A 57001-nucleotide genomic window follows, 5' to 3' on the forward strand; every position below is an offset into this window, starting at 1 on the left:
TGGCGCCGGTACCAGCGCGCCGCGCGGGGCTGGAAGCCGGCGTGGTCGCCGTCGAAATCGTCCTCGGCGGCGAAGGTCTCCAGGAACGCCACGCCGCCGCACAGCTCCACCAGGCCGGGCAGGCCCTGGCGCAACTCGCGGCTGGGCACGTAGTGCAGCACGTCCGAACACACCAGCAGGTCCACCGGTGCGCACGGCCGCAGCCAGGCGAAATCGCCGAAGCGCGCCGGGTGCAGGTTGCGGTGGCGGCCGTAGCGGGCGACCGCGTAGTCGCTGCTGTCGAAGCCGAGGTAGTGCAGTTTCGGCCGCAGCTTCAGCAGCGGCGCGCGCCAGGCGCCTTCCCCACAGCCGATGTCGAGCACGCTGCGGATCGGCCGTTCCAGGTAGTACTCGGCCTGGGCCACGGCGAGCGCGACCTTGCGCGCCAGGCGCGCGGCATCGCCGATGCCGTCGCGGCGATACCAGCGCTGGAAGTAGTCGGCGTCGTACTGTTTGTCCATGCGGGCGTGTGGTCCGTGCGGGCGCCGGACGAATCGGCGAAAATGGCCGCACATCCTACGCCAGCGACACGGAGCCAGCGCATGCAACTCTATCTGTGGATCAAGTCCCTGCATCTGCTGTTCGTGATCGCATGGATGGCGGCGGTGTTCTACCTGCCGCGGATCCTGGTCAACATTGCCGAGAGCGCGGGCCAGCCGCAGGTGCAGGAGCGCCTGGCGCTGATGGGGCGGCGCCTGTACCGCTTCGGCCACATGATGTTCGGTCTGGCGCTGCTGCTGGGGCTGGCGTTGTGGCAGGGCTACAAGGTGCTGCCGAACGCCATGCCGATGGTCGTTGCGCCCGGCCTCAGCGGCTGGCTGCACGCCAAGCTCGGCCTGGTCGCGTTGATGCTGGCCTACTACATCTTCACCGGCCGCTGGCTCAAGCGCGTGGGGCAGGCGCAGCCCCTGCCATCCTCGCGCGCGCTGCGCCTGTTCAACGAGGTGCCGGTGCTCGCGCTGCTGGTGGTGATCTGGCTGGTGCTGGCCAAGCCGTTTTGAGCGGGGATTGGGGATTTGGGATTGGGGATTCGAAAGTCCCCGTTTCCGACCCTTTCCGGGTTTGCGCCAGCAGCTAGGCGTTGCGGCTGTCGAGTTGCTTCAGTTCGCTGCGGGCCAGGTCGATCCACTGGCGTTGGTCGCGCTGGTAGTAGCGCGGGGCCAGGCTGGAGCGCTTCAGTACTTCGTTGAACACTTCACCGGCGCGCTGCGGCTGGCCCGCGCGCTGCAGCAGTTGCGCGTAGCGCACGCGCGCTTCTTCGCCGGGGTAGTCGTCGGCGAGCGCGGCGTATTCCTCCAGCGCCGCGTCGGTCTGGCCCAGCGCCTCGGTGGCGCGCGCGTAGAGCAGGTGGCCGTCTTGCGAGCGGAACTGCGGGTTGGCGGCGATCAGCCGGTCCAGCGTGGCTTTCACCGCGGCCGGCTGGTCCAGGCCGAACTGCGCCTTGGCCAGTCCGAGCAGTAGTCCGGGGTCGTCGCGGTGGATGCCGCGCAAGCCGCTCTCGAACACCTCGGCCGCCTGCGCGTACTCGCCGTTATCCAGGTGCACCTCGGCCAGTTGCCGGCGGTTGTCCACGGTGTCGGCCAGTTCCAGGCGATTGCCGGCGGTGCGCTTGTCGCGGTTCGGATCGAGCGTGGCGCCGACCTTGCGCAGGTGGCGGCGCGCGCGCGGATCGTTGCGCCACTCCGGCAGCAGTTCGGCGATCACGTAAATCAGGATCCCCAGATACGAAAAGATCAGCAGGATGAAGATCCAATACAGCGGGCGGCCGCTGCGCACCACGTGCACGCAGCAGGCCAACTGCAAGGCCAGCGACAGCAGGACGATGGGATTCATGGACAACGCTTCCTTGTGTCGCGATCAGGCCGCTTCGTACGCCCCGTAGCTGCGCAGACGCGCGTAGCGCTTCTCCAGCAACTGCTCGATCGGCAGCTGTTCCAGCGCGTCCAGTTCGTTAAGCAGGACCGCCTTCAGGCGCTTGGCCATCTGCGTGGGGTTGCGGTGGGCGCCGCCGATCGGTTCGCGGATCACCTTGTCGACCAAGCCCAGCGCGGACAGGCGCTTGGCGGTCAGGCCGAGCTGTTCGGCGGCGTCCTTGGCCTTGGAGGCGTCCTTCCACAGGATCGAGGCGCAGCCTTCCGGCGAGATCACCGAATAGGTGCCGTATTCCAGCATCAGGGTGCGGTCGCCCACGCCGATCGCCAGCGCGCCGCCGGAGCCGCCTTCGCCGATCACGGTGCAGATCACCGGCACCTTCAGCTCGGCCATCTCCAGCAGGTTGCGCGCGATCGCTTCGCTCTGGCCGCGCTCCTCGGCGCCGATGCCGGGGTAGGCGCCGGGGGTGTCGATGAAGGTCAGCAGCGGCAGCTTGAAGCGCTCGGCCAGCTTCATCAGGCGCAGCGCCTTGCGGTAGCCCTCCGGGCGCGGCATGCCGAAATTGCGCGCGATCTTGCTCTTGGTGTCGCGGCCCTTCTGGTGGCCGATGATCACCACCGCGCGGCCATCGATGCGGCCCAGGCCGCCGACGATGGCCTTGTCGTCGGCGAACGCGCGGTCGCCGGCCAGTTCCTGGAACTCGTCGCAGAACACGTTGATGTAGTCCAGCGTGTACGGGCGCTGCGGATGCCGCGCCAACTGCGAGATCTGCCACGAGGACAGGTCGCGGAAGATCTGCGCGGTGCGCACCCGCAGCTTGTCCTCCAGCGCACCCACCTCGGCGTCGACGTTGACCGCCGGGCCGGTGCTGGCGTTGCGCAGTTCCTGGATCTTGGCTTCCAGATCGGCGATGGGTTGCTCGAAGTCGAGGTAGTTCGGGTTCATTGGAAGCCGTCGGATGGATCAAAGGTGGGGAAGCTTAGCCGAATGTACGGCAACTGCCCGTACGCTCCGGTGTGGAAAGGTCGGCGGGGCGCGGCTGGCCGGGGGCGGCGGCGGTTCAGGGAACGACCAGCGCACTGCGCCCGGTCAGCTCGCCGAAGGCGTGCACGAAGGTGTTGCAGGCCTCGTTGGCCGAGGGCGGCAGCGAGGCGCCCAGCGTCGCGGTGGCGGTGGTGAACGCCATCTGCGCCTGGAAGGCTTCCTTGCGCAGGGCACGCTGCGCGTCGGCGCTGGTCGCGCGCAGGTGGCGCGCGTAGAGCGCGCGCAGCGGGCCGGCATGGGCCTCGTAGGCCGGGTCCAGCGGCGGCAACGTCGCCGGGGCCTTCTCCAGCGCGAAGCGCGGCGTCACGTAACGGCCCGGCCGCGCGCGCTCGAACGCGCCGGGCTGGCCCATGCCGGTCTCGACGTAGGCGATGAAGTCCGGCGCAGTGAAGATCTTGCGGTCGATCTTGCCGCCGCTGGCATCGACATGCGCGACGACCTGCTCGTCCGGGAACGGCTCGCGCACGCCGAAGGTCCAGTCCTTGTCGATGAACAGGTCGTGGGTCTGTTTGAACGGGCCTTCGAAGGTGACGCCGTTCAGTTCGATCCGCGCGTTGATCGAACCGAAGTTCTTTGCCTTGTCCGGGCCGGTGAGGTAGATCGCGTTCGCGGTCACGTACTCGCTCAGGGTCGGATTGATCAGCCCGCCCCTGGTATCGGCGTAGACGATGAAGCGCACATCGCCCAGGCGTTCGCTGCGCAGGTGGTGCTCGCCGGCCGCCAACGTCACCGGCTGCGCCTGCTGCGCCGGCACCTGCAGGGTCTTGCCGTCGAGCGTGATCGACAGCGGCGCGGTGGTGGGGTTGTCGATCTGGAAGTCGACCTTGGACGAGGAGCACGCCGCCAGCGCGAGCGCGGCAGCGAACGGGAACAGCACGGTCTTCATCGCGGCATCCTTCCTTCGGCCATGTGCAACGGGCGCGCCGCGCTGCGCGCCAGGCTCAGTTCGCCCATGGCGGGTTGTATTTGACCTTCACCGCGCGCACCGCCGGGTCGCCGCGCAGGGCGTCCAGCAGCTGCGGGTCCACGCGCACCGAATGGCTGCCGTTGAGGTCGAGCATGCCGGCGATGCCGCCCTGCGCCGACTGCAGCAGCAGGTCCAGGCGCAGGGGGGTCTTGCCCGGGCGGTGGCGGGCGAGCAGGCCGTCGATGCGCGGCCAGGCGCTGCGCTGGCGCAGGTCCAGGCGCAGCGACAGGCGCTGCGCGTGGTGCGTGCAGATCTGTTCGTAGTCCCAGCACTGGCGGATGCGCATCGCGTAGCCGCCGTTGAATTCGTCCTCGCGCACACCGCCCTTGACGATCAGGATGCGGTCGCGGGTCAGCAGGTGGCCGAACTCGGCGATGGCGTCGGAGAACGCGCTGCACTCGATGCGGCCGCGGCCGTCCTCCAGTTGCACGAACACCTGGCTGTCGCCCTTGCGGCGCACGCCGACCACCTGGCCGGCGAGGATCGCGCTGACCTCCGGGCGCCAGGCGCGCTTCTCGCCGTCGCCACCGCCGCGGCCGCCGCCGGATTGCGCGCAGATCTTCTCCAGCGCGCTCAGGTCGCAGCCGACCAGTTCGCGCACTTCGTCGCGGTACGGATCGAACGGATGGCCGCTGAGGTAGAAGCCCAGCGTCTCGCGCTCGCCGGCCAGCAACTGGCCCAGCGGCCATTCCTTGCTCTCCGGCAGGTCCAGGCGCAGCGCCGGGGTGCTGGTGTCGGCGCCGCCGAACAGCGAGTTCTGCCCGGAGGCGCGCTCGCGCGCCATCTGCTCGGTGGCCTTCATCACCTCCGGCAGCTGCAGCATCAGCGTGGCGCGGTTGGCGCCCAGCCCGTCCATCGCGCCGGCGTTGATCATCGCCTCGAGGGTGCGCTTGTTGAGCTTGGCCGATTCCACGCGGGTGCAGAAGTCCAGCAGCGAGGCGTACTCGCCGCCACGCTCGCGCTCGGCCACGATCGCCTCGCAGGCGCCGCGGCCCACGCCCTTGATCGCGCCCAGGCCGTACTGGATGGTGTCCGGCGTGGCCGCCTCGAACATGTAGGCCGAGGCGTTGATGCGCGGCGGCAGCACGGTCAGGCCGAGGTTGCGCACCTCGTCGAGGAAGCCGACCACCTTGTCGGTGTTGTCCATGTCCGAGGACAGCGTGGCCGCCATGAACTCGGCCGGGTAATGGCGTTTCAGCCACGCGGTCTGGTAGCTGACCAGCGCGTAGGCGGCGGCGTGCGACTTGTTGAAGCCGTAGCCGGCGAACTTCTCCATCAGGTCGAAGATTTCGTCGGCCTTGGCCTCGCCGACGCCGCCCTTGGCCGCGCCCTCGCGGAAGATCTCGCGGTGCTTGGCCATTTCCGCCGGCACCTTCTTGCCCATCGCGCGGCGCAGCAGGTCGGCGCCGCCCAGCGAGTAGCCGCCGACGATCTGCGCCATCTGCATCACCTGCTCCTGGTACACCATGATGCCGTAGGTGTCCTTCAGGATCGCTTCGGTGCGCGGATCGGGATAGACGATCTCCTCCTGCCCGTGCTTGCGCGCGTTGAACGAGGGGATCAGGTCCATCGGGCCGGGGCGGTACAGCGAGACCAGCGCGATCAGGTCCTCGAAGCGGTCGGGGCGGGCGTCCTTCAGCAGCCGGCGCATGCCCGAGGATTCGAACTGGAACACCGCACCGGTGTTGCCCGAGGCGAAGATGCCCTTGTAGGTCGGCGCATCGTCGAGCGGGATCGCGGCGATCTCCACCGGCGGGACGCCGGCGCGCGCGTGGCGCACGTTGATCGCCTTCACCGCCCAGTCGATGATGGTCAGGGTGCGCAGGCCGAGGAAGTCGAACTTGACCAGGCCGACCTGCTCGACATCGTCCTTGTCGAACTGGGTGACCGGGTTCTTGCCGAAATTGTCGACGTCGTGTTCGGCGAACAGCGGGCAGAAGTCGGACAGCGGCGTCGGCGCGATCACCACGCCGCCGGCGTGCTTGCCGGCGTTGCGGGTGAGGTCCTCGAGCTGCCGCGCCAGGTCCATCAGGTCGCGGACGTCGTCCTCGGCCTGGTAGCGCTGGATCAGCTCCGGCGAGGCCATCTCGCTGTCCTTGCCTTCGCCCATCGCATCCTTCAGCGTGATGCCGAGGATGTTGGGGATCAGCTTGGCGACGCCGTCGACCAGGCCGTACGGGAAGCCGAGCACGCGGCCGCAGTCGCGCACCACCGCCTTGGCCGCCATGGTGCCGTAGGTGATGATCTGGCTGACCCGATCGCGGCCGTACTTGCGCGCTACGTAGTCGATCACCTCGTCGCGGCGATCCATGCAGAAGTCGATGTCGAAGTCGGGCATCGACACGCGTTCCGGGTTGAGGAAGCGCTCGAACAGCAGGTTGTACGGCAGCGGATCCAGGTCGGTGATCTGCAGCGCCCACGCCACCAGCGAGCCGGCGCCGGAGCCGCGGCCCGGGCCGATCGGGATGCCCTGGTTCTTGCCCCACTGGATGAAGTCGGCCACGATCAGGAAGTAGCCGGGGAAACCCATCTTGATGATGGTGTCCAGCTCGAACTCGAGCCGGTCCACGTAGTCCTGGCGGGTCTTGCCGGGCGCCAGCGGGTTCTTCTCCAGGCGCGCGGCCAAGCCGTCGCGCGACTGGCTGCGGATCCAGCTGTCCAGCGTCTCGTCGTCGGGCACCGGATAGGCGGGCAGGAAGTAGGTGCCCAGCTGCATCTCGATGTTGCAGCGTTGCGCCAGCGCCAGGGTGTTGTCGATCGCGTCGGGGATGTCGGCGAACAGCGCGGCCATCTCCTCGGCCGACTTCAGGTACTGCTGGTCGCTGTAGTCGCGCGGTCGCTTGGGATCGTCGAGCACGCGGCCGGAGGAGATGCACACGCGCGCCTCGTGCGCGGCGAAGTCGCTGGCGTACAGGAAGCGCACGTCGTTGCTGGCGATCACCGGCAGGCCGCGGGTGCCGGCAGCGTGCAGGGCGAACTGGTTGAACGCCTCCTCGCCGTCGCGGCCGGTACGGGTCAGTTCCAGGTGCAGGCCGTCGCCGAAGATGCGCTGCCAGTCGGCCAGTTGCTGCTCGGCCAGGTCGTGGCGACCTTCGCTGGCCAGGCGCCCGGCCAGACTCTCGCGGCCGGCCAGCGCGAACAGGTTGTCGCTGCCGGTCTGCAGCCATTCCGGGCGCAGCGCCACGCCGCCTTCGTTGCGGTGGCCTTCCAGCCAGGCGCGGGTCAGCAGCCGCGACAGGCTGAGGTAGCCGTCGCGGTTGCGGCACAGCACGGTCAGCCGCCACGGCGCCTGGGTGCCGTCGGCGATCAGCAGGTCGGCGCCGGCGATCGGCTTGATGCCCACGCCCTCGGCGGCCTTGTAGAACTTGACCAGCGCGAACAGGTTGTTGAGGTCGGTGACCGCCAGCGCGGGCAGGTCCAGCTCCACCGCGCGGCTGAGCAGGTTGGCCTGCTTGGCTTTCTTCGGGTCAGCCTGATCCGGTTTCTCGGGCACACGGATGGTCGAATCCGCCAGCGAGAACTCGGTGTGGATGTGCAGATGGGCGAAGCGGGAAGTGGACATGCGGAACCAGAGCGATGCCCGGGCAGGGTAGCGGCGGGGGGCGAGCCGGGCAAGGCTTGACAGCGAGGGGCGGGGATTCGGGAGTGGGGATTGGGGATTCGTTTGCGGTCTCATTGCGCGTTGAGTGCGCGCGATGCCGGCCCGACCCAGTCGAACGTCCTACGCGAGTTGCAGCGACTCCAGCGAATCCCCAATCTCCACGGCCGGCTCCCGGCCCGCCAGGGCCATGCGCACCGGCGCGAAGCTGCGCCGGTGGTGGATGCAGGGGCCGTGCGCGGCCAGTGCGGCCAGGTGCGCCGGGGTGGCGTAGCCCTTGTGCAGGTCGAAGCCGTAGTGCGGGTGTTCGTCGTGCAGGCGCTGCATGATCCGGTCGCGGGTGACCTTGGCGACGATCGAGGCGGCCATGATCGCGCGGTCGCGGGCATCGCCGCCGACCAGCGCCTCGGCGGCGCAGGGCAGACCCTTGGGCACGCGGTTGCCGTCGATGCGGGCGAAGCCGGCCACGTGGGCCACGCCCTCGACCGCGCGGCGCATGCCCAGCATGGTCGCCTGGTAGATGTTCAGCCGGTCGATCTCCTCGGCCTCGATCAGCACCACCTGCCAGGCCAGCGCGCGCTCGACGATGCGCGCATACAGCGTCTCGCGGCGCGCCGCGGTCAGTTGCTTGGAATCGTCCAGCCCGTTGATGCGCGTGCGCGCCGGATCGAACACCACCGCCGCCACCGCCACCGGCCCGGCCAGGGGACCGCGGCCGGCTTCGTCGACGCCGGCATAGAGCCGGGAATCGGGAGTGGGGAATGGGGAATGGGACAAAAGCGACTGCTGCGGCGACGGCGGGGGAAGGGAGCGCTTCATGCCGTTGCTCCTGTCGATTCCCGATTCCCGATTCCCGATTCCCGGCCCTCCAGCAATTCGAGCACCGCATCGGCCGCGCGCGCCGAGGCGTCCTGGCGCAGCAGCAGGTGCAGGCGTTCGTACTCGGGCTGCAGCGCCGCCACCGCCTGCGGGTTGCGCAGCCAGTGCAGCAGCGCGGCGGCCAGGGCGTCGGGGGTGCAGGCGTCCTGCATCAGCTCCGGCGCCAGGTCGTGGCCGGCGAGGATGTTGGGCAGGGCGTAGCGGTCCACCTTCAGCAGGCCCAGCGCCTTGACGATGCGGTAGGTGAGCGGGGCGACCTTGTAGCCGACCACCATCGGCCGCTTCACCAGCATGGCTTCCAGGGTCGCGGTGCCGGAGGCCAGCAGCACCGCATCGGCGGCGAGCAGCGCGGTGCGCGCGTGGCCGTCCAGCACTTGGGTGGCGGCCGCCGGCAAGGCCGAGCGCGCGAGTTGTTCTTCGATCAGCGCCTTGCACGCGGCATTGGCGGCCGGCACCAGCACGCGCGCGTCCGGCAGCTGCTGCAGCACCTGCGCGGCGGCGGCGAAGAAGGTGTCGCCGAGCTTGCCGATCTCGCCCAGGCGGCTGCCCGGCAACACCGCTAGCACCGGCACGTCGGCGGCCACGCCCAGGGACGCACGCGCCGCGCCGCGGTCTTCGTGCAGCGCGATCGCATCGGCCATGGGGTGGCCGACGAAGCGCGCGTCCACGCCGTGCTTGGCGTAGATCGGCGGCTCCATCGGGAACAGGCACAGCACCCGGTCGGCGCTGGCGCCGATCTTGGCCGCGCGCTGCTCGCGCCAGGCCCATACCGATGGACTGACGTAATGCACGGTGCGCAGCCCGCGCTGCTTCAGCCAGCGCTCCACGCCCAGGTTGAAGTCGGGGGCATCGATGCCGACGAACACGTCCGGGCGCCAGGCCAGCAGCCGCTCGCGCAGCGCGCGGCGCAGCTTCAGCAGGCGCGGCAGGTGCCGCAGCACTTCCAGCAGACCCATCACCGCCAGCTCGCTGGCGTCGAACCAGGTCTGGCACCCGGCCTGGCGCATCGCCTCGCCCCCGACCCCGGCGAACTCGGCGTCGGGGTAGCGCGCGCGCAGCGCCTCGATCAGCCCCGCACCCAGCAGGTCGCCGGAGGCTTCGCCGGCGACCAGGGCGATGCGCAGCTTCGCTGCGCGGGGAATGGGGAATGGGGAATGGGGAATGGTTGAAGCAACAGCGGGGCCGGGGCCGGGCGGGCGACCGCTCTTCCCATTCCCCATTCCCGATTCCCCATTCCCGGCCGTCATCGCAACAACGGCCGCTCGCTGGATTCGATGAACTCCAGCATCGCGCGCACGTCCTCGCTGCCTTCGGCCAGCACCGCCAACTGGTGCTTGGCCTCGGCCAGCGGCAGGCCGGCCACGTACAGCGCGCGGTAGGCGCGCTTGATCGCGGCCACGCGCTCGGGATCGAAGCCGCGGCGCTTCAGGCCTTCGCTGTTGATGCCGCGCGGGCGGCCCAGGGAATTGCCGCCGACCATGGTGAACGGCGGCACGTCGCCGTTGATCAGCGCGCCCATGCCGAGGAAGGCGTGATCGCCGATGCGGCAGAACTGGTGCGCGCCGGCGAAGCCGCTGATGATCACGTGGTCGCCCACTTCCACGTGCCCGGCCAGGGTGGTGTTGTTGGAGAACACGCAATGGTTGCCGACGATGCAGTCGTGGGCGACGTGGGTATAGGCGAGGAACCAGTTGTCGCTGCCCACGCGGGTGATGCCGCCGCCGCTGCCGGTGCCGCGGCTGACGGTGACGAACTCGCGGATCACGTTGCGGTCGCCGATCACCAGTTCGGTGCGTTCGCCGGCGAACTTCTTGTCCTGCGGGTCGCCGCCGAGCGCGACGTGGCCGACCAGGCGGTTGTCGCGGCCGAGCCGGGTCGGGCCGACGATGCTGCAATGCGAGCCGATCTCGCAGCCTTCGCCGATCTCCACCTCGGCGCCGATCACGGTGAAGGCGCCGACGCGCACGTCGGCGGCGAGTTTCGCGCCGGGATCGATGATCGCGGAGGGGTGAATCAGGGGAGCGTTGGCGCTCATCGCAGGTCTCCTGCCAGAGTCATTCGCGGGTGCCGGCGCACAGCACTTCGGCGCAGGCCACGACCTTGCCGTTGACCTTGGCCTCGCCGTAGTACACCGCCATGTTGCGGATCACCCGCTTGATTTCCACGTGCAGCTCCAGCACGTCGCCGGGCACCACCTGGCTGTTGAAGCGGGCGTTGTCGACCTTGACCATGTAGAACAGCTTGGACTGCGCGTCGCGGCCCATCGCCAGCTGGGTCAGGATGCCGCCGGCCTGCGCCAGCGCCTCGATGATCAGCACGCCGGGCATGATCGGCTGGCCCGGGAAATGGCCCTGGAAGTACGGCTCGTTGATGCTGACGTTCTTGTGCGCGACGATCCGGCGGTTCTCGAAATCCAGCGAGACCACCTTGTCCACCAGCAGGAACGGGTAGCGGTGCGGGAGCAGTGCGCGGATCTGGTTGATGTCCGGCAGGGTGGCGTCCGGCAGGGGCTGATCGTGGCTCATTCCTTCTCCTTGCTGACAGACAGGATGCGACGGGCCAGGGCATCGAGCTGTTTGAAGCGCGCGGCGTTCTTGCGCCACGTGCGGTTGTCGGTCAATGGGGTGCCGGACGAGTACTCGCCTGGCTCGTGGATGGAGTTGCGCACGACCGACTTGCCGGTGACCACGACCTTGTCGCAGATCTCCAGGTGGCCGACCACGCCGACCGCGCCGCCGAGCATCACGTAGCGGCCGATCTTGGCGCTGCCGGCGATGCCGGTGCAGCCGGCGATGGCGCTGTGCGCGCCGATGTGCACGTTGTGCGCGACCTGCACCAGGTTGTCCAGGCGCACGTCTTCTTCGAGGGTGGTGTCTTCCAGCGCGCCGCGGTCCACGCAGGTGTTGGCGCCGATCTCGCAATCGTCGCCGATGCGGACGCCGCCGAGCTGCGGCACCTTGATCCAGCGGCCGGCGTCCATCGCCAGACCGAACCCATCGGCGCCGAGCACCGCACCGGGATGCACGCGCACGCGCTGGCCCAGACGCACCCGGGTGACCAGAGTGACGCGGGCGATCAGTTCGCTGCCGGCGCCGACCTGGCAGTCCTCGCCGATCACGCAGCCGGGGCCGATCACGCAGCCCTCGCCGATGACGCTGCGCGCGCCGATGCTGACGAACGCGCCGATGTGCGCGCTGGCCGCGACCTGCGCACTGGGATCGATGCTGGCGCTGGGATCGATGCCGGGCGGTCGCAGCGGGGCCACGTCGAACAGCGCGGCGATCTTGGCGAAGGCGACGTACGGATCGCGCGCGATCAGTGCGGTCCCCGGCGCCGCCTCGGCGTCGTCGGCACGCAGCACCACGATCGCCGCCGTGCTGTCGGCCAGTTGCGCACGATAGCGGGGATTGGCCAGGAAGCTGAGCTGTCCCGGGCCGGCCTGCGCCAGCGTGGCCACGCCGCGCACCGCGACGCTGCCGTCGCCATGCACCTGCAGGCCGAAACGCTCGGCGATCTCGTCAGCGGTATAGGTCGAAGTATTCACCGGGAGATTCTACCGTGTGCCACCAGCACGGTCATACGTACGCCCGCGTAGGGCGTGCTGATACAGCGTGCACTGCCCGCCCCTCATCCGCCCCTACGGGGCACCTTCTCCCGATGGGAGAAGGGAGTCGCGTCAGCCCCTCTCCCACCGGGAGAGGGGTTGGGGTGAGGGTACGGCCACAAGCAACACACTCCCAGGCGCAGGATTCGGAAGGCAATGAACCATGGCTTGCGATTCGCAACGCGAGGGGCGCGCCGACAGGCGCAGTGATTTGGAAGGCCAAGCCCCGGCATCGGATGGGCAGTCGTACGGCCGCGTAGGGCGATCGCACGTGGCAGCGCAACAGGCCACGACCACCTATCAGGAACGATCAACCGACTGGAGCAAAGCCCCCTTTCTGTTAAAGGGGGCGCGCCGACAGGCGCGGGGATTAGGCAAGCCAAGCCCCAGCAGGTTTTCGCGCAGCGAAAACCTGGCTGCCAGGGCGCAGCCCTGGCAGCGGGTGGGCAGTTCTTTTAGAACTGCCCACCAAAGGTGAACTGCAGGCGCTCGATCTCGTCGTTGTCTTCCTTCTTCAACGGAATCGCATAGCTGATCGAGATCGGGCCGACCGGGGCCCGCCACAGCAGGGCGATACCGGTGGAGGCGCGCAACTGGTTGGACTTGAAGTTGTCCACGCCATTGAACACGTTGCCGACGTCCACGAACGCCGAAATGCGCGCCGACGGGCTGTCGAACAGCTTCGGGAAGTACATTTCCGCCGAGCCCACGGTCTTGAACGAGCCGCCCAGCGGCTGGCCGCGGCGGTACGAGGCGGTGGCCTCCGAGCGCGGGCCGAGGGTGTTGTCCTCGAAGCCGCGGACCGAGTTGGTGCCGCCGGCGTAGAAGTTCTCGTAGAACGGCAGGCCCGAGGCGGTGACGCTGCGGATCAGGTTGGAGCCGTTGCAGGCCTGCGGGTTGTAGGTCGTCGTGCCTTGCGCATCGCTGGTGTAGGTGCCGCAGATGTCGCGCGACACGTCGCTGCCGTAGCTGTCGCCGTAGCCGAACTCCGCGCGGGTGTTGAGCACCAGCGCCGGCGAGATCGGCCAGTACTTGGAGATCTGGTAGTTGAGCTTCCAGTACTCGACGGTGGAACCGGGCAGGGTGGCTTCCAGGCCCACACGCTGGTACATGCCGCGGGTGGGCATGAAGTAGTCGTTGCGGGTGTCGCGCGCCCAGCCGAGCTCGCTGCGCCAGGCGTGGAAGGTCTTGGTCCCGATCGCGTCGATGTAGTTGATGATCGCCTGCGGGGTGAAGCCCGGATAGGTGGTGATCTGGTTGCTGTCCACGCCGAACATCAGCGAGACGCTGTCGGTCTCGGTGATCGGCACGCCGAAGATCACCTGCGCCGCGCCGTTGGTGCTGTTGTACTGCGCGGTGCCGAAGTCGGAGTAGTCCAGCTTGCGCCAGGACAGGTTGTAGCCCAGCGACACGCCGTCGTCGGTGAAGAACGGGTTGGTGTAGGAGAACGCGTAGCGCTCCTGGTAGCTGCTGCGCGAGGCGTCCACCGCGACGCGGTTGCCGCCGCCGAGGAAGTTGTTCTGCGACAGCTGCACCGAGGTGGTGACGCCGTAGGTCTGCGAATAGCCCAGGCCGAAGGTGAAGCTGCCCGAGGTGGTCTCCTTGACGTTGTAGACCACGTCGACCTTGTCGTTGCTGCCCGGCACCGGCGGCGTTTCCACGTCCACCGACTCGAAATAGCCCAGGCGCTGCAGGCGGATCTTGGAGCGGTCGATCGCCGCCTGCGAGTACCAGGTGTCCTCGAACTGGCGCATTTCGCGGCGCAGCACTTCGTCGGAGGTGCGGGTGTTGCCGCGGAACACGATGCGCCGCACCGACACGCGCGGGCCCGGGGTCACCTGCAGGTTCACCGCCACCGTGCGCTTCTCGCGGTCGGTGGTCGGGATCGGGGTGACCTTGGCGAAGGCGTAGCCGATGTTGCTCAGGGTATTGGTGATGGCGTCGGAGCTGTATTCCAGCAGCGCGCGCGAGAAGGTGTCGCCGGCCTTGGGGATCACCAGCTTCTCGATCTCTTCCTGCGGCAGGATGGTGTCGCCGGTGACCTTGATGTCGGAGATCTTGTACTGCTCGCCTTCGGTGATGCCGGCGGTCAGGTACATGTCGCGCTTGTCGGGGCTGATCGCCACCTGGGTGGAGTCGACGCTGAAGTCGACGTAGCCGCGGTCCAGGTACCAGGAGTTGAGCTTCTCCAGGTCGCCGGACAGCTTTTCCTTGGAGTACTGGTCGTCGCGGCGGTACCAGGACAGCCAGTTGTGCTCGCGCGACTCCCAGTTCTCCAGGATGTCCTTGTTGAGGAATTTCTCTGTACCAATCAGGTTGACGTGGCGGATCTTGGCCGCCTTGCCTTCCTTGATCGCGATGGCCACGTCGACGCGGTTTCGGTCCAGCGGGCTCACCGTCGGGGTGATCTCGACGTTGTACTTGCCGCGGTTGTTGTACTGGCGGGTCAGCTCCTGGGTCACCCGGTCCAGGCTCAGCCGGTCGAAGGTGCCGCCTTCGCTGAGGCCGATGTCGGACAGGCCCTTGAGCAGTTCCTCGCTCTTGATGTCCTTGTTGCCGGTGACGGTCAGCTTGTTGATCGCCGGACGCTCCTTGACCGTGACCACCAGGATGTTGCCCTGGCGGTCGACGCGCACGTCCTCGAAGAAGCCGGTGCGGTACAGGGCACGGATCGCCTCGGCGACCTTGGCCTCGTCCACGGTGTCGCCGCGTTCCACCGGCAGGTAGGTGAACACGGTGCCGGACGAAATGCGTTGCAGCCCGTCGACGCGGATGTCGCTGGCGGTGAAGGGCTCCGCTACCTGGGCCAGGGCCGGCAGGCTGAGGCTGGCGGCGAGGGCGAGGGCAAGCAGGCGGCGAGTGGGAAATCTCGTCATGTCACGTCCGGTAGAGGTCGATATCGTTGTTGCATGGGCGCCGGCGCAAGACGACAGCGGGTCGAGTGGATCGGCGCGGGTCATCGCAGGGCCTGGCCGAAGAGGTCGTTGTAGAACGCCAACCCCATCAGTCCTGCCAGCAACGTCAGGCCCACGAATTGCCCCGCCGCCATGGCGCGCTCGCTCAGCGGGCTGCCCTTGACCAACTCGATAAGGTAATACAGCAAGTGCCCGCCGTCCAAGATCGGGATCGGCAGCAGGTTCATGATCGCCAGGCTCAGCGACAGCAGCGCCAGGAAATTCAGGAACCAGTCCGGGCCCTGCTTGGCCGAGACGTTGGCGACCTTGGCGATGGTGATCGGGCCGGACACGTTCTTCAGCGAGGCCTCGCCGGTCAGCATGCGGCGCAGGATGCCGAGCGTGTCGCCGGCCAGCCGGCCGGTCTCGCGGAAGGCGACCGGGATCGCCGCCAGCGGGCCGTAGCGCAGGGTGGCGTCGTAGGCCGGGCGGCGCTGCTCGCCGATGGCCACGCCCAGCGTCCAGCGCGGCGCGCCGGGGCCGGCGGCCTGCTTGAGATGGACGTCCAGGGCCAGGCGCTCGCCGTTGCGCTCGACCTCGATCAGGCCGTTGCCGCCGCCGCGGCCCAGGGCCTGCACCTGCGGCGCGACCTGGTCGGCGCTGGTGATCGGGGTGCCGTCCACCGCCAGCACGCGGTCGCCGGGGCGCAGCACGCCGTCGGCGGCCGAGCCGGCGGTGACGTTGGCGATGACCGCCGGTTGCAGGGTGAAGCGCCAGGTCAGGCCGGCCAGGGCCGGCACCTGCTGCTCGTCGAAGCCGACCGGCAGCTGCGACAGGCGCAGGGTCCGGGTATGGCTGGCGCCGTCCTGCGCGTCCTCGGTCTGCACCGGCACGTCCTCGCGGTCCATGGCGGCGACGGTCAGCTGCATGGCGGCCTCGCTCCAGGTGGCGACGTCGCGGTCGCCGACGCGGACGATGCGCTCGCCGGGCTGGAACCCGGCCTGCTGCGCCAGGCCCTCGGCGCGGCCGACGATGGGCGCGTAGTCCTGCTTGCCGATCACGAGCATCGCCCAGAGGAACGCCACGCACAGGATCAGGTTGGCGATCGGGCCGGCGGCGACGATGGCGATGCGCTGCCACACGCTCTTGTTGTTGAAGGCCTGCGCACGCTCGGCCGGGGCCACCTCGCCCTCGCGTTCGTCGAGCATCTTCACGTAGCCGCCGAGCGGAATCGCGGCGATCGCGAACTCGGTGCCGTGGCGGTCGTAGCGCGACCACAGCGGCTTGCCGAAGCCCACCGAGAAGCGCAGCACCTTGACCCCGCAGCGGCGGGCGACCCAGAAATGGCCGAACTCGTGGAAGGTCACCAGGATGCCCAGGCTGACCAGCATCCACCAGATGGAGCCGACGACATTACCCATGCGCGTGGCTCATGGCGGCGTGGGGATCAAGCATGGGCGAAGTGGCGGGCAATGGCGAGTTCGGTGATCTTGCGCGAGTGCGCATCCGCCGCCAGCAACGCGTCCAGGGAATCGGCCGCGACCGCAGGCAGCTCGGTCAGGGCGTTCTCGACCAGCGCAGGAATCGATAGGAAACCGATCCGGCCCTGAAGAAAGGCTGAAACAGCCACTTCGTTGGCCGCGTTCAGGATCGCCGGGGCGCTGCCGCCGGCCTGCATCGCGCGCCAGGCCAGGCCCAGGCAGGGGAAAGCGTCCAGGTCCGGCGCCTCGAAATCCAGCCGGCCCTGCGTCAGCAGGTCCAGCCCGGCGACCCCGGAGGCGATGCGGTCCGGCCAGCCCAGGCCCACCGCCAGGGTGGTGCGCATGTCCGGCAGGCCCATCTGCGCCAGGGTCGAACCGTCGATGAACTCGACCAGCGAATGCACCAGGCTCTGCGGGTGCACCAGCACCTCGATGCGCTCGGGCGCCAGCGCGAACAGGTGGTGGGCCTCGATCACTTCCAGGCCCTTGTTCATCAACGTCGCCGAATCGACGGAGATCTTCGGCCCCATCGACCACTTCGGGTGCGCCACGGCCTGCGCCGGGGTCACCTCCTGCAGGCGCGCGCGGTCCCAGCCGCGGAACGGGCCGCCGGAGGCGGTCAGCAGCACCCGCCGGACTTCGGCGCCGGTCTGGCGCGAGCGCAGGCACTGGAAGATGGCGTTGTGTTCGCTGTCGATCGGGATGATCTCGGCGCCGGCCGCGGCCGCCGCGGCGGTGACCAGTTCGCCGGCCAGCACCAGCGCTTCCTTGTTGGCCAGCAGCAGGCGCTTGCCGGCGCGGGCCGCGGCCAGGGTCGAGGCCAGGCCGGCCGCGCCGACGATGGCGGCGACCACGCTGTCGCAGGCGTCGCTAGCCACCAGCTGGTCCAGCGCGGCGTCGCCGGCATGCGCCTGGGTCGACAGCCCGGCCGCGCGCAGGCCGTCGCGCAGCGCCGGGTACAGCGCCGGATCGGCGATCACCGCATGCGCGGGACGGTGCGTGGCGCACAGCGCCAGCAGCGCGTCGACGTTGCGCCCGGCGGCCAGTACGCCGGCGCGCAGGCGCTGCGGATGGCGCGCGATCACGTCCAGCGCCGAGGCGCCGATCGAGCCGGTGGCGCCGAGCACGGCGATGGTGCGGACCGCTGGGGTCTTGCTGCGTTGCGTGTTCACTGGCTCAGAACCCGAAGATGTCCTTGCCCAGTGCGAAGATCGGCAGCGCCGCCAGCACGCCGTCGATCCGGTCCAGCACGCCGCCGTGACCGGGAATCACGTTGCCCGAGTCCTTGGCGCCGACGTGGCGCTTGAGCAGGCTCTCGAACAGGTCGCCGACCACCGAGGCCAGCACGCTGACCGCGGCCACGATCAGCAGCCCGGGCAGGTGCGGCAGGGTCACCCCGGCCAGCCAGCCGAAACCGGCGGCCACGATCAGGCCGGCCAGCAGGCCGCCGACCAGGCCCTCCACGGTCTTGTTGGGGCTGATCCGCGGCGCGAGCTTGTGCTTGCCGAACTGGCGGCCGGCGAAATAGGCGCCGGAATCGGCGGCCCACACCGTCGCCAGCGCGGTCAGCAGCCAGCGGTGGCCGTTCGGCTCGCTGGCGTGGATCAGGCCCAGGGCGGCCCAGGCCGGCACGATCGCCAGGGTGCCGGCGGCGAGCTTGAACACCCGCGCGTAGGTGGCGTGGTCGGAGCCGAAGCGGTAGAAGCCTAGCCACAGCAAGGCCACGCACCACCAGCCGGCGCCGATCAGGGTGGTCAGCTGGAACAGCACCAGGGAGCCGGCCGAGGCCCACACCAGCAGCACCATCAGCAGCAGGTTGAGCATCAGCAGGATGGTGCGCGGCAAGGTGTCGTCGACCTCGGCCAGCTTCAGCCATTCCCACAGGCCGATCAGGAAGATCAGGGCGGCCAGCGCGACCAGCCACTGGGTCGGCAGCAGCAGGATGGCGCAGATGGCCAGCGGGGCCATGATCAGCGCGGCGATGACGCGGGTACGGGTCATGCGGAAACGTTCTCCGTCGCCGCTTCGGCGACCTGCGCGCTGGTGAGGCCGAAACGCCGCTCGCGGCGGGCGTAGTCGTCCAGGGCTTGTTGCAGCACCTCGGGGCCGAACTCGGGCCAGAGGGTCTCGGTGAACCACAGTTCGGTGTAGGCCAGCTGCCACAGCAGGAAGTTGCTGATGCGCAGGTCGCCGCCGGTGCGGATGAACAGGTCCGGCGGCGGCAGGTCGGCCAGCGCCATGCGCGCCGACAGCGCGTCCTCGTCGATCTGCTCCGGGCGCAGGCGTCCGGCGGCGACGTCCTCGGCCAGCGCGCGCGCGGCCAGGGCGATGTCCTGGCGGCCGCCGTAGCTGGCGGCGATCGACAGGTGCAGGGCCTGGTTGTCGCGGGTGCGCGCCTCGGCCTGTGCCATGCGCTCGCACAGCGACGGCGCGAAGCGCGAGCGGTCGCCGATGAAGCGCACGCGCACGCCGCGCCGCTGCAGTTCCTCGACCTCGCGGTCGAGCGCGTGCAGGAACAGCTTCATCAACGCGTCCACTTCCTCCTGCGGGCGCCCCCAGTTCTCGCTGGAAAAGGCGAACAGGGTCAGCGCGCCGATGCCGCGCTCCAGGCAGAAGTCGATGGTGCGGTTGACCGCACGCGCGCCGGCGCGGTGGCCGATCACGCGCGGCCGGCGGCGGCGCTGCGCCCAGCGGCCGTTGCCATCCATGATGATGGCCAGGTGGCGGGGCAGGGACATGGGGACGGGGTCGGAAGGCATGGCCGGCAGGCGCAGGCTCAGACCGCCATCAGTTCCTGTTCCTTGCCCTTGACCACGTCGTCCACGTCCTTGATCGCCTTGTCGGTCAGCTTCTGGATGTCGTCCTCGCTGGCGCGGGCCTCGTCCTCGGTGACCTTCTTGTCCTTCAGCAGATCCTTGACCTGCTGGTTGGCGTCGCGGCGGATGTTGCGGATCGCGACCTTGGTGTCCTCGCCTTCGCCGTGCACGACCTTGGACAGCTCGCGGCGGCGCTCCTCGGTGAGCGCGGGCAGGTTGAGGCGGATGGTGGTGCCGGCGGTGTTCGGGGTCAGGCCCAGGTCCGAGGCCAGGATCGCCTTCTCGACCGCGCCGACCATCTGCTTTTCCCACGGAGTGATGGTCAGCGAGCGGGCGTCGGCGACGGCCACGCTGGCGACCTGGCTCAGCGGCATGTCCGAGCCGTAGTAGTTGACCTTCAGGTGCTCGACCAAGGCGGTCGACGCGCGGCCGGTGCGCACCTTGATGAGCGCATGACGCAGCGCGTCGATGCTCTTGGCCATGCGGGTCTGTGCGTCTTGCTTGATTTCGTTGAGCATCGCCGGTGTCCGTGCTGAATCTGAATCGGACGATTATAGCCTGCCGGGAGTGGGGAATCGGGAATGGGGAATGGCAAGGGCGGATTCCGGCGCGCCCAACTGAACGCCAATGTGGCGGGGAATCGTGGCCAGCGCCAATGCTGCAGTGCGCAACGCTGTGGCGATTCCCTAATCCCGATTCCCCATTCCCGGCTTTTCAGCCCCTTCCCTTCACCAACGTGCCGATCTCGGCGCCGCGCAGGATCTTCAGCAGTTCGCCGGGCTGGCCCATGTTGAAGATGCGCAGCGGCAGGTCGCTGTCGCGGGCCAGGGCGAAGGCGGCGGTGTCCATCACTTCCAGGTTGCGTGCGATGACTTCGTCGTAGGTCAGGCTGTCGAAGCGCACGGCGTCGGCGTGCTTCTTCGGATCCTTGTCGTACACGCCGTCGACCTTGGTCGCCTTCAGCAGCAGGTCGGCACCGATCTCGATCGCGCGCAGCGCGGCGCCGGAGTCGGTGGTGAAGAAGGGGTTGCCGGTGCCCGCGGCGAAGATCGCGATGCGGCCCTTTTCCAGGTGGCGGATCGCACGGCGGCGGATGAAGTCCTCGCACACGTCGTTGATCTTGATCGCGCTCATCACCCGCACCTTGGCGCCGAGCTTTTCCAGCGCGTCCTGCATCGCCAGCGCGTTGATGACGGTGGCGAGCATGCCCATGTGGTCGCCGGTGACCCGGTCCATGCCGTTGGCGGCCAGACCGGCGCCGCGGAAGATGTTGCCGCCGCCGATCACCAGCGCCACTTCCGCGCCGGCCTGCTGCGCCTCGATCACCTCATGGGCGAGGCGATTGATGATCTTCGGGTCGATGCCGTAGTCCCCGTCTCCCATCAGCGCTTCGCCGGACAGTTTCAACAGGATACGGCGATAGGCGAGCTGGGACATGGCGACCTCGTTGGGGGATGACGGGCAAACCACACGATTTTAGCCGATGCGCGCCAGCGCGTCTGTGCCGCCGGCGATGCTTCAGCGTTGCGCCTCGCCGGACGAACGCGCGGTGACGCGATTGCGGCCGCCGTGCTTGGCGCTGTACAGCATGTCGTCGGCCGCCTGCAGCAGTTCCTGCGCGCTGTTGAAACGCTCGCGGCCGCCCTGGGTGGCCACGCCCGCGGAGAAGCTGATGTGTAGCGGCCCCTGCTTGGTGTCGGCCATCGGCCGCTGCGCGATCTCGGCGAGGATGCGCCGCATCACGCCCAGCGCGGCCTCTTCGCCGGTGTTGGGCAACAGCACCAGGAATTCCTCGCCGCCGAAGCGCGCCACGGTGTCGCTGGCGCGCAGCATCGGCTGCAGGGTCTGCGCGAATGCGCGCAGGACCTGGTCGCCGACCAGGTGCCCGTGCGCGTCGTTGATCTTCTTGAAATCGTCCAGGTCGATGAAGGCCACCGACAGCGGCCAGTCGTGGCGATTGGCCAGTTCGAACTGCTGCTTGAGCAGGGTGTCCAGCTGATGCCGGTTGAACACGCCGGTGAGGGCGTCGCGGCTGGCCTGTTCGGCCAGGCGCCGTGCGTGCTGCTCGTACTCGTCGGCGCGCTGGCGCACGCGGTTGGCTTCCTGCACTTCGCGCAGGTTGCGCAGCACCATCAGCTCGCGGGCATGGCTGATGATCGCGTCGACCCGTTCCGGCTGCGCGATGCGCACGTCGAAGATCGGGCTGACCGCCGGCAGCGCCTCGGCGATGTGGCCCACCACCTCGTCGAAGCGGCGGCTGTCCAGTTGCAGGTCGCGATAGGCGCACTGCATGGCGTGGGTGCGCGCGGCTTCAGGATCGTCGCCGAGCCAGATGTCGGCGACGGCGCCGGACAGGCGCACGCAGATGTCGAAGGGTTCGGTCGCGGCGCCGGCAGTGCCGCCGCCGCCGATACTGCGCTGCAGGTAGGCGGGCAGCTTCCATTTCTGCGCCAGCCAGGCACCGACCTCCGCGCGGTCGGCGCCCAGGTGCTCGCGCTCCAGCGCGCTCAGCCGTTGCGGATCGCCAGCCGCCTCGTGCAGCAGGGCGGCGTACTGGTCGTGGCAGACGTGCAGCAGGGCCAGTGCGCCCATGTCCTGCAGCAGCCCGGCCAGCATCAGTTCCTCGTGCTTGCGCAGCCCCGCGGCCTGGCCGAGCAGGCGGCTGGCCAGTGCCGCCAGCACGCTGCGCCGCCACAGCCGTTCCTGTGGCTCGCCGCTGCCGCCGCGCAGGCTCTGCACCATCGAGAAGCCCAATGCCAGGCTCAGCGCGGCGTTGAGGCCGAGCATGGTCAGCGCCTGACCCAGGTTGTCGACGCGACGCCGGCTGGCGTACAGCGGGGAATTGGCGATGCGCAGCATGCGCGCGCTCAGTGCCATGTCCATGGCGATCGCATCGGCGGTCGCGGCCAGGTCCACGTCCGCGTCCTGCGCCAGTTCGATGATGCGCAAGGCAACGCCGGGGGGCGAGGGCAGGTCGCGGGAGTGACTCAGGATCGCTTCGAGTTCAGGATGCATGCACTTCCGATACGGCATGGAATGAGAGGTGGGGGAGCGGCCTGTCCCGGCCTGCGCAGCGTACACCCGTAAAAAAAAAGCCGCGACAATGCGCGGCTCTTTTCTTCCCGGGCGCGGGATCAGGCCAAGCCGGCCTGCTTCATCACTTCGGCGGCGTAGTCTTCCACCACCTTCTCGATGCCTTCGCCCACGGCCAGGCGCTGGAAGCCGACCACGTCGGCGCCGGCGGCCTTCACTGCCTGCTCCACGGTCTGGTCGGTGTTCAGCACGTAGGGCTGGCCGTACAGGGTGACCTCGTTGACGATCTTGGCGATCTTGCCGCTGATGATCTTCTCCAGGATGTCGGCCGGCTTGGCCTTGTCCTTCTCCGACATCTTGGCCAGCTCGATTTCCTTTTCCTTGGCCACGAACTCGGCCGGGACGTCGGAGGCCTTGACGTGCGGCGGGTTCATCGCCGCGATGTGCATGGCGATGCCGCGGGCCAGGTCGGCGTCGCCGCCCTTGACCTCGACCAGCACGCCGATGCGGCCGCCGTGCACGTAGGCGGCGACGTTGTTGGCGCTGTCGATGCGCACCAGGCGGCGCACCTGCACGTTCTCGCCGACCTTGGCGATGACCGCGGCACGGGCTTCCTCGACGGTCTCGCCGCTGGGCAGCTTGGCGCTCTTCAGCGCTTCGACGTCGGCGGCGCCGGAGGCCAGGGCGGCCTGGACGACGGCGTCGGTGAAGGCCAGGAAGTTGTTGTCCTTGGCGACGAAGTCGGTCTCGGAGTTGATTTCGACCAGGACCGCCTTGCCGCCGTCCTGCGCCATCGCGATGCGGCCTTCGGCGGCGACGCGGTCGGCCTTCTTGTCGGCCTTGGCCAGGCCCGACTTGCGCAGCCACTCGGCGGCGTTGTCGATGTTGCCGGCGTTCTCGGTGAGTGCCTTCTTGCACTCCATCATGCCGGCGCCGGTGCGCTCGCGCAGTTCCTTGACCAGGGAAGCAGTGATTTCCACGGGATGTCCTCACGAAAGGTGGGAAAAGGCCGGCTTGCGGCCGGCCGGTAGATCTGGGAAGCGGGCGCCGCAGGCGGCGCTCGCGAAGCCGGGCGCGCCGAACGCGCCGGGCGGCGGCTGCGCATGATCGCGCAGCCGCATGGCGCGCCGGTTACTCGGCGGCGGGAGCGGTCTCTTCGGCCTTCTTGCCGTTCTTGCGCGGGCCGCGGCCCTTGTCGTCGCCGCCCTCGGCGAACTCTTCCTCGCGCACGCTGGCGGCGTTCGGCGCAGCGGCCTTGCCTTCCAGCACGGCGTCGGCGGCGGCACGGGCGTACAGCTGCACGGCGCGGATGGCGTCGTCGTTGCCCGGGATGGCGTAGTCGACCAGGTCCGGGTTGTAGTTGGTGTCGACCACCGCGATCACCGGGATGCCGAGCTTCTTGGCTTCCTTGATGGCGATGTCTTCATGGCCGATGTCGATGACGAACAGGGCGTCGGGCAGGCGGTTCATTTCCTTGATGCCGCCCAGCGAGGCTTCCAGCTTGTCGCGCTCGCGGCGCAGGGTCAGCACTTCGTGCTTGACCAGCTTGTCGAAGGTGCCGTCGGTCTCGGCCGCTTCCAGCTCCTTCAGGCGCGCCACCGACTGCTTGACGGTGCGGAAGTTGGTCAGCGTGCCGCCCAGCCAGCGCTGGGTCATGAACGGCTGGCCGCAACGCTCGGCTTCTTCCTTCACCGCGTCGCGGGCGCTGCGCTTGGTGCCCAGGAACAGGATGGTGCCGCGCTTCTGCGCGACGCTGGAGATGAAGTTCATCGCGTCGTTGAACAGCGGAACCGTCTTCTCGAGGTTGATGATGTGGATCTTGCCGCGCGCGCCGAAGATGTACGGCGCCATCTTGGGGTTCCAGTAGCGGGTCTGGTGGCCGAAGTGGACGCCGGCTTCCAGCATCTGACGCATGGTGACCTGAGGCATTGCAGTGACTCCTGATGGGGAACCGGCCGTGCGCGGGCAGGAATGGGTGAAGCGCGCGCATGACGGCAGCCTTATGGGGCCGCACGACGATTCCGGGGTTGGGCCTCCCTGCTGCCTCCGTGGCCGAACTCCTTGCGGAGCACCCCGGCACGGGCGATGGCTGCAGGTGTGAATTCGCCGGTGCGTCCGGCGTGGACGGTCCATCGGCCCATGACGGGCACGACGAAGCCGCGCACTATACCTGGCGGGGGCCGCTGGCGCAATGTGCCGGGCGGTTCACTCGGCGGGCAGCGCCTGCAGCGGCGCCTGGTCGTCGAGCCTGGCCGCGAAGTGGCCGCCGGGCGCGGTCGCGGTGGCCGGCAGCGGCCAGCGTTTGTAGGCGCCGGCCAGGACATAGCCGGAGAGACTGGGGAACAGGGGCAGGGTGCGGCCGTCGGCGCCGACGAAGCTCAGGTCGCTGAGCCGGGCGTGGGCGCTGCCGCGGTTGTGCACCACCAGCTCCGGCCCGCGCGCGCCGGCGCTCAGGTGGGCGCTGAGGCGCGGCGCGGCTGCCGGGTCCGCCGGGCTCAGGAACACCGGGGTCGAATAGCGCAGCAGCAAGGGTGGGGCCGGCGTGGCGGGCGCCGGTGCGGCCGGGTCGGCTGGGGCGGGGCGTTCCTCCAGCACCAGGCGGTAGGCGCTTTCCTCGGCGCTGGCCGGTCCGGGACGCACCAGCCGCAGCAGTTGCCGCCCCTGCGCCGGGATGTCGATCGATTGCGGGCTGGTGCGGACCTCGTCGTTGCTCTCCAGGTCGTCCATCCCGTCGGTCTGCCGCCAGCGGTACACCGTGACCTGCGCCTGCCAATGGCGGTCCTGGGTATTGCTCAGCCAGATGTCGGTGCTGGTCTCGCCGGGTGCCAGTTGCACCAGGGTCGGACTGATCCGCACCCCGGCCGCGCCGGCACTGCCGGCCAGCGCCAGCAGCAGCGTTGGCAGCAAGCGCGCGCGCGCGCTGCGGGCGCGGCCCACTAGAACGCGACCGTGGCGTAGCCCGCCGACGTGCCCGGCGTGATGCCGGCGGCGGGCAGGCTCAAGGCCAACGCCATGCCGGCGCCGGGCGCGGGTGTGCCGTCGATGCTGACCTGGTAGGCCAGCGGGCGGTTGCAGGCGACCGTCGGCAGTGCCCCGGGTTGCGGACGCGCCGGGGCGCCGATCTCGCAACTGCGCTCGATACGGATACCGATCCGCAACATCGCGCCGGTGCTGACGGCGGGTTGCGCCGCCGCGTCGACGCCGGCCACGCACAGGCTCGCCAGCAGCAGCGGTCGCAGGAACGGCGCAGTCATCGAGCGGAACTCCGGGGAGGACATAGCCAATAGCGGCCCTCGCCACGACAACTTGACCGGCACGCTGGCGCCGTTCAGGCCTCAGTAGGTGACGGTGACCTTGACCACGTCGCTGTAGCTGCCCGGGGCGGGCGTCTGCCGGGCCGGGACCTGCCCGTACAGGGTCAGCGCCTGTGCGCTGCCGGTCCCGGTGCCGGTCTGGGTATCGGTATTCAGGGTGCTGCCCCAGCGTTGGGTGCGCGCAGCGTCGCGGTACAGCTCATAGGTCAGGTACTGGCCGCTGGCGCTGCGCATGCGGCGCACGTTGCCGCTGGCGTTCTGGCCATTGTCCAGGCTCACCTGCCAGGCGGTGCGGTAGCGGCAGTTCATGCTGAGCACGGTGGTGTAGTTCAGCGGGTTGTCGATCAGGCCGGACTGGGTGCCGAAGTCCAGGTCGGCGATGCTGGCGATGGTGCAGGTCGGTGCGGCGGTGGCGCTGGCCACGAACGGGAACTGCACCGAGGTGCCGCCGCCCTTGCCGCCGGTGGTGCAGGAGGTGGGAATCACCGCGGGGTTGCCGACCAACGGCTCGTCGTAGCGGTACTGCAGGTTGGTGTACACGCCGCTGAAACTGTTCTGGTAGGCCCCGGTGGCGATACCGCTTTGCAACGGGACGCGCGCATAGATGGTGTAGGTGCCGGTGCCGCTGCCGCCGGTCGCCAGCGACGAGTAGGTCAGGTCCACCTGCAGCGGCGTGGAACCGCTCAGCGCGCTGCCCCAGATCAGGCTGCGCGCGCTGTCGCGGTAGAGCTGGAAGCCGAGGCTGTCGTTGAGCGGGTTGAGCATGCGCCGCGGGGTGATGCCGAGGCCGGCACCCTGCGCGCCCTCGCCGATGTTCAGGCACATGCGCACGTAGATCGTGCCCAGCACGCTGATCGCGCCGGTCTGGCAGGTCACCAGGATCTGTGCGGTGGCGTCGGTGGCGGCGGTGTCGGAGAGGGTGCCGAAGCTCACCGCCGTGGCCTGCGCGGTACAGGTGGTGGTGGCGGCAGCGCGCTGCGGCAGCAGCGCCGCGGCCACCAGCAGCAGCGCCGGCAGCCATATCCGCCAGGCGCGCGCGCTCACGGCGTGCGCTCCGGCAGGCAGCGCAGCGGACCCAGCCGGGTGGGCGGCGCCTGCGTCGGGCGCTCGATCCGGAACCGGCAGCGGCTTCCTTGCATGTCCACCTCCAGGTCGTTGCGGCCGGGCGCGAGCCCTTCCACATAGGCCTGGCCATCGTAGCCGACCACGGTGTCGACGCCCGGTCCATGCACCCGGCTGCCGACCGGCAGCGGCGCGTCGGCGGCGTCGTGCAGTTGCACCAGCACGCCGTCGCTGCGGCGGATCGGGAACGCCACCACCACCCCGGTCCGATCGCGCGGTACCACGATCTGGTCGACCTGCTCCGGCCGCAACTCGGGCGGCAGGCGCATCGGATCGATCGACAGCCGGTTGTGCTGCCAGGCCAGCAGCGGCGTGACCAGCAGGAAGCCGCGCGCATCGGTGCGGCCGATCGGCCGGTTCTCCAGCAGCACCGGCACGTCGGCGACGCCGCCGGTGGAGACCAGGGCGAAGGCCTGATCGAGATCGCGGCCAGGGAACCAGCCGCCGCCGATCCAGGCCACGCCGCCCGACGCTTCCGCATAGGCGTAGCGCTGGCCGCCGGCGCTGGCGATGCCGCCGGCGTAGCGGGCGCTGTCGCCACGCCAACTGGCCTCGGCCAAGCCGCCGCCGCCGTCCTGCCCACCGCGCGCCTGCAGCCGCCAGCCGCTGCCGCCGTCGGCGGCCGCCGCCTGGCTGAGGTCCGCCGTCGCACTGGTGCGCGCGCCGATGCGCTGCATCGCCACGCCGGCCTGGCGGCGGCCGTCCAGCGCGATCGACCAGCCCAGGTACAGGCTGCGGTCGCTGGCCTGGTCCAGGTTCTGGTTGATGCTCAGGTTCAACGACGACTGCCGCGGCAGGGCCCGGGTCCAGAACAGGCTGGCGTAGCGTTGGTCGCCGCTGTCGGGGTAGGCCAGGCGCACGTAGCTCAGGGCGATGTTGCCGACGCCGTCCCAGGTGCTGCCGAACAGGGCGCGCTCGCTGATCCGCGGCGGCGCGGCGCCGTAGCGCGCGGCCACGTCGCGGTAGCCGGATTGCGCGCGCTGGGTATCCATCGCCAGGTTGAAGCGGCCGTTGTTCCAGCGGTAGCTCAGCGCGTACTGCAGGCCGTGCTGTCCGGCCGCACCGCCGTGCGCCAACGAGGCGCCGAACACGCCGGCACGCGGCAACAGCCACAGGCCGCCGACCCCGGCGTTGCGCACGCCGGCGCCGGCCTCGGCATGCGCCTCGGCGGTGAAGCGCGGGCCGAGTCCGCGCCGCCAGCTGGCGCTGCCGACGGTGTCGCCGGCATAGGCGAAATCGGCGACGCCGTACTCCTCGCGCACCCGGCCCAGCGCCAGCGACCAGTCGGTCAGCCCGCTGGCCAGCAAGTCCTGGGTCGCATAGAACGGAAAGGCCAGCGAGCGGGTGCGGCCGTAGGCGTCGGTGATCACCACCTGGGCATTGCCGGCGCCGTCCACGCCCGGCGCGGCGGACAGCTGGAACGGCCCGGCCGGCAGCTGCGCGCCGTACTGGCGGATGCCGTTGACGTACAGGTCCACGCTGGACGGCACCGCCACTTCGCCGAGGAATTCCGGCAACGGGGTGATCGCGCGATACGGCTGCAGGCCGAAGTCGCTGCCCACCCGCACGCCGCCCAGGCGCACGGTGCGGCTCCAACTGGTGCTGCTGCTGAAGGTGTCGCCCAGCACCACGCTGGTCATTCGCTCTGGCAGCGACCACTGCCATTGCGTGTCCAGGCGGATCGTCTGGGCACGCCAGTCCTGCTGCGGCTCGCGGTACACGCGGCCGACGAAGGACTGCCGCAGCAGTCCCTGGCCCAGGCCGAACACGCGCAGCTCGCCACTGGCGGTGAGATTGCTGGCGCCGCCCTGGCGGCTGGCGTAGAGGTCGTAGTCGAGCAGGGCGCCGGGTGAACTGGTCGCCGGCAGCGACGGCACGCCGCCGCGCGCGTCGATGCGGGTGGTGGCGACGTCCAGCAGCGCCACCGGCGCGTCGATCGTCACCTGCTGCAGGCTGGCGTCGTAGCGGAAGCGCACGCCGTCCAGGTCGCCCAGGGCGATCGCCGCGCTGGCGTCGCTGCCGTCCACACGCAGGCCGAGCTGGCGCAGCGTGGCGGCGCTGGCGCGCAGTTGCTCGCCGTCGCGCTGGAACTGGAACAGGCCGGGCTGGCGGGTCTGGTTCAGGGTGACCTCCAGGTACAGGGTCTCCTGCGCCGGAGCGGTCGCCTCGGGCCGGGGCGGGGGCTGCGGCTGGGCGACGGCGAGCGCGGCGCTGCCGGCCCACAGCGCCAGCAGCAGTTCAGGGCGCCGCGGCGTCCACGACCAGCGACTGCGCGCGCGGCTCGCCATTGATCCTTGCCTCGAACGTTCCCTGGGTCTGCGCCAGCGCCGCCGGCAGCGGCCAGCGCTTGCGCTGGCCCGGCAGCACGTAGCCGGCCAGGCCTTCGGCGATCGCGCTGCGGCGGCCGTCGCCGGCGACGAACTGCAGGTCCACCAGCTGCGCGTGGCCGTTGCCCTCATTGCGCACTTCCAGCGCCGCGCCCGCGCCGTCGCGGAGCAGCCGCGCGCGCAGTGCCGGCGCCGTGGTCGCGGCCGGCTTGAGGAACACCGGCACCGAATAGCGCAGCACGAACTGCAGCCCGGCGCTGGAGTTGCCGCTGGCATCCTGGCTGGGCAGTTCGTCGACCAGGATGCGATAGGCGTCCTCGCCGGCGGCGGGCGCGGGATCCAGGCGGATCACCCGCACCAGTTGCCGCGCGTGCGGCGCCAGTTCCAGCATCGGCGGGCTGAGCGCGATGCGGTCGCTGGGGTCGAGCACATCCTCGCCGTCGCGCTGCTGCCAGCGGAACACGCGCACCTGCGCGCGCAGCGGCACGTCGCCACTGTTGCTCAGCCACAGGCCCTGCGCGGTCTCCTCGGCACGCAGCGACACCGAGGTCGGCGCCACCTGCAGACTCGCGGCGACAGCCGCGCCGGCCGCCGCCAGCCACAGCGCGACGAGTGCCGGCAGGCGCAGGAAGGAAGGCAGTCGCAAACGCATGCAGGCGGCTCCGGTTACCAGGTGACGGTGGCGGTGACGACGTCGCTGTACGAACCGGCAGGGTAGTTGGTGCTGGCGACCTGGCCGTAGACGGTGATCGGTTGCACTGCACCATTGCCGGTGCCGGCCTGGGTGTCGGTGCCGATGGTCGAGCCCCAGTTCTGGGTGCGCGCGGCATTGCGGTACAGCGCGTACGGCACGCGTGCGGTATTGCTGGCGTCGGCACTGCCCATGGTGCGGGTGGTGACCGTGGCGCCTGAGCCGGAACCGGCGTTGAGCGCGATGTTGTACGGGGTGCCGGAGGTGCAGCGCACGTTCAAGGTGCCGGTGCTGTTGATCGCGGTCTGGGTGGAATTGACGCTGCCGAAATCGACGTCGGTGGGCGCGGTCTGGATGTCGCAGACGCTGGTGATCTGGATCTTGACGTTGAAGGTGCGCGAGTCGGACTGGGCCCAGGCCAGGCCGGTCCCGGCGGCGAACAGCACGAGGAAGGCGAGAACGCGATGGAAGAGGTACATGGCAGAGTTCTTCGGTGAGGGCGGACAACCGCCGGTGCCACCGCCAGTGCAAAATGCGCGCCAGTTCACATTTTTATGGATCGTTATCCAGTTTTCACATGGGATGACCGCCACAGGGCGCCGTGTTCAGTGCGATGAAGGCAGCGGCGACCGCGCCGGCGTGCCAAAAACCCGGCAACGCGTCCGGCGCGTTCAGCCAGCGCCGGGATGAGCGATAATGACGACCATGACCGTCAATCTGAAAACTCCGCAGGACATCGAGAAGATGCGCGTGGCCGGCCGCCTGGCCGCCGAGGTACTGGACCTGATCGGCCCGTACGTGAAGCCCGGCGTCACCACCGCCGAGCTGGACCGCATCTGCCACGACCATATCGTCAAGGTGCAGGGGGCGGTGCCGGCCAACGTCGGCTATCGCGGCTTTCCGAAGACCGTGTGCACGTCGGTGAACAACGTCATCTGCCACGGCATCCCCAGCGAGGGCAAGGTCCTGAAGGACGGCGACATCGTCAACATCGACGTCACCGTGATCAAGGACGGCTGGCATGGCGACACCAGCCGCATGTACTGCGCGGGCACGCCGTCGGTGATGGCGCGGCGCCTGATCGAGGCCACCTACGAGGCGATGTGGCGCGGCATCCGCGCGGTGAAGCCGGGCGCCACGCTCGGCGACGTCGGCCATGCCATCCAGCAGTACGCCGAGAGCGAGCGCTTCAGCGTGGTGCGCGAGTACTGCGGCCACGGCATCGGCAAGGTCTACCACGACGAACCGCAGGTGCTGCACTACGGCCGGCCGGGCGACGGCCTGGTGCTGAAGCCGGGCATGACCTTCACCATCGAGCCGATGATCAACGAGGGCACGCGCTACACCCGCGTGCTGCCGGACGGCTGGACCGTGGTGACCAAGGACCGCAAGCTCTCCGCGCAATGGGAACACATGGTCGCCGTCACCGAGGATGGGGTGGAGGTCCTGACCCTGTCGCCGGGCGGCCTCGGCGAACCGTGAGCCTGCTGCCGGCCGGTGCCGATGCCGGCATGCCCGGTGCCGGCGTCGACGACGCCGGTTGGGCGGCTGCGGTCCGGCAACTGCTGGCGCAGACCGATGCGCGGCTGAGCAAGCGTTTCGACCAGGGCGATGACATCGATCGCCTGCTGGCGCTGCGCGCGCGCGCGCTCGACCAGTTGATCCGCCACGCCTGGAGCCGCTGCGTGCCGCGCGAGGCCGGGCTGGCGTTGTTCGCGGTTGGCGGCTATGGCCGTGGCGAACTGTTCCCGCGCTCGGACATCGACCTGCTGGTGTTCGGCGACCTCGATCCCGCCTGCGAACCGGCGCTGGCACGGCTGTTCCCGCTGTTGTGGGACGCCGGCGTGCCGGTGAGCCATGCGGTGCGCTCGGCCGCGCAGTGCACCGCGGCCTGCGCCGACCAGACCGTGCTGACCGCGCTGATCGAGGCGCGCCCGCTGCAGGCCGACGCCGCCGCCAAGGCAGCGCTGGCGGCGGCCATCGCCCCGCAGCGGGTGTGGCCGCCGCGCGAATTCTTCATGGCCAAGCGCGAGGAACTGCAGGCCCGCCACCAGCGCTTCGGCGACACCGCCGACAACCTGGAGCCGGACATCAAGGACGGCCCCGGCGGCCTGCGCGACCTGCATACGCTGGGCTGGATGGCGCTGCGCGCGTTCGGCGTGCGCGATCTGGAGCCGTTGATCGGGCTGGGCCATGTCGGCGGCGACGAGGCCGCCGCGCTGCGCCGCGAGCGCCGCGAACTGGCGCGCTTGCGCTACGGGCTGCACCTGGTCGCCAACCGTCCGGAAGAGCGCCTGCGCTTCGATTACCAGAAGACCCTGGCGCAGCGCCTGGGCTTCTCCGACGACGTCGAGAGCCTGGGCGTCGAAAAGATGATGCAGCGCTTCTATCGCAGCGCGGCGATCGTGCGCCGGCTCAGCGACCGGCTGCTGCAGCGCTTCGAGGAACAGTTCGACGGCGAAGCGCAGCCGCAGCCGCTGCACGGCGGCTTCTCGCTGCGCCGCGGCTACCTGGCCGCCGACGACGAGCACTGGCCGCAGGCCGACCCGGTGCAGGTGTTCGCGTTGTTCGCCACCTGGGCCGCGCACGGCGAGATCCGCGGCCTGCATTCGCTGACCGCGCGCGCGCTGGCCGAGGCGCTGCCGCACCTGCCGGCCTACGCCAGCGCCAGCCCGACCGCGCGCGAGCGCTTCCTGGCGCTGTTGCGCGGCCCGCGCGCGGTGCAGACGCTGACCCGGATGGCGCGGCTGGGCGTGCTCGGGCAGTGGATCCCCGCCTTCGCGCAGGTGTCCGGGCGCATGCAGTTCGACCTGTTCCACGTATACACGGTCGACCAGCACACGCTGATGGTGCTGAAGAACATGGCGGTGTTCGCCAACGCGCGCGCCGACGAACGCTTCTCCATCGCCCACGAAGTCTGGCCGCGGCTACGCAAGCCGGAACTGCTGCTGCTGGCCGGCCTGTTCCACGACATCGCCAAGGGCCGCGGCGGCGACCATTCGGAGCTGGGCGCGGTGGATGCGCGCGCGTTCTGCGCCGCGCACGCGCTCAGCGCCGCCGACACCGAGCTGGTCGCCTGGCTGGTCGAGCAGCACCTGCGCATGTCGGTGACCGCGCAGAAGCAGGACATCGCCGATCCGGAGGTGATCCATCGCTTCGCCAGCCTGGTCGGCGACCGCGAGCGGCTGGACTATCTGTACCTGCTGACCTGCGCCGACATCGCCGGCACCAGCCCCAAGCTGTGGAATGCGTGGAAGGATCGGCTGCTGGCCGACCTGTACTTCGCCGCGCGCCGCGCCCTGCGCGAAGGCCTGGAGCATCCGCTGCCGGTGGCCGAGCGCCTGCAGGAGGCGCGCGAGGCCGCGCGCGCGCTGATGCACATCCAGGGCCACGACGACGCCATCATCGACCGTCAGTTCGCCGGCATGCCGGACGAGAGCTTCCTGCGCTTCCGTCCCGAGCAACTGGCCTGGCAGGCGACCTCGCTGATGGAGGTGGAACTCGGTGGCACTCTGGTCAAGGTGCGCCCGGTCACCCCCGACGACGCGGCGCTGGAAGTGTTCGTGTATTCGCCGGACCGCGACGGCCTGTTCGCCGCGATCGTGATGACCCTGGACCGGCTCGGCTACGGCATCCATCGCGCGCGCGTGCTCGACGCCCCGCACGGGGCGATCTTCGACACCTTCGAGGTGATGCCGGCCGACGCCTTCGCCAGCGGCGACATCGCGCAGTTGCAGGCCGGACTGCGCGAGGCGCTGGCCGGCGACCTGGCGCGGCTGCGCCCGGCGCGGCGGGTGGTGCCGCGCCAGCTGCGGCATTTCCGCTTCGCCCCGCGCATCGAATTCCGCGAAAGCCTCGACGGCCGCCTGACCCGGCTCAGCCTGGTCGCGCCGGACCGCCCGGGGCTGCTGTCGGACGTGGCCCAGGTGCTGCGCCGGCAGCACCTGCGCGTGCACGACGCGCGCATCGCCACCTTCGGCGAGCGCGCCGAGGATCTGTTCCACATCACCGACGAGCACAACCTGCCGTTGCCCGACGCCGCCCGCCAGGCGTTGCAGGCCGCGCTGCAGGCCTGCCTGGACCCCGATACCCCGCCTGGAGACCCCCGCTGATGGCCACCAAGAAGCCTGCCGCCAAGAAGTCCGCTGCCAAGACGGCGGCCCCCAAGAAGACGGCCAAGCCGGTTGCCGCAAAGCCGGCGGCGCCGACCGTGGCGAGCAAGTCCGCCAAGCCCGTGCCGAAGCCGCTGCGCGCCAAGCCGGTGGCCGTGCCCAGCGCCGACGAACTGAAGTTCACCATCGACAGCGCCTTCGAGCGCCGCGCCACGCTGACGCTCGACGAGATCGAGGGGTCGACCCGGCCGGTGGTCAACCGCGTCATCGATGGCCTGGAGAGCGGCGAGTTCCGTGTCGCCGAGCCCGACGGGCACGGCGGCTGGAAGGTCAACGAGTGGCTGAAGAAGGCGGTGCTGCTGTACTTCCGGGTCAACGAGATGGCCGTGGTGGAAGCGCAGCCGGCGCCGTTCTGGGACAAGGTGGAAGCGCGCTTTGCCGGCTATCACGAAGCCGAGTTCCGCAAGGCCGGCGTGCGCGTGGTGCCGGGCGCGGTGGCGCGCCGCGGCAGCTACTTCGGCAAGGACGTGGTGCTGATGCCGAGCTTCACCAACATCGGTGCCCACGTGGGCGAGGGCACCATGGTCGACACCTGGGCCACGGTCGGTTCCTGCGCGCAGATCGGCAAGCACTGCCACCTGTCCGGCGGCGCCGGCATCGGCGGCGTGCTCGAGCCGCTGCAGGCCAGCCCCACCATCATCGAGGACCACTGCTTCATCGGCGCGCGCTCGGAAGTGGTGGAGGGCGTGGTGGTCGGCCACCACAGCGTGATCGGCATGGGCGTGTTCCTGGGCCAGAGCACGCGCATCTACAACCGCGCCACCGGCGAGATCTCCTACGGCTACGTGCCGCCGTACAGCGTGGTGGTGTCCGGGCAGTTGCCGTCCAAGGACGGCTCGCACTCGCTGTACTGCGCGGTGATCGTCAAGCAGGTCGACGCCAAGACCCGCAGCAAGACCAGCGTCAACGACCTGCTGCGCGGCCTGGCCGACTGAGATGCCGGCGGCGGTGCCGGACCTGGCCGAGGCCGCGGCTTACCGGCACCCGTCCGCCGCCTGGTACGGGCGCGCGCTGCCGCGCCTGCTGCATGCGCCTGGCTGGACCCGGCTGCGGCGTGCGTTGACGCAACGCTGGCCGCTGCCGGTGCTTGCGAGCGACGTGCGCGAGGTGGTCTATCTGAACTGGTGGGTCGACGTGCGTCGCGCCCCGCCACCGCCGCCGGGTTACGCCCACGTCGTCCACCAGGGGCGCACGCCGTACACCATCCTCAGCTATCGCCACGGCCATTTCGGTCCTGCCCTGGCCGGACCGCTGCGGAAGCTGCTGCCATCGCCGCTGCAGAGCAACTGGCGGTGGTACCTGCGTCGCGTGGACGATGTGAACGCCGGGCCGGTGGTGCTGTTCGACCGCAACGTGATGGATGGATTGGCCTACGTGGCCGGCGCACGCGCCGCCAGCGACGCCATGCAGCCGCACCTGGCCGCGCGCTTCGTGCACGCGCTGCAGTCCGATGGCAGCGGCCACACGCAGATCGAGCCGGGGCAGGGCAGCGCGCCGGCGCTGCAACTGCACTGGCAGCCTGCCGAGGCCTGGCACGATGCCGACTGGACGCCGGCGTTCGCCACGCGCGAGGCGCTGCTGCGCTTCCTCACCTGCCAGGACGAGGCCATCGCGCGCACCTGCGACGGCCGCTGGGCCAGCACCCGCATCGCCTTGCCGGTGGATCCGGCCACGCTGCAGCCGTTGCAGTTGACCGGTGCGCTGGACTGCCCAAGGCTGCAGGCAATGGGCGTCGCACTGGAGGACGGATTGGCCTTCCGCCTGCCGCGTGTCGCGTTCCGGGTGGTGTCCGAACGGCTGCTCTGAGCGCCTGGCGCCTGGGTAACGCCGGCAGCGTGCAACCTGTTCGAGCGGTTCCGTCGCGTGCCCGCGGGTAGAGGACCATGCGCGCCGGTTGCACCGCAGCGTTGCCGTGCCCTGTTGCGTCGACGCTCGCCTCCGCCTGGGTGATCGACGTTGCAGGAGATGGACGGCCGGCCGTCGGTTGAACCGGGCGATCCCGCGGCCGGTCGGGAGCGCTGTGCATACCCGGCGTACATGGGTGGCCCGATACGCTGGCGCACGCGATTGCGCCACTGCCGCCACGTCAGGGGGCGGAACGGAAGAGGCCTGGCGCGCTGCCACGAACGAACAGGAGAGACCGATGCGTACGATCATGTGGGCTTGCTGGATGACGGCGGCGTTCGCGCTGTCCGGGTGCGGCCGTGAGGGCGCGCCGGCGTCGACGACGCCCAAGCAGGGCGACACGCCTGCGGCGGCCGCCGCTGCGCCAAATCCGGCGCCGGCCGCGACACCTGCGCCTGCGCAAGCGCCTGCGACGACGACGGGGACTGCCGGTGCGGCGGGCGCGCCGTTGTCCTGCGCCGACGAGATCGGCGCCGACGCCGCGGCGGCGCGTGCGGCCACCTGTCGCTCGGTGTCGCCGGCCACGCACCCGCCCTGCAATGCCGCCAACAGCTGCGCCATGATCGACGACGAGATCGCGCGCAGTTGCGCGCTGCTCGGCCGCGACGGGCCGGCCACCGCCGGGTGCGGCCCGGCCGCCGACAGCCCGCAGGCCGCGGCCGACGTGGTGCGGCGCTACTACGCGGCGATCAATGCGCGCGACTACGCCACGGCCTGGCAGCAGTGGGGCGAGGATGGGCGCCCGGGGCAGTCCTACGCGGCCTTCAAGGCCGGCTTCGCGCAGACGCGTGCGGTGAAGGCGACGATCGGCGCGCTGGGCGCCAGCGATGGCGCCGCCGGTTCGGTGTACCAGCCGGTGCCGGTCACCGTGGAGGCGACGCTGGCCGACGGCACGCGGCAACGCTTCCGCGGCGACTACGTGCTGCGCCGGGTCAACGGCGTGGACGGCGCCTCGGCGGCGCAGCTGCGCTGGCGGATCGACTCGGCCAAGCTCCAGGAAGTGCCGGCGCAGTGAGGCCTGGCGGCGTCTTCTTGCGCCTGGGAGGCCGATGGCGCGCGCGGCGGGTAAGATCACGCGCGCTGCTGCCTGTCGATGACGGCATGCCCGGTTCGTCTCCTGATGGCATCGCCCGCCGAAAGGCGGTGCGCGGTGCTTTGGAGTGCGATCGGTTCTGGGCCGACCGACCCTCACCCCAACCCCGCTCCCGGTGGGAGAGCGGCTTCATTCGCTTGAAGGGATGTTTCGATGACGACGTTGTACGGATTGAATAACTGCGACACCTGCAAGAAGGCGACCAAGTGGCTGGACCGCTTCGGCGTGGCCTACACCTTCGTCGATTACCGCGAGCACAAGCCGACCCCGGAGACCCTGCTGGACTGGGCCGGCCAGGCCGGTGGGTTCGACGCGCTGGTCAACAAGTCCTCCACCACTTGGCGGCAACTGCCCGACAACAAGAAAACCCCAGGTTCGGATGCCGAATGGAAGCTGCTGCTGCGCGAGTATCCGCAACTGATCCGGCGGCCGGTGGTGGTAACCGACGACGGCAAGCTCAGCCAGGGCTTCTCCGACAACGGCTTCAAGCAGCGGTTCGGGGTGGCGTGACCGTCCGCCCGTACCGGGCCGACGACTGGGCGCGCCTGTGCGCCATCCACGACGCCGCGCGCCTGGAAGAACTGCAGGCGGCGGGGCTGCCGGAGGCGTTCCTGCCGCTGCCGATCGCGGCCGAGCGCGAAGGCTTGTTCGACTACCGCGTGCAGGTCGCAGAAGCGCACGGCCAGGTGCTCGGCTTCGTCGCCGACGACGGCGAGGAACTGGCATGGCTGTACGTGGATCCGGCCGCGCGCCGGCGCGGCGTCGGTCAGGCGCTGGTGGTCGCGGTGCAGGAGGCCAGCCCGACTGGCTTGACGCTGGAATTGCTGGAGGGCAATGCCGCGGCGCTGGCGTTCTACCTCGCCTGCGGTTTCGTCGAAACCGGCACGCACGGCGGGCGCATGCCTGGCAACGAAGCTTTCGCGGTGCGCGTGCAGTGCATGCGCTGGCCCGGCATCGTGCCGTAGCGACGGCCGGCGCCGCGACCGCGCACCCGTCCGGCGATCCTGGCCGATGCTTCGAATCCGCAAGTCCCGCTCGTACACTGCACGCCGTGCGCCGCCGGCACGCGACGCTGCCGCCGCCGAGCCGCATCGCGTCTCCCTCGTGTCTTCCAACGGTGTCCTTGCATGTCCGATGTCCTTGAACTCGCCTGCGACCTGATCGCCCGCCCATCGGTCACCCCCGACGATGCCGGCTGCCAGGCACTGATCGCGCAGCGGCTGCAGCGCGCCGGTTTCGCCATCGAGCGGCTGCGCTGCGACGAGGTCGACAATCTGTGGGCCACCCATCGCGGCGGCGACGGTCCGGTGCTGGCGCTGCTCGGCCATACCGACGTGGTGCCGCCGGGGCCGCGCGAGGCCTGGAGCAGCGATCCGTTCGCGCCGCAGGTTCGTGATGGCGTGCTGTACGGGCGCGGCGCCGCCGACATGAAGGGCAGCGTGGCCGCCTTCGTGGTCGCCGCCGAACGGTTCGTGGCCGCGCAGCCGCAGCACCCGGGCACGCTGGCGCTGCTGCTGACCAGCGACGAGGAAGGCGATGCGATCGATGGCGTGCGCCATGTGGCGCGGCTGTTCGCCGAGCGCGGCGAGCGCATCGACTGGTGCATCACCGGCGAGCCCTCGTCCACCGAGCGGCTCGGCGATCTGCTGCGGGTCGGCCGTCGCGGCAGCCTCTCCGGTGCGCTGCGCGTGCGCGGCGTGCAGGGGCACGTGGCCTATCCGCACAAGGCACGCAACCCGATCCACCTGGCCGCGCCGGCGCTGGCCGAGTTGGTGGCGCGGCACTGGGACGACGGCTACGAAAGCTTCCCGCCGACCAGTCTGCAACTCTCCAACATCCATGCCGGTACCGGCGCCAACAACGTGATCCCCGGCGAACTGCAGGTCGCCTTCAACCTGCGCTACACCCCGCACTGGGATGCGCCGCGGCTGGAAGCGGAGATCGCCGCGCTGTTCGATCGCCATGGGCTGGACTACGACCTGCGCTGGCACCGCAGCGGCGAGCCGTTCTACACCCCGGAAGGCACGCTGCGCCGGGTGGCGCGCGAGGTGCTGGGCGAGGTCGCCGGCGCGCCGCCGGAGGAGAGCACCGGCGGCGGCACCTCCGATGCGCGCTTCATCGCCCCGCTGGGCGCGCAATGCATCGAGGTCGGCCCGGTCAACGCCAGCATCCACCAGGTCGACGAGCACGTGCGCGTGGCCGACCTGGAGGCGCTGCCGGATCTGTACCTGCGCCTGATCGAACGGTTGCTGCGGTAACAGTTGCGCCGGCTCGCGCGCCGGGTTACGGTCGCCCCATGACCTCGCTGTCCGCCCTCCGCTCGAGCAACGCCAACGGCCGCAATAATGCGCTGGCGAATAATCGTGCGCGGCCGATGCGGGTCTGCGACTAGGCGCTACCAGAAACACCACGCCCAGCCACCAGAAAACCCGCATCGGCCGATGCGGGTTTTTTTGTGCCTGGGTGTCTCCCCTCCGCAACCACCACCCCACGATCAGGAGCTTTCCCATGTGTTCGATCTTCGGCATCTTCGGCCTGCAACCGGGCGACGACCTGCAGGCGCTGCGGCGGCAGGCGCTGGACTGCTCGCAGCGGCAGCGCCACCGCGGCCCGGACTGGAGCGGCGTGTATGTCGACGATGGCGCGATCCTGGTCCACGAGCGCCTGGCCATCGTCGATCCGGCCGGCGGTTCGCAGCCGCTGCTCTCCGACGACGGGCAACTGGCGCTGGCGGTCAACGGCGAGATCTACAACCATCGCGAGCTGAAGAAGGCACTCGCCCAGCCCTACGCCTTCCAGACCGGTTCGGATTGCGAGGTGATCAATGCGCTGTACCGCGAAACCACCCCGGACGCGCTGCTGAACCGCCTCAACGGCATCTTCGCTTTCGCGCTGTGGGACAAGGCCGCCGGCCGGGTGCTGATCGCGCGCGATCCGATGGGCGTGTGCCCGCTGTACTGGGGCCACGACGCGCAAGGGCGGCTGCGCGTGGCCTCGGAGATGAAGTCGCTGGCCGACAGTTGCGCCGACGTCGCCCAGTTCCCGCCGGGCCACTACTACGACAGCGCCAGCGGCGAACTCGTGCAGTACTACCGCAAGCCGTGGCGCGACTACGCGGCGGTGCAGGGCGTGGAGGTGAGCATGCAGGAACTGCGCGAGGCCTTCGAGCGCGCCGTGCATCGCCAGTTGATGACCGACGTGCCGTACGGCGTGCTGCTCTCCGGTGGACTGGATTCGTCGCTGGTGGCGGCGGTGGCGGCGCGCTTCGCGCGCAAGCGCATCGAGGAGAACGACGAGGCCGAGGCCTGGTGGCCGCGCCTGCACTCGTTCGCGATCGGCCTGAAGGGCTCGCCGGATCTGGCCGCCGCGGCGATCGCCGCCGAGGCGCTGGGCACGGTGCACCACGGCTTCGAGTACACCTTCGAGGAAGGCCTGGACGCGTTGCCGGAGGTGATCCGGCACATCGAGACCTACGACGTCACCACCATCCGCGCCTCCACGCCGATGTTCCTGCTGGCGCGGCGGATCAAGGCGATGGGGGTGAAGATGGTGCTCTCCGGCGAAGGCAGCGACGAGATCTTCGGCGGCTACCTGTACTTCCACAAGGCGCCGAACGCGCGCGAATTCCACGAAGAACTGATCCGCAAGCTCGATGCGCTGTACAACTACGATTGCCTGCGCGCCAACAAGTCGATGATGGCCTGGGGCGTGGAGCCGCGCGTGCCGTTCCTGGACGTGGAGTTCCTGGACGTGGCCATGCGCATGGACGCCCAGTACAAGATGGCCGGCACCCGCGCCGACGGCAGCAAGCGCATCGAGAAGGCGGTGCTGCGCGAAGCCTTCGAGGGCTATCTGCCCGAGTCGATCCTGTGGCGGCAGAAGGAGCAGTTCAGCGACGGCGTCGGCTACGGCTGGATCGATGGGCTGAAGGCGCATGCCGAGGCCCAGGTCAGCGACCGCGAACTGGCCGCGGCCGACAAGCGCTTCCCGGTGAACCCGCCGCAGACCAAGGAAGCCTATTACTACCGCAGCCTGTTCGAGCGCGTGTTCCCGACGCCGGCCGCGGCCGAGACCGTGCCCGGCGGCAAGTCGATCGCCTGCTCCTCGCCGGCGGCGATCGCCTGGGATGCCAGCTTCGCGACGATGGCCGATCCCTCCGGCCGCGCGGTGGCCGGGGTGCACGCGCAGGCGCTGGGGTGACCGGCGCCAGCCTGCTGGCGATCGCCGGGGTGCTGGCGCTGGGGGCGATCAGCCCCGGCGCCAGCTTCCTGCTGGTGGCGCGGCTGGCCGCGGGGCGCTCGCGCGCGGCCGGGCTCGCCGCGGCACTGGGCATGGGCGTGGGCTGCGCGCTGTTCGCGTTGGCGGCCTTGTTCGGCCTGCAGGCGTTGCTGGAGCGGGTGCCGGCGCTGCATCGCGCGGTGTCGGTCGCCGGTGCCGCCTATCTGCTGTGGCTGGCCTGGCGGGCGTGGCGGACGCCGGTGTCGCTGGCCGCCATCGCGCCGGAACAGCAGGTGCCGGCGGTGCGCTCGGCCTTCGTCATGGGCCTGTTGACCCAGCTCGGCAACCCGCAGACCGCGCTGGTGTTCGCCGTCCTGTTCGCCGCGCTGCTGCCGGCGCAGCGTGTGCCCGCCGAGTACGTGGCGCTGCCATCGCTGGCCTTCGCCATCGATGCGGCCTGGTTCGCGCTGGTGGCCGGGTTGCTGTCCGCACCGGCGCCGCGGCGCTGGTGGTTGCGCGCGCGGCGGCCGCTGGACCGGCTCAGTGCGGTGCTGATGAGTGGCCTGGGCCTGCGCCTGCTGTGGCGGGCGGTGTAGCCGCAAGCGCAGGCGTGTCGTGCTGCCCGGGTAGCGTGCGTGTTCGACGCCGGCGATGCGTGCCGCGGGATGCGGCTCCTTTCCGTGCGCCTCCCGCTACGCCGGATCCGCCGTCGGCGCCGCGCTGTCGAGGGCGCCGTGCACGGCCGCGATGGGGGCCGGCCCTGTGGCACTGTCCAGGCAGATCCGGTTCTTGCCGTCGCGCTTGGCCGCATACAGCGCACGGTCGGCACGCTTGAGCAGATCCGAGACGTCGCCGTCGGGATGCATGCGCGCGACCCCGGCGCTGAACGTGAAGGCCACGCCCTTGGCGCGGGTCTGGCGCACGCGTTCCAGCAGCCGCTGCAGCAGGGCATCGGTCTGCGCGTCGCTCATGCCGTCGAGCACGATGCCGAATTCCTCGCCGCCGAGCCGGCCGACCCGGCAGCCGTGCCCGAGCCGGGTCAGTTCGGCGGCCAGTGCGAGCAACACCGCATCGCCGACATCATGGCCATGGCGGTCGTTGACCTGCTTGAAATTGTCGATGTCCAGCATCGCGAACTGCAGCGTGCCGCGGCGACCGCGCTCGGCCGCCAGCGCATGCAGTTGCGCCATCAGGGCGCGCCGGTTGGCCAGCCCGGTCAGCGCATCGGTCTCGGAGATGCGCCGGTAGTCTTCCTTCAGGCGGTAGGTGATCAGCATGCTGCGCGCGAAGGTGCGGTTCATGGCCAGGCCGATCAGCGACACCGCGACGACCATCAGCCCCAGCAACATCGGGTCGCTGGCGGCCGCCGGTGGCAGCGCCCGACCGCTCAGCATGATCGTCCAGGTGTATGCCAGCGCCAGCAGGTAGTCGCGCGTGAACGGGAACAGCAGATTGATGCCCAGGCACAGGGTGACCGTGGTCGGCAGCCACCAGAATTCGCCGTGTGCGCCCATCTGCCGCAGCTCGATCTGATACGCCCACGACAGCAGCAGCACGTACAGCGCGCCGCTCAGGCGCCAGTGCCAGAAGCGGCGGACCAGCAGGGTGCAGGCGGCGGCGCCGAGCAGCGCGGCCAGCAGGATCAAATTGACCAGGCCCCATGGTCGCTGCAGATACGGATTGAACAGCAGCGTCGCGACCCAGATCGACAGGGTCAGCGCTTGGATGGCGGTGGTCGACCGGCCCAGCAGGTGGCGGATGTACTCCGGGTACGTCATGTGCTGCTCAACGGCGCGTCCCGGCCGGTTGGTGATGTGCGGACGCCGACGCGCACGCGCTGGATCGATGGCAGCTTATCGGCATGCCGGCGTGGCGGCTTGAGTGGTCGCAGTGCCTGCGGTTCAGGCTTTTGCTGCCGCACGCAGCGGCGGTGAGGCGCGGTGGATGTCTGCGCTGTCTGCGTCGGGCTGATGCGCGTGCACCACGAGCGAGTGCGCTGCGGGGCGGCGGCATGCGCCGCCCCGCGGGGGCTGTTGGTGCTGTGTGCTACAGCGACGTGGCGGCCGGCAGCGCGGGATCGCGCGCGAACGCCGCGGACGTGCTGGCCGACACCGGCGTGGCGCCGTCCAGGCGAAGGCTGCCGTTGCCCGCCTGCCGGGCGGCGGACAGCGCGCGGTCGGCGCGGGCGAGCAGGTCGGACAGTTCGCCGCCGGCCGGCAACGAGGCCATGCCGACGCTGCAGGTGAAGCTGGTGCCATCCACGCGCAGGCCGCGGATGCGCTGCTGCAGGCGCCGCACCAGTGCGCTCGCCTTGTCCTGCGACACGCCCTCGAACAGCAGGCCGAACTCCTCGCCGCCGAGGCGGCCGACGCGGCAACGCGGGTCCAGCCGCACCAGTTCCGTCGCCAGCGCCTGCAGCACCGCATCGCCGACGTGGTGACCGTGCTCGGCGCCGATCTGCTCGAAGTCGTCGATGTCCAGCATGGCCAACTGCACGGCGTGCTGGGTGCCGACCGCTGCCTGCAGGTCGGCCATCAGCGCGCGCCGGTTGGGGATGCCGGTCAGTGCGTCGGTCGCGGCCAGGCGCCGATAGCCTTCCTTCAGTGCGTGGTTGCTGCGCATGGTGGTGACGAAGATGCGGTTCAACGCGAACCCGACCATGGTCACCGCCGCCACCAGGATCTCCAGCAGCGGCAGGTCGGCGGAGGCCGGCACCAGGCTGTCGTGCCAGCCGAGCATGATCGCCCAGGTGCAGGCCAGCGCCAGCAGATAGTCGCGCGCGTGGCAGAACAGCACGCTGTAGCCCAGGCTCAGGGTCACCGCCACCGGCAGCATCCAGGCCAGGCCGGCGCCGCCCATGTGGTGCAACTGCAGCCGGAACGCGGCATCGAACGCGATCACCGACAGGAAGGCGCCCAGCCGCCATTGCCAGGACCGCCTGGCCATGCGCATGACCAGGCCGCTGCCGAGCATGGCGACGAACGCCAGCGCGTAGCGCGCGTCCAGTGGGTGGCTCAGGTAGGGGTTGCACAGCAGCAGCGCCAGCCACACGCACAGGGTCAGGCCCTGGATCGCCAGGATCGGCGTGTCGAGGGTGCGGCGGACATGAAGGTGGTAGTTCATCTGCTCTCCCAGAGCGCCGCGGCACTCCAGCGTCTGCGGCACGGCCGGTCGGTGGTCCAGCGCGGTCCGTCGGTCGCTGGGGCGTCGTCACCGGTTAGCGGCCGCTGCAGGCAGAGCTTTAATGGATGTGTCGCGGCGTGCGTGTCGTCCGCCTGGTCGTGGTCCGACACCCGCCTGGACGCGGCCGGGACTGCCGGTCACCCCGGTTCTGCCGCCACGCGCGGGCGGGCGCGCCCCGGCCGACCTGTTCAAGGCCGGCCGAGTGGCGTGCGCAGGCGCCGCGGCCGCGCGCGCTTACTCGAAGCGCACGCAGTGGCCGTAGCGTTCGGGCTGGATGTCGATGCCCGAGGCATCGGCCTGGTTGTTCTTGCGCCACAGATTGGGGCGGAACTCCGGGCCGGTGCAGTTGGCCGCGCTGTCCACGCCGATGGTGTAGGTGTAGGGGTTGCCGCGGAAGGTGTTGTTCTCGAAGGTGTTGTCCTGGCTCATGCTGTTGTCCCAGCACAGGATCTGCGGCGTGCGCTGGCGGATCGAGCAGGTCAGGTAGAGCCCGGCGCCCTTGTTGTCGATGAACTGGTTGCCCGCGAACAGGTTGCGCCGCGCGTCGGCCAGGTACACGCCCTGGCTGCCATTGCGCTCCAGGCGGTTGTCGCGGATCTCGCTGTCTTCCAGATGCTCGGTGGTGATGCCGGCGGCGACGTTGTCGTGGATCACGTTGTCGATCAGCTTGACCTTGGCGGTGCGGTTGAACGACACCCCGTCCCAGGTCGCGCCGGACACGTCGTTGTGCGCGATCAGCAGGTCGCGGCTGTCGAACTCGCTGAGCAGGCAGGCGCTGCGGCACTTGCTCACTCGCAGGTGGGTCAGCTGGATGTTCTGGCCGTTGCGCACCACCACCAGGCTGTTGCTCAGGTACGGGCGTTCGGGCATGAACTCCTTGTCGATGGTGCCGCCGACGATCTGCAACTGCTCCACGCGCACGTCGCGGATCGGCCGCATGGGGCGCTCGTTCTGGTAGTCGCCGATGACGATGGTGGGTTGCTGCACGTGGTCGCGCATGCGCAGCACGGTGCTGTCGCCCTGGCCGCGCAGGCGCAGGCCGTCGCGCTGGATCGAGATCAGCTTGCCGACCGGGAACTCGCCGGCGCTCAGGCACACGGTGGCGGGTTTGCCGTCGTTGGGGACGCGGTCGATCGCGGCCTGCAGATCGTCGCCGGGTTGGGCGCGCACGCTGCAGTCGGAGGCGGCCGCGGGCGCGTCGGCAGCCGGCGTGGCGCAGGCGGAAAACGACACGGCCGCGGCGAGCGGCAGCAACAGGGCGAGCAGGGGAGGGCGCTTCATCGGTAGGCAGACTCGGCAGTGGGGGAAGGGGGAAGGCAGGCCGGCGTATGCGGGCGGACGCCGGCGCGGAGCCGATCGCGGGTCATTGTGGTGCGGACGGGCTTAATGTCAGCGTGTACCGGGTCGGGCCGGGCAGGAACTTTGTGGCGCGGCCCTGCACCCAGTCGGCGTGGCCGGCGCCCCAGAACGGCGACAGCGGGTGGCCGCTCTGGCCGCCGGGCATGTGCACGATGCCCTCGGCCTCGTGGCCCGGTGCCACCACCATGCGCTCGGAGGCGCCGAACGCCGGGCGCTGCACCCGCGGCATGTCGTCGTCGCCGGGCAGCGGCGTGTCCGGCATGCACAGCCAGCCGCGCAGCGGCGCCGGCAGGCCCTGCGCCAGCGGATGGCAGATCGCCGCACGGTTCTCCTGGCCCCAGCGGCGTGTGTCCAGCGGGCCATCGGCCTGCAGGTGCGTGCGCACCTCGGCGGCGGCGTCTTCCAGCAGCGCCTGCCAGCTGCCGTAGCGGCGCGGCAGCAGGTGCAGCGGCTGTTGCTGCAGCAGCGGCCAGGCCACGCCTTCCAGTTGCGGCAGCGCCGGTGGCGCGGCATCGGCGTCCGATCCTGTAGGTGCCGGCGCGATCAGGCCGTCGCGGATCCGGGTCAGCACCGCCAGGCGCCAGGCGCGCACCAGGGTGTAGCTCACCGATCCGGTGCTGGCGCGGCCCTCCCAGTGCGCGGCCGCCTGCGACACGGCGTGCAGCGCCGGCGTGGCCGCGCCCGCGTCGCGTTGCTGCAGCAGCGCCCACCAGCGCTGCAGGAACAGGGCGCGGTCGTCGAGCTGGATCGCCAGCAACTGCGGTTCGTTCAGCCGCGGATGCAGGCGCAGGTCGTCGCGGATCTGCTGTGCGCGTGCGCCCAGCGCGTAGCCGCCGTCGCCGAGCGGTGCCAGTTCGGCGCCGCCGACCACGCGGGCATTGGCGGTCCACAGTTGCCCGTCGGCGGGATCGATGCGTTGCGGCGACTGGCTGGTGGACAGCGGCCATGGCACGCAGCGCGCCTCCGCCGGCACTGTCGCACGCACGTCGTGCATCACCGCATCGGCCGCGCAATGCGGGCCGCGCAGCGGCAGCGGGCCGAGCACGCGCCAGCCGATATGGCCGTCGCGGTCGGCCAGCACCAGGTTCTGCGCCGGCGTGGCGATGCGTTGCGCGCGGGCGAAGGCGTCGGGGAGGGACGTGGCGCGGGCGAAGTCGGCCAGCCCCAGATTCAGCGCACCCGGCAACTGCGCGGTCCAGCGCAACGCCAGCGCGCTGCCGTCGGGTTCGTGTTGCAGGATCGGGCCATAGGCGGTGTCTTCGACCTGCAGTTCGGTGTCGGGGGCGCCCGAGACCTTGATCCGTTCGCGATGCACGCTGACCGGCGTGCAGCCGGGCTGCGCCACCGCGGCGCACGGGGTGAGCCGGTACCAGTCGGCGGTATCGGCATAGCTGTTGGTGAACCCCCAGGCGACGTGACCGTTGCTGCCGACAATCACCGCCGGCAGGCCGGGCAGCGAGAATCCGGACACGTCCACGCGGCCGCCCGGCGCCTGCGCATCGGCATAGCGCAGGCGCACGCGGAACCACAGGCTGGGCGCGCGCAGGCCCAGATGCATGTCGTTGGCGACGATGGCGCGGCCGTCGGCGGTGCGGCTGCCGGCGATCGCCCAGTTGTTGCTGCCGGGCGCGCTGGTGGCGACCGCCTCGGTCGCGGCGGGGGCGGGCGCGCCCGCCAGGCGGCGCAGATCGACCTGATCGGCGGAGGGCAGCTCCGCGTCGCCGCGCACGCTGCCGTCCAGTGTCGCGTCCCAACTGCTGCCCTCGTGACGCAGCAGGGCGTACAGCGGCGCCGGCAAGCGCTGCTGCAGGCGATACAGGGCCAGCTTGCGCTCGAGTTGCTTGCCCTGCAGGTCGAAGTACATCGCCTGGCCGGCCAGCGCCGAATCCACAGGCTGCCAGTCGCGCGGCGCGGCGAACAGCATCAGGTAAGGCCACGGCCGTATCCGCAACGCGTGCAGGCCCTGGTTGACGCCGGCGCTGTAGGCCTGCAAGGCCGCCGCGTGCTGGCCGGCGAACGCGGCCAGTTGCGCGCTGCTGCGCGCGCGCAGGCGATGCGCCCGCCGTGCCTTGTCCACGTCCAGCGCGTGCGGACCGACCAGCTCGGACAGTTCGCCGGCGGCCGCGCGGCGCAGCAGATCCATCTCGAAGAAGCGTTCCTGCGCGTGCACGTAGCCGAGCGCGCGCATCGCATCGGCCTCGTCGGCGGCATCGATGGTGACCACGCCCAGCGCGTCGCGCTGGATGCTTGCCGGTGCGCGCAGGCCTTGTAGCGGGGCCTTGCCGTCGAGCGTGGCCAGGCTGCCGCGCAGCAGCAGCCAGATGCCCAGCGCCACGGCCGCCGTCAGCAGCAGCGACCCCAGCAGCAGGCGTTTCCATCGACCGCGCATCGTCTCTCTCCGGTGGGCAAGTCTCCGATTCTAGACACGACTGCGTGTCGTTCCCGCGTAGGCGCGGCACGCTGTGCGCGGGGTCACGCATCGTGGGTGGTGCGACTCGGGATGTGAATGATTCCGATTGGAACGCGGCGCGGCGGCATCGGGCACTATTGCGCCCTCAGTCGACCCCACGGAGCCCGCCCCATGAAGGGACACCCCGACGTTGTGCAATGCCTCAAGGAGCTGCTGCGCGGCGAACTGGCCGCGCGCGACCAGTATTTCATCCACTCGCGGCGTTACGAGGACCAGGGCCTGCTGGCGCTGTACGAACGCATCAACCACGAGATGGAAGAGGAGACCGAGCACGCCGATGCGCTGCTGCGGCGCATCCTGTTCCTGGAGGGCGACCCGGACATGCGCCCGCATGCCTTCGAACCCGGGCGCACGGTCGAGGAGATGCTGGAGAAGGATCTGAAGGTCGAGTACGAAGTGCGCGCCAATCTGGCCGCGGGCATGAAACTGTGCGAGCAGCACGGCGACTACGTCAGCCGCGACGTGCTGCTGGCGCAGCTGCGCGACACCGAGGAAGACCATGCATGGTGGCTGGAACAGCAGCTCGGCCTGATCAAGCGCATCGGCATGGCGCTGTACCAGACCTCGAAGATCGACGGGCACGTGTCCGGCAAGGACGCCTGATCCGTCCGTGCGCCTCCCACTTGCGGGAGGCGCCGATGCACTGAGCGGGACCCATCCCCGCCATCGCGGCCGTGCCATCGCCGGCCGCTTCTGACCCGCCGATCGTGCCGGTCGCCACAACTCTCGCTGGCCCGCACCGGCGCTGCCGACCTTCGCGGGCGATAGTGCGCATCGCGGTGTCGCGGTGGTTGCTGCTGCAGCAAGGCCGCAGCGACTGCCGACACGCCTTCTGCCCTTCTCGTTTCCTGACGCCGCCGATCGGGTTCGGCCGCGCGCGGCCGCGTCGCTGGATGGCGTGGCTGGCGCATTCGCTCGGTTCGCAGTGCGACGCCATGGCGATCGGGCGAGCCGATCTGTCGTCGCCGTCCTCGCCGATGGCTGTTGCAGCGCCGCAAAAATCGGCCGTCGCACGCATGTCGCTGCACACGCGAACCCTTGAAATCCAGGCGTTTGCGCGCCTCGCCACGTCCGCGGCAAAGGCCCTGCGGACAATGCTTGCAAAACGGTAGTGATCGCTATACGGTAGTTTTCACTACTTAATTGCGCGATGGCGAGGGGGCGTTCGATGCAGGCGAGTCCGGGAATCAGGCGGTACGGCGCGGTCGGTGTGGTGGTGGCGGGATGGCTGCTGGCGACCGCGCCGGCGTGTGCGGCGCCGGCCGCGGCGCAGGGGTTGTGGCTGACCGCGGCTAAGGACGCGGTGGTGGAGTTCGCGCCCTGCGCGGATGCGGCCACGGCCTTGTGCGGACGCATCGTCTGGGACAAGGACGCCGGCACCGCCACCGATACCTGCGGCGTGCAGATCGCGCGTCTGGGGCGCGAGGACGGCGATACCTGGCGCGACGGCTGGGCGTTCGATCCGCGCAGCGGCAAGCGCTACAAGGCCACGCTGCGCGCCAGCGGCAAATCGCTGGACCTGCGCGCCTTCGTCGGGGTGGAAGTGCTCGGCGAGACCGAACGCTTCACCCGCGTGCAGACGCTGCCCAGCACGCCGGTCTGCGCGACGTGATTCACCCGCCGCGCGCGCAACGCGCCGGCGTCATCGATGTGCGGGGCCAGCGACGGCCGCCGCGCGTCCCACCTTCCTCAGCGAACAGGGGAGATTGAGATGACCGCAGTCCGCTTCATGGCGACCCTCGCGGGCGCACTGGCCCTGCACGGCGCCTGCTGTGCCCAGGCTCAGGCCCAGCAGGCCGACGCCGATGGCATGGTCAATTACGAGTTCCAGAACCAGATCAAGCTGATGAGCGAGCAGCGTACGCGCGGCGTGTCCGACTCGCTGATGCGCCCATCGCTGAAGTGGACCACCCAGTTCGTGCACGCCAGTGGTTTCGTCGCGCTGCTGGAGGTGATCAAGGTCAGCAAGAAACAGTTCCTCGACGGCGACGGCCTGGGCATCACCGCCGCGGCCGGCTACCGCTTCGGCAATCCCGATGCCTGGCATGCGGGCGTCGGCCTGGCCACCGAGCGCTTCCCCGGCGCCAGCTTCCTGGCCCCGCACCGGATCGACCTGGAGACCGGAACGCCCGAGGACATCCGCCGCACCGACTACGACAGCAATTTCGGCGTGCTCGAACTCGGCTACGGCGCGGTCGAGGGCCGCCTGCTGTACGTGTTCTCCAAGACCTACCGCGGTGCCGATACCGGCGGCGTGTGCGCGCAGATCCTGCAGTTCGCGGCCGACCCGACGACGGCGCTGCGCTGCTTCGCCCGTGGCGAGCACGACTCGCGTGGCACCTTGCTGGGCGATCTCAACTACCAGACGCCGCTGCTGCCGTCGGTATTGCCGTCGACCACGCTGCGCCTGCACGCCGGCTACCAGAAGCTGCGCAACTTCAGCGAGGGCAGCTTCGCCGACTACCAGATCGGCGTCACCCACAAGCGCTGGGGCCTGGACTGGAACCTGGACTGGGTCAGCACACGGGTCAACGCGCACGAGCTGTATTGGGTGCAGGACGGCGCGCGCATCCGCAAGACCGACGGCGACACCCTGGTGGCCTCGATCGGCTACACGTTCTGACCGATGCGCAGCGAACTGCTCGATGCCGACCGGGGCGGCGACCAGCCACTGGTGCTGGCGGTGGACCTGGGAACCTCCGGCTGCAAGTGCGCGCTGGTCACCTTGGAGGGCCAGGTGATCGCCTGGGCCTTCGAACCGGTGCCGCTGCACGTGCATGGCGTCTGCGCCGAGCAGGATCCGCGCGACTGGTGGAACGCGTTGCTGGTCACCGCGGCGGCGGTGCTGCAAGGCGGCGAGGCGTTGCGCCAGCGGGTGACCGCGGTGTGCTGCTCGACCCAGGGCGAGTGCACCGTGTGCGTGGACCGCGACGGCCGCGCGCTGGGCAATGCCATGCTGTGGCTGGACATGCGCGGGCAGGCCGCGATCGCGCGGCGCCTGCGCGGTCGTTGGCTCAACGTGCGCGGCTATGCGCCGCTGAAGCTGCTGCGCTGGTTGCGCCTGAGCGGCGGCGCGCCGGCCGGCAGCGGCAAGGATTGCGCCGGCCATATCGCCTACCTGCGCGACCACGAACCGCAGCGTTACCAGCGCACGCACAAGTTTCTCAACGCGCTGGACTATCTCAACCTGCGCCTGACCGGGCGCTTCTGCGCCACCGCCGATTCGGTGCTCACCACCTGGGTCACCGACAACCGCGACCCGATGCGCATCCGCTACGACGACGGCTTGCTGCGGCTGCTCGGCATCGAACGCGACAAGCTGCCGGAGCTGGTGGCCTCCACCGAGGTGCTGGGACCGCTGCTGCCGGGCGTGGCCGCGCAACTGGGCCTGTCGCCGCAGACCCGGGTGATCGCCGGCGCCATCGACAACTCGGCGGTGGCGGTGGCCGCGGCGGTCGAGGACTACGCCGCGCATCTGTATCTGGGCACCTCGTCGTGGCTGGGCGCGCACGTGCCGCGGATGAAGACCGACGTGTTCAGCAACATCGCTGCGGTGCCGTGCGCGGTCAGCGGGCGCTACCTGGCCACCGCGCTGCAGTCCACCGCCGGCGCCAACCTGTCGTTCCTGCGCGACCGCATCCTGTTCCATCCCGACGAACTGCTGCGCGACGAGGAACGCCCGGACGTGTACGAGGTGCTCAACGTCATCGCCGCGCGCGTGCCGCCCGGGGCCAACGGCCTGGTGTACATGCCGTGGCTGTTCGGCGAGCGCACCCCGGTGGAGGATCACAGCCTGCGCGCCGGGCTGGTCAACCTGTCGCTGATGCACACCCGCGAGGACATCATCCGTGCCTTCATGGAAGGCGTGGCGCTGAACACGCGTTGGATGATGGAGCCGTTCGCGCGCCTGCTCGGCCGCGATCCCGGCGTGATCGCCGCGGTCGGCGGCGGCGCGCAGTCGGACCTGTGGTGCCAGATCATCGCCGACGTCAGCGGCCAGCCGATCCGGCAACTGCACAACCCGATCCAGGCCAATGCGATCGGCGCCACCTTCATCGCCGGCGTCGGCCTGGGCCGGCTGCGCTTCGCCGACCTGCCGGCGCTGCAACGCGCGCGCCGGGTGTACGAGCCGTCGCCGCTCACCCGCGCGCTGTACGACGACCGCTATGCGATGTTCCGCGAATTGCAGCGCACGCTGGCGCCGATCTACCGGCGCATGAATCCCGTTCCCGAATGCGTGCCGGAGGTTCCCCAGCATGTTTGCCCATGAACAACGCATGCGTGTGGTCGCGCTGTGCGTGGAGCTGTCGCGGCGCGGCTACCTGGCCGGCACCGGCGGCAACGTCGCGCTGCGCCTGGACGCCGAACGCTTCGCGGTGACGCCGTCGGCCATCGATTACCTGGCGATGCGCGCCGAGGACATCTGCGTGGTGCGCCTGGCCGACCTGCGGCAACTGGACGGCGCCGCCACGCCGTCGGTGGAGACCGGCCTGCATGCGCAGGTGCTGTGCCGCCGGCCCGACGTGGCCTGCAGCATCCACACCCACCAGCCGGTGGCCAGCGCCTGCGCGCTGCTCGGCGCGGCGCTGCCGGTCGAGGATCCGGCGTTGCAGGCAACGATCGGTGCCCGCGTGCCGATGGTCGGCTACTTCCCGTCCGGCACCGGGCTGCTGGCCTGGCTGCTGGCGCGGCAACTGCGCCCGTCGAGCAACGCCTACCTGATGCGCAACCACGGCGTGCTGTGCTGCGGCCGCAGTCTGGAACAGGCGGTGGCGGCGGTGGATGCACTGGAGCAGCTGGCGCGCGATCACCTGGCGCGCCGCATCGAACGCCGCGCGCTGCACGACGCCGGCCTGGCCGCGCCGTTGCGTGCCGTCCTCACCGCCCTGGAGGCCTGACCCCATGCACGCCCTTTCCGTTTCCGCTCCCCCGAACCCGGCACCGACCATGAGCCAGACCCCCGCCATTTCGCAATGGCCCGATGTGGACCAGTTGTACGCACGCTTCCATGCACTGGTGAACCAGCCGATGCGGCCGATCGGCGCCGCCGGCATGGCCAAGGTGATGCGCTATTTCGACGCGCGTTGCCAGGGTTCCAAGCGCCTGGGCGAGGCGGCCAAGCAGGTGATCCCAGGCGGCGTGCAGCACAACCTGGCGTTCAACCATCCGTTCCCGCTGGCCATGCACAGCGCCGAGGGCGCGTACCTGACCGACGTGGACGGCAACCGCTACATCGACTTCCTGCAGGCCGGTGGCCCGACCCTGCTCGGATCCAATCCGCCGGAACTGCGCGAGCACGTGCAGGCGGTACTGGACCAGTGCGGCCCGGTGACCGGCCTGCTGCACGAGTACGAGGTCAAGCTGGCCGAACTGGTCTGCGCCAGCATGCCGGCGGTGGAGATGTTGCGCCTGCTCGGCTCCGGCACCGAGGCGGTGATGGGCGCGGTGCGCCTGGCCCGCACCCACACGCGCAAGAAATGGATCATCAAGATCGGCGGCGCCTATCACGGCTGGAGCGACCAGCTGGTGTACGGCATGCGCCTGCCGGGCACCGGGCGCATGGAGGCGATCGGCATCCCGCGCGGCGCCACCGCCCATACCCAGGAATGCCATCCCAACGATCTGGAGGCATTGCGGCGCAAGCTGCAGTTCAATCGCCTGCGCGGCGGCACCGCGGCGGTGCTGCTGGAACCGCTGGGGCCGGAGAGCGGCACGCGGCCGGTGCATCACGACTACAACCGGCAGGTGCGCAAGTTGTGCGACGAGTTCGGCGCGCTGCTGATCTTCGACGAAGTGGTCACCGGCTTCCGGCTCGGGCCGGGCGGTGCGCAAGGCTACTTCGGGGTCCTGCCGGACATCACCGTGCTCGGCAAGTGCCTGGCCGGCGGCTATCCGATGGCCGGCGCGATCGGCGGTCGCCGCGAGGTGATGATGAGCCTGGTCGGCGGCATCGGCACCACCGCGCGGCGCGCCTTCGTCGGCGGCACGCTGTCGGCCAATCCGCTGTCCTGCGTGGCCGGTTACCACGCCTTGCTGGAAGCGCAGCGCAGCGACGCCGCCGGCCAGGCCGGCCGCGCCGGCGATCGCCTGCGGCAGGGCCTGGAGGCGATCATCCGCCGTCTCGGCCTGCCCTACGTGGTCTACAACATGGGCTCGATCGTGCACCTGCAGACCTCCGGCGTGCTGCTGCTGGACACCGGCAACCTGTACAAGCTGTGGCGCGTGCGCAACGAAGCCAAGGAGCGCAAGCACATGATGGAAGAGATGGGCGCGGCGTATTCGGCGCACGGGCTGATCACCCTGGCCGGCAGCCGCATCTACACCAGCCGCGCCGATACCGATGCGGTGGTCGACGAGGCGCTGAACCGCTTCGACGACGTGTTCAAGCTGGTGTAGCGCATGCCCACCGTCCCGCAGATCGAAGCGCTCTGGCTGCACACCCGCGAGCGGCTCGTGGCCAAGCGCCTGCTCGGCGACGACGCGGCAGCGCTGGCGCTGCGCTGTCCGGGCAGCACGGCGATGTGCTGTGGCGCGCTCGAGGCGGAGCGGCCGCAGTGGCTGGACTGGCGCGACCCGGCGCTGCCGGCATGGGCGCAGGTGCACGCGCAGGTGTACGCGCGGCGTCCGGATGTCGGTGCCAGCGCCTGGTCGGCCGGCGCGTTCGGCCACCTTCTGGCCAATGTCGGCGGCGTGCTGCCGCAGGTGTTCGACGAACAGGCCCGGCACATCGGGCCGATGCCAGCGCCATTTCCTGCGCTCGACGCGTTGGCGACGGCCGCGCCGGGCAGCGGCAGCGTCTTGTTGTTTGGCGGACGCCCGCTGTGCCTCGGCATCACCGCGCAGCGGCTGGCGCTGAACGTGGAATTGTTCGAAAAATGCGCCAAGGCCTACATCCTCGCCGCGGCCACCGGCGGCCGGGTGCGGGAGCTGCCCTGGTGGGTCCGGCGCATCGCCAATGGACGCCTGCGCAAGGACCAGATGCGTGCCGCCGCGGCCTTCGCCGCGGGCGAATTGCCGGCCGAAAGCAAAGGCTACTGAGGGTCCATCGCGATGACCGCCACGCCGTCCCCGTCTTCCGTCGCATCAACCGCCGTCCACGCGACACGTCCGCTCGCCGCGGCCTTGTCGATCGGCGCCATCGCGCTGCTGATCCTCGGCGTGCAGCCGATCGTGCTCGGCGCACTGGTCGAGCAGCACCTGATCACGCTGCCGGGTGTCGGCGTGGTGGCGATGGGCGAGATCATCGCGTTGGGGATCGGCGTGGCGCTGGGCGATGCGCTGCTGCCGGTGTCCTGGCAGCGTGCCACGGCGGTCGTGGCGGCGTTGCTGGCCGCGGCGCTGAACCTGGCCACGGTGCAGGCGCAGGGCGATGCGGCGTTCGTCGCGCTGCGTGCCGTCGCCGGCCTGGCCGAGGGTCTATTGGTCTGGGTGGCCACGGTCAGCATCGTGCGCGCGGCCACCCCGGACCGGGTCACCGCGGTGTTCATGGTGCTGCAGGCGCTGGCGCAGATCGCGCTGGCGGCGGCGCTGGCGCTGTGGGTGTTGCCGGCGGCCGGCTGGAAGGGCGGTTTCGTCGCCATGGCCACGATCTGCCTGCTGGTGCTGCCGCTGGCGGCGGCACTGCCGGTGCCGGCAAGCCTGGCTCCCGCCGCCGATGCGCAGTGCGCGGCGACCGCCACCGCCAGGCTGCGCTGGTCGCCGGCGACGTTGGCGCCATTGCTGGTGGCGTTCCTGCAGATGTCGGCGATCGGCGCGCTGTGGGCCTACCTGGAGCCGCTGGCGTTGCGCGCGGGGCTGGACGCGCATGCGGCGCAACTGCAGACCTCGTGGGTGCTGGGCATGCAGATCGTGGGTGGCCTGGCGGCGATCTACTGGGTGCGCCGGCTCTCGGTGACGGCGACCCTGACCCTGGGCAGCGTGGCGCTGTGCCTGGTGGCCGCGGCGATGTATCGGGTTCCGGGCAATGCGGCGCTGGGCTTCGCCGCGGTGTGCGTGGCGTTCGGCTTCGCCTGGATGTTCCTGATGCCGTTCCATGTCGGCCTGGCGCTGCGCGCCGATGCGCAGGGGCGGGTGGCGGTGCTGGTGCCGGCCGCGCAGTTGATCGGGTCGGCCTGCGGGCCGTTGCTGGCGTCGCTGCTGCTGCATGCCGACGATCCGGCGCCGGTGCCGCTGGTCGGTCTGGGCTTTGCGCTGACCGCGGCGCTGCTGGCGCTGTGGATCGGCCGGCGGCAGCGCCGTCCGGCCGTCGTGGAGGCGGGCTCGCATGCGGGCTGATGGTGGTGGCCGTGCGAGCGTGCTGGCCGCTGCGATGACGCGCTTCCGTCGGCCGCGCATGGCGCAGGGCAGGGGACTGCCAGGCACCGGGCATCGGCCGATGTCCGCCAAGCAGGAGCGCGGCGATGGCGCCTGAGCCCGTGCTGGACACCCCATCGGAGACGGTCGCGGCGCTGTTCGCCGCGCAGCAGGCCACCGCGCTGGCCTGGCGCGGCTCCTCGGCGAACACGCGGCGCGCGCATCTGCGTGCGCTGCGCGATGCCTTGCTGGCGCGACGGAAGAAGCTGATCGCCGCCTTCGCCGCCGATTTCGCCAAGCCCGCACTGGAAGTGGAATTGACCGAGCTGCTGCCGGTGGTCGACGAGATCGCCACCGCCATCGCGCAGCTGCCGCGCTGGATGCGTCCGCGCAAGGTCTCGCCCACCTTGCTTGCCCTGGGTACGCGCGCGCGCATCGCGTTCCAGCCCAAGGGCCGCTGCCTGATCATCGGGCCCTGGAACTACCCGGTGGCCACCGTGCTGGGGCCGTTGGTGTCGGCACTGGCCGCCGGCAACACGGCGCTGATCAAGCCCTCCGAATTCACCCCGCAGGTCAACGCGGTGCTGCAGGCGGTGCTGGAGGAGGCATTCGCGCCGGAAGAGGTGGC

51 protein-coding genes (2 of these 51 cut by a window edge) are annotated in these 57001 nt (G+C 70.2%); 21 read left to right on the forward strand and 30 right to left on the reverse strand.

Translation table 11 applies throughout. From position 1 onward, the window contains the following. On the reverse strand, nt 1-500 hold the 5' portion of the coding sequence (locus tag SLW55_RS17600; RefSeq protein WP_295961420.1) for a class I SAM-dependent methyltransferase. Its footprint begins 106 nt before the window's first position; 500 of the gene's 606 nt are visible here — the first part of the coding sequence; its start codon is at nt 498-500; the stop codon falls past the left edge of the window. Between the two features lie 81 nt (nt 501-581). On the opposite strand from SLW55_RS17600, the gene SLW55_RS17605 reads away from it, so the two are divergent. Continuing rightward, a complete protein-coding gene (locus SLW55_RS17605; protein WP_295910465.1) occupies nt 582-1040 on the forward strand; it encodes a CopD family protein in 459 nt (152 codons plus the stop codon). 73 nt (nt 1041-1113) lie between these two features. Here the strand turns inward: SLW55_RS17605 and SLW55_RS17610 are convergent, their stop codons facing one another. The 25 genes from SLW55_RS17610 to SLW55_RS17730 form a co-directional block, all read right to left on the reverse strand. Beyond that, nucleotides 1114-1872: a tetratricopeptide repeat protein gene (locus SLW55_RS17610; protein ID WP_017908799.1), complete on the reverse strand. Its 759-nt coding sequence runs from the start codon at nt 1870-1872 to the stop codon at nt 1114-1116. Nucleotides 1873-1896: 24 nt separating this feature from the next. Continuing rightward, nucleotides 1897-2856: an acetyl-CoA carboxylase carboxyltransferase subunit alpha gene (locus SLW55_RS17615; RefSeq protein ID WP_017908798.1), complete on the reverse strand. Its 960-nt coding sequence runs from the start codon at nt 2854-2856 to the stop codon at nt 1897-1899. Between the two features lie 115 nt (nt 2857-2971). Then, nucleotides 2972-3841: a hypothetical protein gene (locus SLW55_RS17620; protein ID WP_017912019.1), complete on the reverse strand. Its 870-nt coding sequence runs from the start codon at nt 3839-3841 to the stop codon at nt 2972-2974. Nucleotides 3842-3896: 55 nt separating this feature from the next. Beyond that, nucleotides 3897-7484, reverse strand: coding sequence for a DNA polymerase III subunit alpha (gene dnaE / locus SLW55_RS17625; protein WP_267099336.1), 3588 nt, complete (start codon nt 7482-7484; stop codon nt 3897-3899). A gap of 159 nt (nt 7485-7643) precedes the next feature. Then, the gene (locus SLW55_RS17630) at nt 7644-8339 is read right to left on the reverse strand and encodes a ribonuclease HII (protein ID WP_026143203.1); all 696 of its coding nucleotides are present in this window, start codon (nt 8337-8339) and stop codon (nt 7644-7646) included. Then, a complete protein-coding gene (gene lpxB, locus SLW55_RS17635; protein WP_320745491.1) occupies nt 8336-9619 on the reverse strand; it encodes a lipid-A-disaccharide synthase in 1284 nt (427 codons plus the stop codon). Before lpxB ends, SLW55_RS17630 begins: the two co-directional genes overlap by 4 nt. Before the next feature lie 23 nt (nt 9620-9642). Further along, nucleotides 9643-10434: an acyl-ACP--UDP-N-acetylglucosamine O-acyltransferase gene (lpxA, locus tag SLW55_RS17640; RefSeq protein WP_017908793.1), complete on the reverse strand. Its 792-nt coding sequence runs from the start codon at nt 10432-10434 to the stop codon at nt 9643-9645. A 19-nt stretch (nt 10435-10453) separates the two neighbouring features. Continuing rightward, nucleotides 10454-10924 carry a 3-hydroxyacyl-ACP dehydratase FabZ gene (fabZ, locus tag SLW55_RS17645; protein ID WP_010344048.1) on the reverse strand — a complete coding sequence of 157 codons (471 nt, stop codon included), beginning with the start codon at nt 10922-10924 and terminating at the stop codon, nt 10454-10456. Further along, a complete protein-coding gene (gene lpxD, locus SLW55_RS17650; RefSeq protein WP_295963608.1) occupies nt 10921-11943 on the reverse strand; it encodes a UDP-3-O-(3-hydroxymyristoyl)glucosamine N-acyltransferase in 1023 nt (340 codons plus the stop codon). The genes fabZ and lpxD overlap by 4 nt, the downstream gene beginning before the upstream one ends. 515 nt (nt 11944-12458) lie before the next feature. After that, a complete protein-coding gene (bamA, locus tag SLW55_RS17655; protein ID WP_017908791.1) occupies nt 12459-14879 on the reverse strand; it encodes an outer membrane protein assembly factor BamA in 2421 nt (806 codons plus the stop codon). Nucleotides 14880-14959: 80 nt separating this feature from the next. Beyond that, nucleotides 14960-16318: an RIP metalloprotease RseP gene (gene rseP / locus SLW55_RS17660; protein WP_320745492.1), complete on the reverse strand. Its 1359-nt coding sequence runs from the start codon at nt 16316-16318 to the stop codon at nt 14960-14962. A 26-nt stretch (nt 16319-16344) separates the two neighbouring features. Further along, nucleotides 16345-17550, reverse strand: coding sequence for a 1-deoxy-D-xylulose-5-phosphate reductoisomerase (dxr, locus tag SLW55_RS17665; RefSeq protein WP_267111592.1), 1206 nt, complete (start codon nt 17548-17550; stop codon nt 16345-16347). Between the two features lie 4 nt (nt 17551-17554). Further along, entirely contained in the window at nt 17555-18379 is an 825-nt protein-coding gene (locus SLW55_RS17670; protein WP_017908843.1) for a phosphatidate cytidylyltransferase, read from the reverse strand. Next, nucleotides 18376-19116 carry a polyprenyl diphosphate synthase gene (gene uppS, locus SLW55_RS17675; RefSeq protein WP_160970844.1) on the reverse strand — a complete coding sequence of 247 codons (741 nt, stop codon included), beginning with the start codon at nt 19114-19116 and terminating at the stop codon, nt 18376-18378. Before uppS ends, SLW55_RS17670 begins: the two co-directional genes overlap by 4 nt. Before the next feature lie 38 nt (nt 19117-19154). Beyond that, nucleotides 19155-19712, reverse strand: a complete 558-nt coding sequence (gene frr / locus SLW55_RS17680) for a ribosome recycling factor (RefSeq protein ID WP_010344041.1) — start codon at nt 19710-19712, stop codon at nt 19155-19157. 196 nt (nt 19713-19908) lie between these two features. Then, nucleotides 19909-20631 (reverse strand): UMP kinase, encoded by a 723-nt coding sequence (gene pyrH, locus SLW55_RS17685; RefSeq protein WP_010344040.1) that lies wholly within the window; start codon nt 20629-20631, stop codon nt 19909-19911. 81 nt (nt 20632-20712) lie between these two features. Then, a complete protein-coding gene (locus SLW55_RS17690; RefSeq protein ID WP_295963615.1) occupies nt 20713-22209 on the reverse strand; it encodes a GGDEF domain-containing protein in 1497 nt (498 codons plus the stop codon). Between the two features lie 119 nt (nt 22210-22328). Further along, complete coding sequence (gene tsf, locus SLW55_RS17695) at nt 22329-23207, reverse strand: translation elongation factor Ts (RefSeq protein ID WP_017908840.1); 879 nt, start codon at nt 23205-23207, stop codon at nt 22329-22331. 151 nt (nt 23208-23358) lie between these two features. Further along, nucleotides 23359-24156 (reverse strand): 30S ribosomal protein S2, encoded by a 798-nt coding sequence (rpsB, locus tag SLW55_RS17700; protein WP_017908839.1) that lies wholly within the window; start codon nt 24154-24156, stop codon nt 23359-23361. 276 nt (nt 24157-24432) lie between these two features. Beyond that, nucleotides 24433-25134 (reverse strand): fimbria/pilus periplasmic chaperone, encoded by a 702-nt coding sequence (locus SLW55_RS17705; RefSeq protein WP_320745493.1) that lies wholly within the window; start codon nt 25132-25134, stop codon nt 24433-24435. A 29-nt stretch (nt 25135-25163) separates the two neighbouring features. After that, nucleotides 25164-25481 carry a hypothetical protein gene (locus SLW55_RS17710; RefSeq protein ID WP_267099332.1) on the reverse strand — a complete coding sequence of 106 codons (318 nt, stop codon included), beginning with the start codon at nt 25479-25481 and terminating at the stop codon, nt 25164-25166. Between the two features lie 81 nt (nt 25482-25562). Then, nucleotides 25563-26585 carry a spore coat U domain-containing protein gene (locus SLW55_RS17715; protein ID WP_017911098.1) on the reverse strand — a complete coding sequence of 341 codons (1023 nt, stop codon included), beginning with the start codon at nt 26583-26585 and terminating at the stop codon, nt 25563-25565. Further along, complete coding sequence (locus SLW55_RS17720) at nt 26582-28951, reverse strand: fimbria/pilus outer membrane usher protein (protein ID WP_320745494.1); 2370 nt, start codon at nt 28949-28951, stop codon at nt 26582-26584. Before SLW55_RS17720 ends, SLW55_RS17715 begins: the two co-directional genes overlap by 4 nt. Beyond that, on the reverse strand, nt 28902-29642 hold the full coding sequence (locus tag SLW55_RS17725; RefSeq protein WP_320745495.1) for a molecular chaperone: 741 nt from the start codon (nt 29640-29642) through the stop codon (nt 28902-28904). The genes SLW55_RS17720 and SLW55_RS17725 overlap by 50 nt, the downstream gene beginning before the upstream one ends. A gap of 14 nt (nt 29643-29656) precedes the next feature. After that, a complete protein-coding gene (locus tag SLW55_RS17730; RefSeq protein WP_017912102.1) occupies nt 29657-30160 on the reverse strand; it encodes a spore coat U domain-containing protein in 504 nt (167 codons plus the stop codon). A 226-nt stretch (nt 30161-30386) separates the two neighbouring features. Here SLW55_RS17730 and map point away from each other — a divergent pair, with 226 nt between their 5' ends. From map to SLW55_RS17780, 10 genes are all read left to right on the forward strand, one after another. Beyond that, nucleotides 30387-31163: a type I methionyl aminopeptidase gene (gene map / locus SLW55_RS17735; RefSeq protein WP_017911155.1), complete on the forward strand. Its 777-nt coding sequence runs from the start codon at nt 30387-30389 to the stop codon at nt 31161-31163. 29 nt (nt 31164-31192) lie between these two features. Further along, nucleotides 31193-33793, forward strand: a complete 2601-nt coding sequence (locus SLW55_RS17740) for a [protein-PII] uridylyltransferase (protein WP_320745511.1) — start codon at nt 31193-31195, stop codon at nt 33791-33793. Next, nucleotides 33793-34788 (forward strand): 2,3,4,5-tetrahydropyridine-2,6-dicarboxylate N-succinyltransferase, encoded by a 996-nt coding sequence (gene dapD / locus SLW55_RS17745; protein ID WP_267122245.1) that lies wholly within the window; start codon nt 33793-33795, stop codon nt 34786-34788. Before SLW55_RS17740 ends, dapD begins: the two co-directional genes overlap by 1 nt. Before the next feature lies 1 nt (nt 34789). Continuing rightward, nucleotides 34790-35659 carry a hypothetical protein gene (locus SLW55_RS17750; protein WP_267113854.1) on the forward strand — a complete coding sequence of 290 codons (870 nt, stop codon included), beginning with the start codon at nt 34790-34792 and terminating at the stop codon, nt 35657-35659. Between the two features lie 337 nt (nt 35660-35996). Beyond that, on the forward strand, nt 35997-36773 hold the full coding sequence (locus SLW55_RS17755; RefSeq protein ID WP_320745496.1) for a hypothetical protein: 777 nt from the start codon (nt 35997-35999) through the stop codon (nt 36771-36773). A 231-nt stretch (nt 36774-37004) separates the two neighbouring features. Next, entirely contained in the window at nt 37005-37361 is a 357-nt protein-coding gene (locus SLW55_RS17760; RefSeq protein WP_267099326.1) for an arsenate reductase, read from the forward strand. Then, nucleotides 37358-37816 (forward strand): GNAT family N-acetyltransferase, encoded by a 459-nt coding sequence (locus tag SLW55_RS17765; RefSeq protein WP_320745497.1) that lies wholly within the window; start codon nt 37358-37360, stop codon nt 37814-37816. Before SLW55_RS17760 ends, SLW55_RS17765 begins: the two co-directional genes overlap by 4 nt. A 162-nt stretch (nt 37817-37978) precedes the next feature. Beyond that, nucleotides 37979-39109: a succinyl-diaminopimelate desuccinylase gene (dapE, locus tag SLW55_RS17770; RefSeq protein WP_267099324.1), complete on the forward strand. Its 1131-nt coding sequence runs from the start codon at nt 37979-37981 to the stop codon at nt 39107-39109. A 250-nt stretch (nt 39110-39359) separates the two neighbouring features. Next, nucleotides 39360-41051 (forward strand): asparagine synthase B, encoded by a 1692-nt coding sequence (gene asnB, locus SLW55_RS17775; protein ID WP_267099323.1) that lies wholly within the window; start codon nt 39360-39362, stop codon nt 41049-41051. Continuing rightward, on the forward strand, nt 41048-41665 hold the full coding sequence (locus tag SLW55_RS17780) for a LysE family transporter (protein WP_267099322.1): 618 nt from the start codon (nt 41048-41050) through the stop codon (nt 41663-41665). Before asnB ends, SLW55_RS17780 begins: the two co-directional genes overlap by 4 nt. A gap of 96 nt (nt 41666-41761) precedes the next feature. Here the strand turns inward: SLW55_RS17780 and SLW55_RS17785 are convergent, their stop codons facing one another. From SLW55_RS17785 to SLW55_RS17800, 4 genes are all read right to left on the reverse strand, one after another. Continuing rightward, nucleotides 41762-42847, reverse strand: a complete 1086-nt coding sequence (locus SLW55_RS17785; RefSeq protein ID WP_267099321.1) for a GGDEF domain-containing protein — start codon at nt 42845-42847, stop codon at nt 41762-41764. Nucleotides 42848-43115: 268 nt separating this feature from the next. Next, the gene (locus SLW55_RS17790) at nt 43116-44192 is read right to left on the reverse strand and encodes a GGDEF domain-containing protein (RefSeq protein ID WP_267099320.1); all 1077 of its coding nucleotides are present in this window, start codon (nt 44190-44192) and stop codon (nt 43116-43118) included. A gap of 294 nt (nt 44193-44486) precedes the next feature. After that, nucleotides 44487-45533 (reverse strand): right-handed parallel beta-helix repeat-containing protein, encoded by a 1047-nt coding sequence (locus SLW55_RS17795; RefSeq protein WP_017914346.1) that lies wholly within the window; start codon nt 45531-45533, stop codon nt 44487-44489. Nucleotides 45534-45615: 82 nt separating this feature from the next. Next, nucleotides 45616-48000, reverse strand: coding sequence for a penicillin acylase family protein (locus SLW55_RS17800; protein ID WP_320745498.1), 2385 nt, complete (start codon nt 47998-48000; stop codon nt 45616-45618). A gap of 192 nt (nt 48001-48192) precedes the next feature. Here SLW55_RS17800 and bfr point away from each other — a divergent pair, with 192 nt between their 5' ends. The 10 genes from bfr to SLW55_RS17850 all read left to right on the forward strand — a co-directional run. Next, nucleotides 48193-48684, forward strand: coding sequence for a bacterioferritin (bfr, locus tag SLW55_RS17805; protein WP_026143459.1), 492 nt, complete (start codon nt 48193-48195; stop codon nt 48682-48684). 188 nt (nt 48685-48872) lie between these two features. After that, the gene (locus SLW55_RS17810) at nt 48873-49193 is read left to right on the forward strand and encodes a hypothetical protein (RefSeq protein ID WP_320745499.1); all 321 of its coding nucleotides are present in this window, start codon (nt 48873-48875) and stop codon (nt 49191-49193) included. Between the two features lie 74 nt (nt 49194-49267). Further along, a complete protein-coding gene (locus tag SLW55_RS17815; protein WP_267094595.1) occupies nt 49268-49693 on the forward strand; it encodes a DUF2147 domain-containing protein in 426 nt (141 codons plus the stop codon). A 117-nt stretch (nt 49694-49810) separates the two neighbouring features. Continuing rightward, on the forward strand, nt 49811-50704 hold the full coding sequence (locus tag SLW55_RS17820; protein ID WP_320745512.1) for a TorF family putative porin: 894 nt from the start codon (nt 49811-49813) through the stop codon (nt 50702-50704). A 3-nt stretch (nt 50705-50707) separates the two neighbouring features. Next, nucleotides 50708-52351 carry an FGGY-family carbohydrate kinase gene (locus SLW55_RS17825; protein ID WP_295935774.1) on the forward strand — a complete coding sequence of 548 codons (1644 nt, stop codon included), beginning with the start codon at nt 50708-50710 and terminating at the stop codon, nt 52349-52351. Continuing rightward, nucleotides 52338-52979 (forward strand): class II aldolase/adducin family protein, encoded by a 642-nt coding sequence (locus SLW55_RS17830; RefSeq protein WP_152182451.1) that lies wholly within the window; start codon nt 52338-52340, stop codon nt 52977-52979. Before SLW55_RS17825 ends, SLW55_RS17830 begins: the two co-directional genes overlap by 14 nt. 49 nt (nt 52980-53028) lie before the next feature. Further along, the gene (locus SLW55_RS17835; RefSeq protein ID WP_320745500.1) at nt 53029-54477 is read left to right on the forward strand and encodes an aminotransferase class III-fold pyridoxal phosphate-dependent enzyme; all 1449 of its coding nucleotides are present in this window, start codon (nt 53029-53031) and stop codon (nt 54475-54477) included. Between the two features lie 3 nt (nt 54478-54480). Continuing rightward, nucleotides 54481-55119, forward strand: a complete 639-nt coding sequence (locus SLW55_RS17840; RefSeq protein WP_320745501.1) for a hypothetical protein — start codon at nt 54481-54483, stop codon at nt 55117-55119. An 84-nt stretch (nt 55120-55203) separates the two neighbouring features. After that, complete coding sequence (locus SLW55_RS17845; protein WP_320745502.1) at nt 55204-56355, forward strand: MFS transporter; 1152 nt, start codon at nt 55204-55206, stop codon at nt 56353-56355. 125 nt (nt 56356-56480) lie between these two features. Then, nucleotides 56481-57001, forward strand: the start of a protein-coding gene (locus SLW55_RS17850; protein ID WP_267099313.1) for an aldehyde dehydrogenase family protein. The gene runs 922 nt beyond the window's last position; 521 of the gene's 1443 nt are visible here — the first part of the coding sequence; the start codon lies at nt 56481-56483; its stop codon lies beyond the right edge, outside the window.

The sequence above is a fragment of the Xanthomonas sp. LF06-19 genome (assembly GCF_034105425.1).
GTDB lineage: Bacteria > Pseudomonadota > Gammaproteobacteria > Xanthomonadales > Xanthomonadaceae > Xanthomonas_A > Xanthomonas_A sontii.

Excerpts from the sequence above, each read along its gene's own strand:
- SLW55_RS17605 (WP_295910465.1), top strand. The coding sequence starts at position 582 with ATGCAACTCTATCTGTGGATCAAGTCCCTGCATCTGCTGTTCGTGATC.
- SLW55_RS17610 (WP_017908799.1), bottom strand. The coding sequence starts at position 1,872 with ATGAATCCCATCGTCCTGCTGTCGCTGGCCTTGCAGTTGGCCTGCTGC.
- SLW55_RS17615 (WP_017908798.1), bottom strand. The coding sequence starts at position 2,856 with ATGAACCCGAACTACCTCGACTTCGAGCAACCCATCGCCGATCTGGAA.
- SLW55_RS17620 (WP_017912019.1), bottom strand. The coding sequence starts at position 3,841 with ATGAAGACCGTGCTGTTCCCGTTCGCTGCCGCGCTCGCGCTGGCGGCG.
- dnaE (WP_267099336.1), bottom strand. The coding sequence starts at position 7,484 with ATGTCCACTTCCCGCTTCGCCCATCTGCACATCCACACCGAGTTCTCG.
- SLW55_RS17630 (WP_026143203.1), bottom strand. The coding sequence starts at position 8,339 with ATGAAGCGCTCCCTTCCCCCGCCGTCGCCGCAGCAGTCGCTTTTGTCC.
- lpxB (WP_320745491.1), bottom strand. The coding sequence starts at position 9,619 with ATGGGGAATGGGAAGAGCGGTCGCCCGCCCGGCCCCGGCCCCGCTGTT.
- lpxA (WP_017908793.1), bottom strand. The coding sequence starts at position 10,434 with ATGAGCGCCAACGCTCCCCTGATTCACCCCTCCGCGATCATCGATCCC.
- fabZ (WP_010344048.1), bottom strand. The coding sequence starts at position 10,924 with ATGAGCCACGATCAGCCCCTGCCGGACGCCACCCTGCCGGACATCAAC.
- bamA (WP_017908791.1), bottom strand. The coding sequence starts at position 14,879 with ATGACGAGATTTCCCACTCGCCGCCTGCTTGCCCTCGCCCTCGCCGCC.
- rseP (WP_320745492.1), bottom strand. The coding sequence starts at position 16,318 with ATGGGTAATGTCGTCGGCTCCATCTGGTGGATGCTGGTCAGCCTGGGC.
- SLW55_RS17670 (WP_017908843.1), bottom strand. The coding sequence starts at position 18,379 with ATGACCCGTACCCGCGTCATCGCCGCGCTGATCATGGCCCCGCTGGCC.
- uppS (WP_160970844.1), bottom strand. The coding sequence starts at position 19,116 with ATGTCCCTGCCCCGCCACCTGGCCATCATCATGGATGGCAACGGCCGC.
- frr (WP_010344041.1), bottom strand. The coding sequence starts at position 19,712 with ATGCTCAACGAAATCAAGCAAGACGCACAGACCCGCATGGCCAAGAGC.
- pyrH (WP_010344040.1), bottom strand. The coding sequence starts at position 20,631 with ATGTCCCAGCTCGCCTATCGCCGTATCCTGTTGAAACTGTCCGGCGAA.
- SLW55_RS17690 (WP_295963615.1), bottom strand. The coding sequence starts at position 22,209 with ATGCATCCTGAACTCGAAGCGATCCTGAGTCACTCCCGCGACCTGCCC.
- rpsB (WP_017908839.1), bottom strand. The coding sequence starts at position 24,156 with ATGCCTCAGGTCACCATGCGTCAGATGCTGGAAGCCGGCGTCCACTTC.
- SLW55_RS17710 (WP_267099332.1), bottom strand. The coding sequence starts at position 25,481 with ATGACTGCGCCGTTCCTGCGACCGCTGCTGCTGGCGAGCCTGTGCGTG.
- SLW55_RS17720 (WP_320745494.1), bottom strand. The coding sequence starts at position 28,951 with ATGGCGAGCCGCGCGCGCAGTCGCTGGTCGTGGACGCCGCGGCGCCCT.
- SLW55_RS17725 (WP_320745495.1), bottom strand. The coding sequence starts at position 29,642 with ATGCGTTTGCGACTGCCTTCCTTCCTGCGCCTGCCGGCACTCGTCGCG.
- SLW55_RS17730 (WP_017912102.1), bottom strand. The coding sequence starts at position 30,160 with ATGTACCTCTTCCATCGCGTTCTCGCCTTCCTCGTGCTGTTCGCCGCC.
- map (WP_017911155.1), top strand. The coding sequence starts at position 30,387 with ATGACCGTCAATCTGAAAACTCCGCAGGACATCGAGAAGATGCGCGTG.
- SLW55_RS17740 (WP_320745511.1), top strand. The coding sequence starts at position 31,193 with ATGCCCGGTGCCGGCGTCGACGACGCCGGTTGGGCGGCTGCGGTCCGG.
- dapD (WP_267122245.1), top strand. The coding sequence starts at position 33,793 with ATGGCCACCAAGAAGCCTGCCGCCAAGAAGTCCGCTGCCAAGACGGCG.
- SLW55_RS17750 (WP_267113854.1), top strand. The coding sequence starts at position 34,790 with ATGCCGGCGGCGGTGCCGGACCTGGCCGAGGCCGCGGCTTACCGGCAC.
- SLW55_RS17755 (WP_320745496.1), top strand. The coding sequence starts at position 35,997 with ATGCGTACGATCATGTGGGCTTGCTGGATGACGGCGGCGTTCGCGCTG.
- SLW55_RS17760 (WP_267099326.1), top strand. The coding sequence starts at position 37,005 with ATGACGACGTTGTACGGATTGAATAACTGCGACACCTGCAAGAAGGCG.
- dapE (WP_267099324.1), top strand. The coding sequence starts at position 37,979 with ATGTCCGATGTCCTTGAACTCGCCTGCGACCTGATCGCCCGCCCATCG.
- asnB (WP_267099323.1), top strand. The coding sequence starts at position 39,360 with ATGTGTTCGATCTTCGGCATCTTCGGCCTGCAACCGGGCGACGACCTG.
- SLW55_RS17785 (WP_267099321.1), bottom strand. The coding sequence starts at position 42,847 with ATGACGTACCCGGAGTACATCCGCCACCTGCTGGGCCGGTCGACCACC.
- SLW55_RS17790 (WP_267099320.1), bottom strand. The coding sequence starts at position 44,192 with ATGAACTACCACCTTCATGTCCGCCGCACCCTCGACACGCCGATCCTG.
- SLW55_RS17795 (WP_017914346.1), bottom strand. The coding sequence starts at position 45,533 with ATGAAGCGCCCTCCCCTGCTCGCCCTGTTGCTGCCGCTCGCCGCGGCC.
- SLW55_RS17800 (WP_320745498.1), bottom strand. The coding sequence starts at position 48,000 with ATGCGCGGTCGATGGAAACGCCTGCTGCTGGGGTCGCTGCTGCTGACG.
- bfr (WP_026143459.1), top strand. The coding sequence starts at position 48,193 with ATGAAGGGACACCCCGACGTTGTGCAATGCCTCAAGGAGCTGCTGCGC.
- SLW55_RS17820 (WP_320745512.1), top strand. The coding sequence starts at position 49,811 with ATGGCGACCCTCGCGGGCGCACTGGCCCTGCACGGCGCCTGCTGTGCC.
- SLW55_RS17825 (WP_295935774.1), top strand. The coding sequence starts at position 50,708 with ATGCGCAGCGAACTGCTCGATGCCGACCGGGGCGGCGACCAGCCACTG.
- SLW55_RS17830 (WP_152182451.1), top strand. The coding sequence starts at position 52,338 with ATGTTTGCCCATGAACAACGCATGCGTGTGGTCGCGCTGTGCGTGGAG.
- SLW55_RS17835 (WP_320745500.1), top strand. The coding sequence starts at position 53,029 with ATGAGCCAGACCCCCGCCATTTCGCAATGGCCCGATGTGGACCAGTTG.
- SLW55_RS17840 (WP_320745501.1), top strand. The coding sequence starts at position 54,481 with ATGCCCACCGTCCCGCAGATCGAAGCGCTCTGGCTGCACACCCGCGAG.